Source organism: Croceitalea sp. W27 (assembly GCF_055693185.1).
The window spans coordinates 3,263,947-3,320,020 of the sequence record NZ_CM146327.1 but is presented as its reverse complement, the minus strand read 5'-3'; the positions used below and the strand labels follow the sequence as shown (position 1 = coordinate 3,320,020).

The window sequence follows — 56,074 nt, the reverse complement described above, 5'->3', positions numbered from 1 at the left end:
CCTTATCCTATTAATTTATCAAAGTACAACTGAATCAACTTACTAAAAAGGCTATCAACTCCCCATGTTGCTAACGCAAAAATGATTGAGAATACCGCTACAACCACCATGTAGTTAGAAGCCTGCTCCCTGTTTAACCAGGTAACATTATTTTTTAATTCCTCCCAAGACTCTTTAACGTATGTCAACATAAAAACTAATTTTATTCTGCACGGGCGGAGAGACTTCCTTCGACTTCGCTCAGGATAAACTTCTCGCCTCACTGGCTTCATTATTTCAACTTGCACGGGCGGAGAGACTCGAACTCCCGACACCTGGTTTTGGAGACCAGTGCTCTACCAACTGAGCTACGCCCGTATTTTGGTATTTATTTACTCCAAAAAAATCGTGGAGTAGATTACACCCGTTTATATTACACTGAAAGGTATCCGCCAAATGACGGACACCCTTTTGTGTAAACTATGATTATAATATGATTAATCTAAAATCTCAGTAACCTGACCAGCACCTACGGTTCTACCACCTTCACGGATAGCAAAACGAAGACCTACACTTAACGCGATTGGCTGAATCAAATCTACCTCGATTGTCAAGTTGTCACCTGGCATTACCATTTCAACCCCACTTGGCAAACCTATGTTACCAGTTACGTCTGTAGTTCTTACGTAGAACTGAGGACGATAGTTGTTATGGAATGGTGTGTGACGACCACCTTCTTCTTTTTTCAAGATATAAACCTCAGCTTTGAATTTGGCATGTGGCTTAACAGAACCTGGCTTGCAGATTACCATACCCCTTTTGATATCGGTTTTTTCGATACCTCTTAAAAGAATACCTACGTTATCACCAGCTTCACCTCTATCTAAGATTTTACGGAACATCTCAACACCAGTAATTGTAGAAGCTAATTTCTCAGCACCCATACCAATGATATCTACAGCGTCACCAGTATTGGCAACACCAGTTTCGATACGACCAGTTGCAACAGTACCACGACCAGTAATCGTAAATACATCTTCAACAGGCATTAAGAAATCTTTATCAACATCTCTTTTTGGAAGCTCGATCCACTCATCAACAGCTGCCATCAACTCCATAACGGTGTCAACCCATTTTTGCTCACCATTTAAAGCACCAAGTGCAGAACCGGAAATTACAGGTCCGTTATCACCATCATATTCGTAGAAAGAAAGTAATTCTCTTACTTCCATTTCAACTAGCTCTAAAAGCTCTTCATCATCAACCATGTCAACTTTATTCAAGAAAACAACAATTCTTGGAATACCAACCTGACGTCCTAAAAGGATGTGCTCACGAGTCTGTGGCATTGGACCATCAGTAGCAGCAACAACCAAAATAGCACCGTCCATCTGAGCAGCACCAGTAACCATGTTCTTTACGTAATCCGCGTGACCAGGACAGTCAACGTGAGCGTAGTGACGATTTTCTGTTTGATACTCTACGTGAGATGTGTTAATTGTAATACCTCTTTCTTTTTCCTCAGGGGCATTATCAATAGAGTCAAAGCTTCTAAGCTCAGACAAACCTGCGTTAGCCAATACAGTAGTAATAGCTGCAGTCAATGTAGTTTTACCGTGATCCACGTGTCCAATGGTACCAATATTTAAGTGCGGTTTGGAACGATCAAAAGTTTCCTTTGCCATTTTAAATGATTTTAATCTTAGTTTATATTAGTGTACAAATCTTTTTTTTGAGCCAATGACGAGATTTGAACTCCTGCCTGCCGGCAGGCAGGCGTGACCGAGGTCACTAAATGGAAAACAAAATCAATATGTCATTAAATCTTAATCTTTTTTTCTTGAGCCAATGACGAGATTTGAACTCGTGACCTCTTCCTTACCAAGGAAACGCTCTACCCCTGAGCTACACCGGCGTAAAGTGTTGAATCAACTACTTTATATAGTTCCTAATAAAAGGAAGAAATTCTTGTATTAACAAGAACGACTTTAGAGCGGGAGACCGGGTTCGAACCGGCGACATTCAGCTTGGAAGGCTGACGCTCTACCAACTGAGCTACTCCCGCATTTTCTTAAATCAACATTTCAAAATTAAAATTTCAAAAAATCTCTTTTGAAATTTGAACGTTTCGCTTTTACTGTGTGGGGAGAGCAGGATTCGAACCTGCGAAGACATAGTCAGCAGATTTACAGTCTGCCCTCGTTGGCCGCTTGAGTATCTCCCCTTCCTTTGTTTTAGTGCTTTAAGAGCCGATGGAGGGACTCGAACCCACGACCTGCTGATTACAAATCAGCTGCTCTAGCCAGCTGAGCTACATCGGCTTTTTAGAGCCTTTTTAACACAAAAAAAGCCCGCTATTTCTAACGGACTGCAAATGTATATATATTTTTATTTAATCAAAACAAATTATCAAAAATTTTAATTAAACATGCATTCTCATTTTTTCCTTCTTTTTAACTAGTTTTCTTTCTATTGAACTGCATGCAGAATCAATAGCCTCTTCAAAAGATTTACACTGCTTCTTCACCACAAACTTATCACGAGGAACATTAATCTTGATTTCAACAATTTTATTTTCTTTTGAACTGGTATTTTCTACCTTCAAATACACATCAGAACTGATTACTTTATCATAAAATAATTCTAGTTTATCCATTCTTTCTTGAACAAAATCAATAAGTTTTCCATCGGCAACAAAATTTACGGATTGCACATTTACCTTCATAAGATGCGTTTTTAGGTCTGCGTGATACAGACAGGTTAAACAGTTACAAAGATTTTACTCTTTGTTTCTAGGATGGGCATTTGCATATACTTTCTTTAGTTCAGCGATACTATTATGAGTATATACTTGGGTCGATGCCAAGCTTGAATGCCCTAACAACTCTTTCACAGCATTTAAATCAGCCCCCTTGTTCAACAAATGTGTTGCGAAAGTGTGTCTAAGAATGTGTGGACTCTTTTTGACCTTAGGACTAACCATACTAAGATACTTATTTATAACCCTATAAACAAGAGTTTCGTATATTTTATAACCTGATTTTGTCAATAAAAGTGAATCACTATCAATAACAATTTCTAGCTTTGAACGCTCCTCAATGTATGTATTCAACAAAGGAAGAATAGTCGGCAATAGCGGTAAAATACGCTCTTTATTTCGCTTACCTAGGACCTTTAGCGTAGTTTTTGAGCTATTGATGTCGCTCTTCTTTAAATTTATCAACTCGGCACGACGTATTCCTGTAGAATATAAAAGCTCTATCAACAACTTATCACGCACACCTTCAAAATCATCTCCAAAAGGAATCTGTTTTAAAATTTTCTCCATCTCCAATTCTGAGAAAGGAACCTCTATTTTCTTCTTGGTCTTTAGTGCCTTGTGTTTGGCCAATGGATTCTTGGAGATAGCTCCTATTTTCTGAAGAAACTTATAGTAGGCTTTTAATGAAGCGATTTTTCTGTTTACGGTTCTGTTCGAGATACCTTTATTGACGAGTTTAACTATCCAACTTCTAATAATAGTGTATGGAATAGCATCAATTTGTGCCTTATCATATTCCGCAGTAGTAAAAGATATAAACTCTAAAATATCTTTATGATAGGCATTTACGGTATGTCGAGAATAGTTTTTCTCTAAGGATAAATAAGAAACAAAAGCCTCTACTGACATATTTCAAAGTTACGCTTTTACCTTTTCAAAATTACCCAATAAAAAAACCCGTTCAATGTTGAACGGGTTTGTATTATGTAGAATCTTAGTGGACTTTAAATTTCCTCTTTATCTCTTAGGCCTTGAATATATTCTGCCTTTTGAATTTCTGCTCTACGCTTTACCGAAGGTTTTGTAAACTGTTGACGCTTACGCAATTGACGCATCGTACCGGTTTTGTCAAACTTTCGCTTGAAACGCTTTAAAGCCCTATCGATATTTTCTCCTTCTTTTACTGGTATAATTAACATTGGCTACAACCTCCCTTCTTTAAGTGATACCCGTTCTTAAACGGGGATGCAAATATACAAATGAAATTTATCTAAAAAAGATTTATTCCATAATATTTTAAGTAATCTATTATTTACCAGGTGAACGATACTCTTTTTTATCAATTACGATCTTGGCAATAATTTCACGCAATATTTCTGAAGTCCCGCCCCCTATTGGGCCTAACCTACTATCCCTAAGCATTCTTGCCATGGGATAATCTTCAATATAGCCGTAACCACCCAAAAACTGAAGACAGTCATATGCGACTTCATCGGCCATTTTAGTTGACTTGAGTTTTGATATGGTTGCTTCTTTCACGGCATACTCCCCTTTATCAAGCATAGCAACTACTGCATAATTATAATGCTTACACAGTTCCATATCTGCATGTAAATCCACAAAACGATGACGCAAGGCCTGAAATTTATTTATGGTCTGCCCAAAAGCTTCTCGTTCAGACATATACTGCAAGGCATAATCTAAGGTATACTCTGCCCTAGCATGTGCATTTACACCCATGACCAGGCGCTCCAACGCAAAGGCTTCCATAATAAAGGTAAAACCCTTACCTTCTTCACCCATTAAATTAGATACAGGGACCTCCACATTATCAAATGCCAACTCTGCGGTATCAGATGCTCTCCATCCTAATTTATTTAATTTGTTTGCCGAAACCCCAGGGCTATTTCTATCAACAATAAATATGCTTATTCCTTTATTGCCCGCTGCCGGGTCGGTCTTTGCCGCCAATATGATATAATCTCCATAGACTCCATTGGTGATAAATGTCTTTGAGCCATTGATAATGTAAACATCTCCTTTACGCTCAGCGGTGGTGCGCATTCCAGCGACATCGCTACCGCCAAAAGGCTCGGTAACCCCTAAACAACCTATTTTTTCGCCATTAACGCTAGGGATTAAATATGCTTGCTTTTGGTCTTCATTCGCATTTTTATTTAAATGTGTCATGGCCAAGTAAACATGTGCCCACATTGCGGCCGCAAAGCCACCAGAATTTATCTTTTGCAATTCTTCAAGGAAGATAACCGTGTAGAAAAGATCTAGCCCTAATCCTTCATGGCTTTCTGGGGTAGCTAAACCAAAATAACCCATCTCACCGAACTTTTTCCAAATAAACCGTTCAATGGTACCTTTCTCTTCCCATTTATCTATGTGAGGAACTACTTCTTTCTGTAAAAAATCTTTTAGGCTTTCCCTAAAAAGTTGATGTTCTTCTGTGAAGTACATACTATTCATGCGTAATTTTTTAGAGTGACAAATATAATGCTATTCTCTCGAGTTTCTCTGAAGGAAAACCGTCAAGATTCGTTAATTCGTCAAAGGAATTAATACCTCCGCTAACATCTCTCAAATCAACAATTTTTTCTGCAAGAGGGTAGGAAATATATACCAACGAAGCAATTTCTTTAACCGTAGCAGAATTTATATTAATCTTTTCAATTCTTGGTGGATGTAACACCTGAAACTTTTTTAAAGCCCTATTGGCCACCTCAACATCCAAACCATAAACATCATACAATTGGTCGTCAACCAAAAAACCGCCTAATCTATCTCTAAATTTTATAATACGTGCGGATAGCTTGGTTCCAATTCCATTGATCGTCCTCAAGTCGGTAGCCGTAACCTGATTTAAATCACCAACGACCACTGCAGTTTCTGTCTTTACATTGGTAGACGTATTTTGTGAAGCTTGCTTTTTGTCAGCTTTCACCCAATCAGGGAACTTGAAATAAGGAGCAATTTTATTCAACAATGAATCATTGACCCTAGTGACTTGTTGAAATTCTTCTTTCGAATTTATGTATTTGTTTGAACTTCTAAAGGCGATAAGTCTATCTATTTCTTCAACGGACATCCCCAGTGTATATCCTTTGTAATCTGTAATAAAGTTGGGGTTAAAGGGGTATATTTTAAAAGTATCTTTCAGTCGAGAAACCTGCTTTAAACTGTCTATTCTAGACTGTTCGGCTTCGTCTACAGTTATTCTAGAAGCTTCAAGCTTAAAAGGTTTTAGCTTCACATAGAAAAATACTCCTTGCAGAAACACTATGATTAGTAGCAAAAAGAAAATCCCACTTCGTTCTTGTTTATTAAACCGGAAGTGGGATTTAAAATTTTTCAATCTACTACTTTATGAATATGCTTTTTTTATGGCATCTACGTACTTGTTGAGTTCTTCTTTCACCTTAGGAAATAAGATAAGTAGCCCTATCATATTCGGAAATACTAAAGCAAGAATCATAGCATCTGAAAACTTGATTACAGCATCTAATGTTGCCGCAGCCCCGATGACTACAAATAGTAGAAATAAAACTTTATAAACGATATCTGCGGTTCTACCTCTACCGAAAAGATATTTCCAAGACTGCAATCCATAATATGACCATGAAATCATGGTAGAGAAAGCAAAAAGAACTATTGCTATTGTTAGAACATACCTGAATCCTGGAATTACCGAATCGTAAGCCATGGATGTCAAATCGACGCCTCCGATATAAGCACCTGAATCGTTTAATAATACCGTACTACCAACAGCATTTCCATAATCGAATGCTCCAGCATCCATATTAAAGAAAATAATAACCAGAGCGGTCATGGTACAAATTACAACAGTATCAATAAATGGCTCCAACAAGGCAACAATACCCTCACTTGCAGGGTATTTGGTCTTTACGGCCGAATGTGCAATTGCAGCCGAACCAGCACCTGCTTCATTTGAAAAGGCAGCTCTTTGAAAGCCAACAATTATAACACCTAAAATACCGCCTAAACCAGCTTCAGGGCTAAAGGCACCGCTAAAAATCATTCCGAAGGCATCACCAATATACTTGATGTTAGCAAAGATTATTATCAAAGAAGCGATTACATAAATAATAGCCATAAAGGGAACAATCTTTTCTGTAACACTGGCTATCTTTTTAATACCCCCAATAATTACAATACCTACTAATACTGCAAGTATTAAACCAATGACAACACCTACTGCCCCACCCTGTAAATCGAACATTGTGGTCAATTGCACAGCAGCTTGATTTGATTGGAAAGCGTTACCGCCACCAAAAGAAGCCCCAACACATAAAATGGCAAAAACCCCAGCTAACACTTTACCTAAACCTGTTAGGCCTTTAGCTTTTAATCCTCTTGATAAATAATACATAGGGCCACCATAAACTGTACCATCTGCACCTACATCTCTATACTTTACGCCAAGGGTACATTCAACAAATTTGGTTGACATCCCTATAAGTCCACAAACAATCATCCAAAATGTTGCTCCAGGACCTCCAATAGCTATTGCTACGGCTACACCGGCAATATTTCCTAAACCAACGGTACCAGAAACGGCTGTGGCCAAAGCTTGAAAGTGGCTTACTTCACCCTCTTCGCTTTCATCGCGAATCGTATCGGGAATATCACCATCATCGGTCATGTGCATCTCAACTTTCTCAAGACCATATTTTTCTACCTCTTCATATTTACCTCTAACCACATTGATGGCCAAAGGAAATTTTAAAATATTCGGAAATTTGAAATAAATTGTAAAAAAAGTGGCCCCAAGAACAAGTAAGATTAGAACTATGGGGATATTATACTCCCCAACAGGAACCGTAGTTAATACAAAACCTTCCCACCATGAGGCAAAAGGCATAAAAGCGTCATTAACTTTTTCATCAAGGCCTTTTTCTTCTGCTTCTTGAGCAATTGCAAATAATGGTAAGAGAAAAGACAAAATCGTAAGAAGTCTATACTTCATAATATGTTATTTGGTTACATTAAGTTGTTGTAAAGTTGACAATATCCTAAAAAAAAACATCTGAATCAAATTTTGCAAGGGTTAAACTAATCTAATTGAAACATAAGATTGAGTTTATTTATTTGTTCTGGCCTACCCAAAACAATAACCTTGCCCTTGGGCTCTAGTTCTAAATCGGCTTCCGGATTGATAATGTAATTTCCGCTTGGCGTAATATAGCCAATAATGGTGCACCCTGTTTTTCTCCGAAGGTCTAAATCGCGAATTGAATTACAAACCATTTTACTGGCAAGATTATCAATTTTAACCTCCTCTAAGTTCGTAGTATGCTCACCTTCCATAGAAAGTTTATCCATAAAGGTTATTAAATCTGGCATTACGACCAATGAAGCCATATGGTCACCCCCGATTTTATCTGGCATGATAACCTTATTTGCGCCTGCAAATTCAAGCTTTTTAACAGAAGTTAACTGAGATGCCCTACTTATAATGAACAACTCATTGTTCATTTGTCTAGCTGATAAAACCACAAAAAGATTAACTGCATCATCGGGTAACGCGGTCACCAAATACTGCGCCCTTTCAATACCTGCCGCTAATAAAATCTCGTCTTCATTTACATCACCTTGAACGAACAGAACCTCATCTTCATGAGCCTCTATAATCTTTTCATCTTTTTCTATAACTACAAAGGGCTTATTATAAGCACTTAGTTTTTCAGCAGCTTGCTTTCCGTTTCGACCAAAACCACAAACGATTACATGATTTGAAAGACCATTAATTTTATTCTTCACACGCTTTTTCTTTAAAAGTTGTAATGAGTTTTTACTCAAAATATATTCTGATATCACAGAAATGGCAAAACCAAATATGAATACACTTGATATTATTAAAAATACGGTAAAAATCTTAGCATCTTCCCCAAGCGGACGCACCTCTGAAAACCCCACGGTAGTCACCGTAATTACGGTCATGTAAAAAGCATTTACCCACGTAAAGTTGTAGTAGTAGTGATACCCTAAAACACCAATCGCAAGAACGAGGCACATTAAGGTTAGTGCCCATGCTATCTTCGATTTAAATAGCTTTAGCATAGTTATAAATCAAATACTGATGTTCGCTTTGTGTAGACAAGGTCTTTAATCTTTAACCAGAAAGCGATAAAAAGATATAAAGCAAACCCGAAACCGAGGGTGGCGAAAGTCAAATAAATAAACGTGGTACGGACAACTCTTGCCCTGATACCCCAGCGTTCTGCAATTCTTCGGCAGACTTCGAAACCCCTTTTTTGAAAGTAGTATAGTATGTCATATATCCAGCGCATACTCAAAATTAGCCATTTTCATTTAAAAGGGTTATGCCTAAACTACATTGTAAACATTTATTTTCTTTACAATACTGATTGTACAACTGCAATTTCGATTGACTCTCGAAAGCGTTTTTAGTTTTAGACCCAATGCTGTCGTATTTTTCAATGATTGAATTCTTTTCGGGCTTCAGGTTTCTCATCAAAAGAAACAAGGTATCATCTATTGTTTTACCCAAGCTCTTGGCATAAGAGAATTTAATCGGTATAATCGTATTGATGATAATAAGGTCGATAAAATTCTTAGTCAATTTCTTTTTTCTTGGTTTTGACTCTTTACCGAATGTAAAATGGGTATCCCAATATGAATTTGCGTAAAGATCAAATAGCACATATATCTCGTCTATCTTCTTTACTTCAGTAAGTTTACTAAATAGGTGGTGATTTGTACTATATAGATTTGCCAACTGAGACAACCTTAGTGTAGGAAAGTTATTAGGTCTTAAACCAAAAAAATTAGGTTTTAATACCTGTTCATTATTTAGCTGGAATTTGGTACGTAGAAAATTAAATTCTTTTTGATGGTTTTGATAGTACTCATCGGTAACCTCTTGGTCTTCTAATAAATTGGCCATTCCGAAAAATAAACTTTCCAAAGCAATCGAACTGTTCTGAAGTTTTCTAACTACTGAAAAGTCTAATGCTTCTGAAATACTCAAAAATGCGTTACCATTTAAAGCCGTTCCAAAATTCTTTAGTAACATCGAAAAAAGCACTTGCTCCCAATCATTGTTCGATTGTTTCAATAAAGTGAAAACTAGTGCTGACTTTGACTCGAGTCTTTCAATATATAGTCTTTCTAACCAATTTTCTATTTGAAATTGGTTTACCGATTTAAAGTCTTTCTCACAATTGATAAACTTTCGCTTCGGATTATCCATTAGGGCCATATAAGCCTCAAGAAGGGAAGGGCTTATATAATTTTTTAGTTCTAAAGTCGCAATTTCAGAATTATCTTTTCTAAAAACGGCAACATCATGTTCCCAAACTACATGTAGAATTACATTGTCATAATTGGGGTCGGTCTCATGATTATGAGCATACCAATCAGAAGCTTTCAAATGTATTTCTACATTACCGGCCCATAATTGTCCATTGATTTCAATTTGCGCATTAAAAAAGTCAGGACCCGCGTTTTGATTGTGCAGGCCTGAACCGTGTATGATAAGAGGCTCTTTTTTGGAAGTTTCCAGTTGCCCTAATGGCAACTTTTTAGTTTTCCAAATAAAATGCAATAGGTCTTCGCGCATGGGTCTAAGAAGAAATAGTGGTGGTTTCTATTCTACTCTATCCCCATCCCAATTCATAAAACCTCCTTCTAAGTTATACGCGTTTTCTATTCCTATGCTATTCATAATAGCACAGGCTTGCCCACTTCTATTGCCTGAACGGCAGTACACATAAAAGTTTTTGGATTTATCCAATTTTTCAAGTTCATCTAAAAATTCTTGTCCTAAGTAGATATCTATGTTAGTAGCGTTGGGAATATAGCCTTCTTCAACTTCTTCAGGGGTACGAACATCCAAGATAAAAGCGTTATCATCATTTTTAAGTTGCTCAGACCATTCTTCTTGTGTTAAATCCATCTTTTTAGTTAAATTAAGTTTTGTAAAAATAAAAGTCCGGAGCATAACTTCAGACTTAAAACTATTTATTTTTCTAATTAAACTTTTATTGAACATCCTATCGCCCTAGTCTTTGTGACTTTTACTTCTTCACCGGCCAAAAGGGCATCAACTGCATTTTCTGCATATTTTTCTTCTACTTTCGCGGCATCTTGATAATTATCATCTATGGCGCCGATATATCTAACGACATTGCCCTTATCCGTTTTTTCTAAAAGGTATACGTGTGGTGTTTTGGTCGCTCCATATTGAGGGTATATCTTTTGGCCTTCGTCCAAGACATAAGGAAAATTAAAACCTTTTTCTTTGGCCCTTGACTTCATTTCCTCAAAACTATCCCCTGGTTTAACCTCGGGGTTATTGGGGTTTATGGCAATTACCGGAAAACCTCTAGACTTGTATTTTTCATTCAAAGCTATAATTCTATCTTCATACGCTACGGCATAAGGGCATGTATTACAGGTGAATATTACAAAGAACCCTTTTGCTTCTTTATAATCGGCAAGAGAAATCATATTACCGTCAATATTTTTCAATGAAAAATCAGTTGCGACATCCCCTATTTCATAACCTAATACTGCTTTACCGCTATTTACAAATGACATCGTAATTACGACTAAAATTAGTAGTCCAATTATCTTAAATTTCTTCATATCTATTCGCTTAAAAATTTATCTAGTTCAGTATTGAGCTCCTCATAGGTAAAACCATGAGGATAAAAAGTTCGTTTTTCCTTATTGTAAATCAAAGTCGCCGGAATTCCGCCCTCCCAATCCGCATCAATCTTAGGTATCCATTCATTCATTTTTGGATCGTCTAAAATTACAACTTGGCCTTTCAATTCTTTTTCTTTTACAAACGGAACCAATTTTTTCTTCCACATTGAAGGCATATCGAGACTGACCAAAACCATTTCTACATTGTTATTCTTTTGTTCAGCGTATGTTCTTTCAAAATCTGGAAGTTCTGCAACACAGGGTTTGCACCAAGTGGCCCAAAAGTTTATAATGTAGGTTTTGTCATCTTTTCTTTCCAGTAGAGGTCTTAAACCTTCGTAGTCATAAATGGGGAATTCAATTACAACCTCTTTTTCAGATAAATCAGCTTCAGTTTTAACTTCTATAACCGTAGTGGCCTCGGCCTTATTTTTTGAACCACAGGAACTTAAAAATACTAGTGATAAAATCCCCAAAAGCAGTAATTGTTTCATTTAGTGTTATTTAAAGCTTAAAATTAAATAAACTCAAAAGGCTTATTAAAGCTTTAACACAAAATTAGCTTGTGTAAATTTTGAAGTATGCTGATAATTATCATACATTTGTATATACAATTATTGTAATGACATGAATGTTGAAAAGATAATTAAGACCAAAAAGGAAATGCCCATTGAGACTAAGACCATAATTCATTTATCCTTAGTTAACTCAAAACTCAATGATGCTATGACCCAAGCTCTTAAACCCTTTGATGTTTCATTGCAGCAGTTCAATGTTTTACGGATTTTAAGAGGGCAAAAAGGCTCCCCGGCAAACCTTTCGACGCTCAATGAACGTATGGTCACCAAAATGAGCAATACTACCAGGTTGGTTGATAAGCTTTTACCCAAGGGTTTTGTAAAAAGACAAATATGTTCTTCAAACAGACGTAAGATAGAAATAAATATTACCTCAGAAGGAGAACAGTCGTTAAAAGAAATGGACAAAGCCATAGAACTTGCCGAAGCTGAGGTTTTAGTAGGCTTTACCCATCAAGATTTAGAAGAATTAAATACTTTATTAGATAAATTTTAAAAATGAACAACACTTTAGAAAATAGAACTTGGCGTTATGCCACCAAGAAATTTGACGCTACTAAAAAAGTATCGTCAGAAGATTTTGAAACTTTGCTTGAAGCAACGCGCTTAAGTGCCTCTTCATACGGATTGCAGCCTTACCAAATTCTTATTATTGAAAATAAGGACATAAGGGAAAAGTTAAAACCTGTTTCTTGGGGACAATCACAGATTACAGATGCTTCTCACCTCATTGTATTGGCGAGCCTAACTAATTTTGGTTCTGAACTTGTCGATAGTTACGTATCGAACGTTTCAACAACAAGAAATATTCCAGAAGAAAGCTTAAAAGAGTACAGTGACTTTATGAAGTCTAATCTTTTAGATTTACCTAGGGAGGCTAAAGAAAATTGGACCGCCAAACAAGCATACATAGCTTTAGGAAACTTAATGCAGGCAGCAGCAGAGTTAAAAATAGACACTTGCCCAATGGAAGGTTTTGAAGCTGATAAATATGATGAAATCTTAGGGCTTACAGAAAAAGGATTGACGGCAACCGTGGTATTACCCATTGGGTATAGGTCTGAAGAAGATCAAACGCAACATTATGCCAAAGTTCGTAAATCAAAAAAGGAATTATTTACCCATATTTAATACATAACAACAAAAATCAACAAAATTTAATTTTAGAAAAATGAAAAAGAACATTTTAAGTTTAGCATTGGCCTTGGTATTCGGAGCAACCACTATGGCAAACCCCATAGATGGTGAAAAAAAAGAAGTAAACACAGAAACTAGTAAGGTAACCTGGAAAGCCTATAAAGTGACCGGATCACATACGGGTACTATTACCCTAAAGTCTGGAACATTAGAGTTTGACGGTGATAAACTTACCGGAGGTGAATTTACAGTAGATATGACTACCATAAATACGACTGATTTAGAAGGCGATTACAAAGGAAAATTAGACGGTCATTTACATTCTGATGATTTCTTTTCAACTGCTGCAAATCCGACTTCAACTTTAGTATTTACAGATGTAATTGCATCTGGCAAAAACTCATATGAAGTAACAGGAGATTTGACCATAAAGGGAATTACCGAACCGGTGACGTTTGATATTTCTATATATGGAAGCAAAGCAACGGCCAGTCTAAAAGTAGATAGAACCAAATATGATGTAAAATATGGTTCAACCTTATTTGGAGCAGCAGCAGATAAAGCTATTTATGACGAATTTGATTTGGTAGTAGATTTAGAATTTTAGTCTTTACCAATAATTGAAAAAGAAAATTACTACATCCTGTCTTTGGACAGGATGTTTTTTTATAACATAACTTTATTTGATAGTTTAAAATTGATTTCTATATTTGACCCAATGAAAACTTTGAACAACAACTGGTGGTGGAATACTTTGCGACGTACATCGTGAACTAGTCCCTATTGAAAAATATATAAAGGCTTGTCATCACGACAGGCCTTTTTTAATTTATGACCTTAAAATGAAATTTAAATTACAGACCCACTATAAAAAAATTCTAGCAGATACCATTACCCCGGTAAGCGTGTATTTAAAGATTAGGGATAAATTTCCTAATAGCCTCTTACTTGAGAGTAGTGATTATCATGCCAACGACAATAGCTTTTCATATATCTGCTGCAATCCTATTGCCTCAATTAAAATTGAAGATGAAATAATTACCAAACATTATCCGGATGGCAGCAGTGATGTCATTAAAATAACAGATGAGATAGACGTTACCCAAGAAATTGATGCCTTTAGCAAAAAATTTGAAGTAGAAAATCAAGATTTTAAGTTCATTACGAACGGGCTCTTTGGTTTTATGGCTTATGATGCCGTTCGCTATTTTGAGGATGTTGAAATTTCAAAAAAAGATAATTCAGTTGCTATTCCTGACATCTATTATGCTGTATACCAAAATGTAATTGCCATTAATCATTTTAAAAACGAGGCTTATCTTTTCGCACACTGTTTTGAAACTGAAAATAATATTCCACAGTTAGAGCAAGTACTCAAAGTAAGAAGTTTTGCTTCCTATAACTTTTCTAAAGACGGAGATGTAAAAACTAATCTAGAAGATGATGCTTTTAAAGAACAGGTCGCACTGGCAAAAAAGCACTGTCAAAGAGGTGATGTTTTTCAATTGGTACTTTCCCGAAGGTTCTCGCAAAGCTTTAAAGGCGATGAATTCAATGTGTACCGGGCACTTCGTTCTATAAATCCATCACCTTATCTTTTCTTTTTTGATTACGGAGATTTTAAGATTTTTGGCAGTTCTCCAGAAGCGCAATTGATCGTAAAAGACGGTAAGGCAGAAATCCATCCTATTGCAGGAACGTATAAACGCACCGGCAATGATGAAAAAGATGCAGAACTAGCAAAGCAATTAGCGCAAGATGATAAAGAAAATAGCGAACATGTAATGTTGGTTGATCTAGCCAGAAACGACCTTAGCAGAAATGGCAATCTTGTGAATGTAGAAACCTATCGCGAGGTGCAATATTTTTCACATGTCATTCATTTGGTTTCTAAAGTTACAGGTATGAAAAAGCCCGATATTTCAACCTTGAAAATTGTTGCCGATACTTTTCCCGCAGGTACCTTAAGTGGTGCTCCTAAACATATGGCCATGCAGCTCATTGAAAAGTATGAAAAAACCAGCAGAGGTTATTACGGAGGCGCTATCGGCTTCATGGATTTTAAAGGAAACTTCAACCATGCCATTATGATTAGAACCTTTTTAAGCAAAGACCATGAATTACATTTTCAAGCCGGTGCCGGCTTGGTTGCTGCCTCTGATGCAGAAGACGAATTACAAGAAACCTATAACAAACTCGGAGCTTTAAATAAAGCGCTTGAAATTGCTGAAACTATCTAGATGGAGAGAAAAATATTAATGATAGATAATTATGATAGTTTCACCTATAACCTGGTGCACTATCTTGAAGATTTAGATTGCGAAGTAATTGTTAAACGTAACGACCAATTAACGTTAAGTGAAATTGATGACTTTGAAGAAGTAGTACTTTCTCCCGGCCCTGGTATTCCAGATGAAGCAGGCCTTTTAAAAGAAATCATCAAAACCTATGCGAACAAAAAACGAATACTAGGTGTTTGTCTAGGGCAGCAGGCCATTGGTGAAGTTTTTGGAGGTAGTTTAATCAATCTAGACCAGGTATATCATGGTGTTGCTACAACAATAGAAATTGTCGAAGAAGATTATATTTTTAAAGGTTTACCTAAAAACATAGAAGTCGGTCGCTATCATTCGTGGGTAGTAAATTCAAATTTACCGGATAGTTTAAAAGCCACTTCCTTTGATGAAAACGGACAAGTAATGTCGTTAAGGCACAAAGAATTTGACGTCAGAGCAGTTCAATTTCATCCTGAGTCAGTTTTAACTCCTCAAGGCAAGCGAATACTAAAAAATTGGTTACAAAAATGAAAGAGACCCTAAATAGATTAATTAATCACGAGATTCTTGAAAAGGAAGATGCCAAACAGATTTTGGTAAATATTGCCAAAGGGGATTATAATACAAGCCAGATAGCCGCATTTTTAACGGTATATATGATGCGTAGCATAACTATAGAAGAATTGGAAGGTTTTCGAGATGCACTTTTAGAATTATGTTTAGCCGTTGATTTAGCTGAATATAATCCTATAGATTTATGTGGCACGGGTGGTGATGGCAAGGACACTTTTAATATTTCTACGCTATCCTCTTTTGTTACCGCCGGAGCGGGAATCAAAGTTACGAAGCATGGTAATTACGGAGTTTCCTCTAAATGTGGCAGTAGCAACGTTATGGAATTTTTGGGTATTAAATTTAGTAATGATGCCGATTTCCTAAAAAAATCGATTGATGAGGCCGGTATCTGTGTATTACATGCACCTCTATTTCACCCTGCAATGAAAAATGTAGCTCCAATACGTAGAGAATTGGCGGTGAAGACCTTTTTTAATATGTTGGGGCCTATGGTAAATCCAGCGTTTCCTAAAAACCAAATGGTTGGGGTTTTTAACTTAGAATTGGCCAGAATGTATGGATATCTATACCAGAATACTGATAAAAATTTCACCATACTCCATGCTCTTGACGGATACGATGAAATAAGTTTAACAGGTGATACCAAGACTATTTCAAATGGTTCGGAAGCCATATTAAAACCCTCAGATTTCGGTATAACAGCTATTAAAGCAAATGAAATTGTTGGTGGAAACGATATTCCAGATTCTGCCCAAATATTTATGAATGTGCTAAATGGAAAAGGTACCGAAGCCCAAAATAATGTGGTTTGTGCCAATGCAGGGGTTGCTATCGCTACGGTTGAAGACATTAGTCCAGCAGAAGGTTTTGAAAAGGCTAAAGAGTCATTACTAAATGGTAACGGATTAAAAGCATTAAAGAAATTACAGGAACTAAGTAAAAATTGATTTCTCAATCGCGAAACTCATGTCGAAATGACAAAAAATAGAACATGAACATACTTGATAAAATAGTAGCCGATAAATACAAGGAAGTCGACTTAAAAAAATCGCTTCTTCCCGTTGCGCAATTGGAACAGTCTGTTCTTTTCAAAAGGACGAGAAATTCTTTGGCTTCAGCATTGCAAAATAGTTCGACCGGAATAATTGCAGAACACAAAAGACGCTCACCATCCAAAGGCACCATAAATCAAAATACCAATGTGGGGCAAGTTGCCATTGGTTATCAAAAAGCTGATGTGTGCGGTATGAGTGTTTTGACCGATATCAAATACTTTGGTGGTTCACTAGAAGATTTACAATTGGCAAGAGCTTCTGTGACTATGCCTTTATTACGAAAAGAATTTATCATTGATGAATACCAGATTATTGAGGCTAAGTCGAACGGGGCCGATGTAATCTTGCTAATAGCCGCAGTTTTATCAAAAGAAAAAATAAAAACCTTTTCTGAACTTGCTAAAAGTTTAGATTTAGATGTTCTTTTAGAAGTACATAACGAAGAGGAGTTACATAAATCGATTATGCCAAGCTTGGATATGTTAGGCGTAAACAATCGTAATCTTAAGACTTTTGAGGTTGATTTAGATACCAGCAAAAGTCTTGCTAAAATTATTCCTGATGATTTTGTGAAAGTTTCAGAAAGCGGCATCAGTTCCCTAGAGGCCATTAGAGACTTAAAACAATTTGGTTACGAAGGATTTTTGATAGGTGAAAATTTCATGAAAACTAACAATCCCGGTAAAAGCGCTAAGGAGTTTATTCAAAAATTGAAGTAACCGATGGATTATTATTATACCAATAAAGACAAAAATCATACAACTAAAGACAAAGTGTCCTTACAGTTGAAAGTCTGTGGCATGAATGACAATACATCAGAGGTGGCAGGATTGAAGCCGGATTATCTGGGCTTTATTTTTTGGGAGCCATCAAAACGCTATTTTAAAGGTGATATGCCTGCTATTCCCCATAGTATTAAAAAAGTAGGCGTTTTTGTCAATGCAACAATAGTCGAAATCAAGCATTTGGTCGAGCAGTTCGGCTTACTTTATGTTCAGCTACATGGGGAGGAAAGCCCTGCCTTTTGCGATGAACTAAAAAAACGTGTGCCGCAACTAAAAATTATTAAGGTTTTTTCAATAAAAGACAGCTTCAACTTTGAGCAATTACGACACTTTGAAGATGTTTGTGATTTTTACCTTTTTGATACCAAGGGTAAATTACCCGGGGGCAATGGTTACACCTTTAATTGGTCTGTTTTAAAAAACTATCCCTCAACCAAACCATATTTTTTAAGTGGGGGAATAGGTATAGAAGAATTAACATCGATACATGAGTTTTTAAAAAGACCGGAATCTCAATACTGTCACGCAATAGACGTGAATAGTAAATTTGAATTGGAGCCCGGCCTAAAGGATATAAAAAAAATAAAAGAGTTTAAGGAAACATTGATTATTAAATAATGATTTAAAAAGGTTTCATTTTAAAGACAAATAACTAATCAACCATTACTTAATACTGTCAACTTAAAACTGACAACTATGAATTATCACGCTAACGAAAAAGGATATTATGGGGAATTTGGAGGAGCATTTATACCTGAAATGTTATACCCAAATGTAGAAGAGCTACGTCAAAAGTATTTGGATATCATGTATGAAGAATCTTTTCAAAAAGAATTCCATCAACTTTTAAAAGATTATGTAGGGCGACCTTCCCCACTTTACTTTGCCAAACGCCTTTCCGAAAAGCACAATTGCAAAATCTATTTAAAACGAGAAGATTTAAACCATACAGGTGCACACAAAGTAAACAATACCATAGGCCAAATTTTAATGGCTCAAAAACTGGGTAAGAAGAGAATTATAGCTGAAACTGGCGCCGGACAACACGGTGTGGCCACGGCCACTGTTTGTGCCCTTATGGGAATGGAGTGTATTGTTTATATGGGTGAAATAGATATCGAACGCCAAGCACCAAACGTTGCCCGTATGAAGATGCTCGGTGCCGAAGTCCGCCCTGCGCTTTCTGGGAGCAGAACTTTAAAGGATGCTACTAATGAAGCGATTCGCGATTGGATTAATAATCCGGTGGACACACATTACATTATTGGTTCTGCAATTGGGCCACACCCCTACCCTGATATGGTTACCCGTTTTCAATCGGTAATTTCAGAAGAAATCAGATGGCAACTGAAAGAAAAAGAAGGACGTGAAAATCCTGACTATGTGGTAGCATGTATTGGTGGTGGCAGTAATGCCGCGGGCACCTACTATCATTTTCTTAATGAGCCCCAAGTAGGTATCATAGCTGTTGAGGCAGCCGGAAAAGGCGTTGAAACCGGTGAAAGTGCCGCTACTTCTGCATTAGGAAAAGTAGGTATAATTCATGGTTGTAAAACCATGTTGATGCAAACAACTGACGGACAAATAACGGAACCCTATTCAATTTCTGCTGGATTGGATTATCCTGGGGTTGGACCAATGCATTCGCATTTACATAAATCTGGTAGAGCAGAATTTTACTCTGCCACAGATGATGAAGCGATGACCGCTGGATTGGAACTTTCGCAGTTGGAAGGAATCATTCCCGCAATAGAAACAGGCCATGCCTTCGCTATTTTTGACCATAAAAAATTTCAACCTGATGATGTGGTCGTGATCAGTTTATCTGGTCGTGGGGATAAAGATTTACAAACCTATATTGATTACTTTAAGTTGGCGTAAAATGAATAGGATTCATCAAAAACTACAGGAGGATAAAAAACTTCTTTCGATATATTTTACTGCTGGTTATCCAAGTTTAAATGACACGGTACAAATCATTCAAGATTTAGAGCGAAATGGGGTAGATATGATTGAGATTGGACTACCATTTAGCGACCCGTTAGCTGATGGACCAATCATTCAAGATAGCTCTACCGCCGCACTAAAAAATGGGATGACCACCGAAAAGCTTTTTGAGCAACTTGCCAGAATTAGAGAAACTGTGTCCATTCCACTGATTGTAATGGGTTATTTTAATCCCATGCTTCAGTATGGTGTGGAAGCCTTTTGCAAAAAGTGCTCTGAAATTGGTATTGACGGGATTATTATGCCCGATTTACCTTTAGATGTGTATCAAGCAGATTATGAAGCCACTTTTAAAAAATACGGACTACTTAATGTATTCTTGATTACACCACAGACCAGTGAGGAACGTATTCGTCAAATTGATGAAGCCTCTGACGGCTTTATTTATATGGTAAGTTCTGCAAGTGTTACCGGTTCTAAATCAGGTTTTGGGAACGAGCAAACCAACTACTTTGAGCGCGTTGCAACTATGAATTTAAAGAATCGGCAAATCGTAGGTTTTGGCATTAAAGATGCGGAAACTTTTCAACAAGCGACCAAAACTGCCAAAGGGGCAATTATAGGCTCTGCGTTTATTAAATATTTGACTTCTAATGGAATAGAAAGCATCTCTGATTTTATAAAAACGATTAGATAAAAGAATTTATTAAAAACATCAATATAAAGAAGGGTTTTTCCTTTTTGAAATGTTAGTATTGCCAATAGCTATAAACACTAACATGAAAAAATACTTCTTTTTAATCTTAATCGGTCTACTTACCCTAAATTCCTATTCACAAGAAAATACTAGTCAAGAAGCGCCAAAAAATGTAATTCAACTCTCGCTTGGGTCTTTTGTACTTGAAAACTCGGCACATCTTAGCTATGACAGGCTTATTGCTACTAAAGAGAAAGGCTTTTTTAAATCGTATTATTTTACTGCAAAAGCGGGCGGGAATTTTACCTTGGACTTTAGTGGAAGTAATAGTGGCACTGGACTTTTGACTGCTATAGGGGTTACAGGGCTAACAGGAAAAGGAAAGAGTCACTTTGAAGTAGGTTTGGGGCTAGGGTATTTTTTAGACCGTAGAAGAAATGATGACAATTTAGAAGAAGGCATAACACCAGGAGATGATAGTACGTTTTACCCAAGCATATCAATAGGTTACAGAAAGCAATCTCCAAAGGGCTTTGTATTTAGAACCGGCTTAGGTGCTGCAGAATGGTTTTATATAGGGTTTGGCTATAGTTTTTAAGGCCTATTGCTAGCTTTTTTGATATCTTTTAGCAAGTTGTTAATAGTTGTAATCGAGCAAAGCATAGCTTTATTTCTAATAATTATAATGTTTTTACTTAATAAAAATCATAGTTTAGTATGAGGTCTGAAAACCACTAAACTCAAAAAAACTGTGAAATCTATCACTCATATTAAAATAAATGTTAGCGGGTTAAATAGTATTCTGTTCGTATTTCTTGTATTATTCAGCTTATTTAGTGCGACTGGACAATTATTTCCAAAAGGCATTTATATGAACACTAATGAAATAAAGCAAAAAAAACCTTCAAATAATGCTTTTCTTAAATTAGAAAAAAGAACATTAGGAGAAATTAAAATGTCAGGTGGGAACGACTACCGTTTGACATCTTTAGATAAATCAATCTCTAGAAAGGAAATAAAAAAGAATATTCTAGCCTATTCTTCAGGAGATACTTTATACATTAATTGCTTTAAATATAAAGCTCAGCAATGGTATTCACCTGTTCTTAATAATGGAAGATTTCTATTATTCCTTGGAGGAATATCCCAAGATGAAAACCTATTTAACTATCAAATTCAAGAAACTGAAACATCAATGTTTTGGAGCAAGTTAGGCGGGGCCATAGGTTCTGGAATTCAAGCTGCCAAATTAGCACAATTAAGATTCCCTTATCTATTAGATACAACCAATAACAAAATTATTTATTTGAATGATTTTGGGTTAGAAGAACTTTTGAGTGAACATAACTTAGAGCTTTTAAAATTGTATCGGGGAAAAAAAAGTCAAAATAGAGATCCAATAAATGAACTAATCTTAAAATATGTCTATAAACTAAATAACTTATGAGGGTAATCCTATTGCTTATTTTAACCATATCGATTTCATATACTTATTCCCAAGACTCTTTATTACTAAAAGCACAAGTAGCAAATTCCATCAATGAACTACAAGATTTTGTGGCTATACCCAACGATGCCTTAAATGCGAATGACATTCAGAGGAATCTTTTTTGGCTTAAGGAAAAATTCACCCAACGTGGTTTTAACACCGCCGAATTGGAAACTGAAAACCACCCCTTATTTTTTGCGACACTTCCTATGGAAGAAGGCAAGCCTACGGTACTCATTTATATGCATTTTGATGGGCAATCTGTTGACCCAGGCAAATGGAATCAGGCTAGTCCTTATAAAACTGTTTTAAAGCAACCTATAGAAAATGATTTTGAAACTATTCCCCTTGAAACTTTAAAAGACAGTATAGATTACAATTGGCGTTTGTTCGGTCGTTCTACCTCAGACGACAAAGGCCCTATTGTAATGCTATTAAATGCCTTTGATTTATTGAAGAAAGAAGTAAAAACACTGCCTTTTAACGTAAAAGTAATTTTAGATGGTGAAGAAGAAAAAAGTAGCAAACCATTACCAACGGCGGTAAAAGAGTATCGAGAGCTATTAGAAGCGGATTTCTTATTAATTGCAGATGGTCCAGTTCATTCTTCTGCAAAACCAACAGTCGTTTATGGTTGCCGCGGTATTACCACACTTTCTCTAACTACTTATGGTCCTGTAAAACCGCAACATAGCGGTCATTACGGTAATTATGCTCCTAACCCAGGTTTTCAATTGGCACAATTATTAGCTTCAATGAAAGATACTGAAGGCCGTGTAACCATAAAAGGTTATTATGATGGTATCACTATTAGCGAAGCAGAGCAGAATATTCTAAAAAGTGTTCCGGATAGCAATCAAGCCATTGCGGAAAAGTTGCAATTTAAATCAGCTGAAAAAGTAGGAAGCTTTTACCAAGAAGCCTTACAATACCCCAGTTTGAATATTCGTGGGTTAGGCTCAGGATGGATAGGAAAAGAAGCCCGGACCATTGTTCCTGCCTCGGCAACCGCCGAGTTGGATTTACGCTTGGTTCCAGAATCTGATGGCAACAGATTGAAAAAATTGGTAAAATCACATATTACCAATCAAGGATACCATATTTTAGACCATGCACCTACAAAAGAAGAGCGGCTCACCCATACTAAAATCGTAACTGTTCTAGAAGGCTCTGTTACCGATGCCTTTAGAACAGATTTAGATAATGAATATGGAGATTTTCTTGTTAATACAATGAAACAAGCGTTCAACGAAGATGTTGTTCAAATACGGATTATGGGAGGAACAGTGCCCATTGCCCCTTTCATTAATGAGTTACAAATACCTGCTTTTATTGTACCTATGGTAAACCCCGATAACAACCAACATAGCCCCAATGAGAATTTAAAAATTGGGCAGATGGCATATGGGATAAAGGCTTTTTATGCTCTGTTAAGTACAACTCCAAACTAAAAACCATCACAATCAGAAAACATTCAACACACTGAAACCCATATTGCAGTTAAACTAAGTACCCCAATGCGGCTTCAAGAATATGGTGTTGATATCTTTACTTCTATTTCTACCAAATCTGCTTTAAAAAAGATTCTAAAAAAAGGATTTATCAAGGTGAACGATGTCGTTGCTACTAGTGCAACCTTTATTAAGGGAGGAGAATGTATTTCCCTATCCATTCCAAATGAAGAAACACCAAAGAAAAGGCTAGATTTTAAATTAAAAGTATTGTTTGAAGATGATTATTTGGCTTTAATACATAAACCTGCAGGTATATTGGTCAGTGGTAATAGTTTTAAAACCGTTACCAATGCCCTATCTCAAAATCTAAAAGAAAGTACAGCGATAGACGCTGTAAAGCCACAACCCATACATCGACTTGATTATGCTACAACTGGTGTTTTATTGATTGGAAAAACAAGGAGTAGTATTCGTATACTCAATGCGCTATTTGAGAACAAAAAGGTTGAAAAAACCTATTATGCCATTACTATTGGTGATATGAACCCACAAGGAGAAATCACCTCAACCATTGATGGCAAACCATCAGAATCAAGGTTCACCTTGCTAGATTCTGTTTCCTCTAAACGCTTTGGCATACTAAATTTGGTGGTATTAAAACCTAAAACAGGAAGAAGACATCAACTACGTAAACACTTGGCAAGTATTGGAAATCCAATACTAGGGGATGCAAAATATGGTCCGAAAAATATGATTTTAAAGGGTAAAGGTTTGTACCTGCACGCTTATGCATTACAATTTAGGCATCCCTTTACTAAAGAAGACATCTATATAAACGATGAGCTTCCTCATAAATTTTATAAGATATTCCCCGACAAAACGGCTCTATAAAAACAAGTTTTACCTTCAAATTGATTACGCAGAATTTCTACTTGCGTTGATATTACCGTATAGTGAGCGAGTCACTATCTTTTCGTATAATGATTTGAACTCAGAGTTTTTTGTAATGTGATACAAAGCATTTTGTTGAATTACCAATAAAGGCAGCACTATTTTCTCCCTTATTTTCACAGACTCTCTTGAGACCGCTTCATTTTCCATCAAGATTTTTTGCCCTGAAATCTGTAAAAGCATTTTTTCAGATAATTGGCATTCCTCATGAAGTATATTCCAAAACGCTCCAAATTCAGAGTCGTCTTTCATGTAATTGGTTAGGTCAAAATTCGTTTTTGCCAAAGACATCATACTATTTGACATTAAGGCCCTAAAGAAAGGAACTTCTTTATACAAGTTTTTTACTTCTTTGAGTCTTCCTTGGTCTGCTAATGCTTTGATAGCAGTTCCTAAACCAAAATATCCCGGAACATTTTGCTTTAGCTGACTCCAAGAACCTACAAAAGATATTGCTCTTAAATCAGATAGTTCAAGCTGTTTTTTATTTCCACGCTTGCCAGGTCGACTACCGATATTGGCGTTCGAATAGTATTTTAAAGTACTACGATGCTCCAAGTAAGGAATAAACTTATCGTGCTGTTTTAAGGCATCATATTTTGCGAAACTCAATTCAGATAATTCTTCGATGAGCTTTCTTTGCGCGGCTGAAATTGTATGTTCTTTACCGAACAGATTATTACTAAGCCCAGCAGTCAACAATTGTTCTGAATTGTGCATAAACTGCTCTTTTGTACCGTAAGTACTCGTAATGGTTTGCCCTTGAATGGTCAATTGAATTTCATGATTGGCCACATCTTTGGTCTGTGCGGCATAAAAACGATGTGTTTTACCACCACCGCGCGCCGGTGGTCCTCCCCTACCATCAAAAAACATCACTTTAATACCATTCTTTTTACAAACCTTGCTCAAGGTTTCTTTTGTTTTAAGAATAGACCAATTTGCCTTTAAATAACCGCCATCTTTTGTACCATCTGAAAAACCAAGCATAATGGTATGTGCTTCTTGTCTTCGCTCAAGATGCTTTCTGTAGGCTTTAATCTCAAAAAGTGTTTGCATTACTTCTTCTGCGGCATCCATACCTTTCATTGTCTCAAAAAGAGGAACTATGTCAAAGGTAATATCTTCTTCTGCCCAGCCTGTCCATCTAAATAACCCAAACACAAAAAGAACAGAAAAAATATCTTCAGAATTGCTAATAATGTAGCGGTTACATCCTTCTTGACCGTTTCTTGCCTGAATTTCCTTAAGCTGTTGAATATTGGTAATGGTATCTTTTACAAGACCTTCTTTAAAATCTTTAGCGTTAAGTTGTAAGTCTTTTTTGAGCAACCAATTAATCAATTCCTTCTTCGAAAGTTCGTCTAGACTTTCTTTAATTGCCCCCGCTTTCTTAAGAATCGTCTCTACTACGAGCAAATGTTTGCTGTGGTCTTGGCGAATATCCAAGGTCGCAAAATGCGTTTTAAAAATATGGACTTTGTCTATTAGTTTATTTAAATCTTCTAAATAAAGACCATGGTAGTCTTCATTTAGTTTTGTGCTAATTTCAATCAACGAGCTTATTATGGCTTCATAACTTACCAGTGCCCTCGCATCGAACATTGATTTGTAAAGGCTATCGCTCAACTTATTCAAATCTTCTTGCAAGCCCTTAAAAGTTAACTTTTTACGAAGCGATTTCAAATCATTGTAATAACACTTCATCAAATTGATACGTAACTCATCTGCAACTTGTTTTGTTATCTCGGCGGTAACAAAAGGGTTTCCATCTCTATCTCCACCCGGCCAGAAACCGAGCTTCATAATATCATAGTTGGCAAAATCAGCAACGCGAATATTGCTTTTTACATATTGGAACAATTCACCTATGGCATCGTAATAGGTATTTCTTAAAATATATATGATGTTTTTTGCCTCATCTAATGGCGTGGGTTTTTTAGCATTCACCAAAGATGTAAGACCTAATTGCTGCAATGTAACGTCAATATCGTTAATCTGATTGCTATCAATAAGTGTTCGAAGCTCTGTAATGATATCTAGAACCGCTGGGGTGTAAAATTGAGTTGGATGCGCCGTCAAAACGATACGAGCACTAAAGGTAGAGAGCTTCTTTGCAATTTTGTCCCAATTTTTATTTTTATCAACTAAACTGAAATAGTCTTTTATTGAGAGTGAGTTGGTATACTCTTGAAGCTTTGGAAATGCGGAATCTTCAACACTGTCATAAAGAACAACCTGGCGTTCTACATATTGTATAATACGAAACATAAAATCGAGTCGTTCTCTTTCATCCGTTATACCAACAAAACTATTGAAAAAAGTATCTAGAATTTCTTGAGGTTTCTTACCGTCTTTTAGTCCTTTTTCGCAATGGTCAAAAAGCAATGGTATCAGCATACCAACGTTTTCGATATTCCGATAGGGTAGGCTTAAAAAAAGACTATTGTAAATATTGAACTTATTAGTTACCGATTTTTTAAACTCTTCTAATCTTTTTGCCTGCTGCATTTGTTTCATCGCTCCGCTATTTAATTAATGGTGTAAGCTCAAAGGTCGTTATAAATGTTAAAATCTGTTATTAATTTAAAGCCAAATCACATTTTTAGAGTAGAGATTGACTAATCTTAACAAGCGAAAACGTTATCGTAGAAAATGTTCTTGGTACTGCAGCACCCTAAAATCGAAGGTGTTAAAATCAGGATTCTTGTTTTTTAAATCTTTATAAGCCTGTAAGCTTCCTACGGCTCGATTTGCCGCTCCAGAAGGGGCTGTCAATGAAACGGTTTTTATAATTTTTTTAGTGATGGGATGTGTAAATTGATGTATTCTTGGAACTTCATTAGAAACCACTTTAAACTTCACCTGGTTTTCTTTTAAAAGCTTTCTGAAGAAATATTCTGGACCATTCTTGCTATTACCACCGGTAAATAGTAGTTTATTTACAGTAGGGTACTTTTCTAAGTAAGCAAAAATGTCTCGAAGTTGCACATTTTGCATTCCTAAATCGGAAGCATCAATCTTTTCGCGCTCAGCACTATTTACAATATCGCAGATGCCTATTTTATTTTTTACTAAAAATTCTTTTCTTTCCTTAACAGCTTCTTTTGTAGTTTCAAAAGTTAGATTGAGTTGAAAAATTTCGTTTAATATGGGCCACAGTTGGCCATCACGGCTACCGTAACAGAAATCAACATCTCGTTCTTTTAGTTCTCTGGTGGTAAATCTTGGCGGTGGAAGCGTACCGACAATCAGTTTTTTAACTCCTTTAAACAAAAAAGGTGGATAAGGATGCTCGTGCTTAAATAGGTTAGACATAATTATGAAAGGAAACTAACCTTGTAAAAGTCGTACTTTTTCTTATATTAAATCAAACTAATAATAGAAGAACTATGGGCAAGGGAGATGTAAAAACAAAACGAGGCAAAATTGCAAACAAAACCTACGGTGCAAGACGCAAACGTAAAATAAAGAAACGCACTACTATTGAAGAAAAATTGGGAACACCAAGGGCGAAATAAACTAATCTACCCTAAAATTAAATAAAACCTCACCTTCTTCGGAAAAACTGAGTTCGTAGGTATAAAGTCCTAAAGGTAGTGGGTTGCCAATAATACTATCTGGCGGTGTAAAATTAAACTGCGTAGAATCGGTTTCAATTATCAAAGTATCTGCCGCATATGCAATTTCGAAAGGTAAGTAATTCGAAAAACCTTCCGAAGGAATGTTTTCAAAAATCAAAGTGTCGACCCTAACCTGAACACTAGTAAAATTTACTCCACTTTTATTATTGATACGAATATTTGGCCCTAACAATTCATCATCTCTATCCGTGCAAGCAAAAGCTAAGAGAACTGTTAAGGTTATCGAAAGAAGTATCTTTTTCATGATAATTGCTCTTTAACTAAAGAACGTTTAGAAAAAGAATTTATTCTATCTTATAAAAACCGGTTCGTTCTCTTTTAGCGTATGGGCCTGACTAAATTCGTAGTCATCATAATTAAAAGACTTAATATCTTCTATGGTTTTTGCCTCGGTATCTAAAATATAACGTACCATAGAACCTCTGGCTTTTTTGGCAAAAAAGCTAATTACTTTCAACTTATCGTTCTTCCAATCTTTAAAAATAGGTGTGATTACGGGTACTTTTAGTTTTTTCTCATCTACAGCCCCAAAATACTCGTTACTGGCAAGGTTTACAAAAAGCTCATTATCTTCTAACTCGGTATTCAAATGTTCCGTCAATTGTTCTTTCCAGAACTCATATAAGTTTTTTTTACGACCGATTTTGAGTTGTGTTCCCATTTCAAGTCTATAAGGCTGCATCAAATCAAGCGGTCTAAGTATGCCATATAGACCAGATAATATTCTTAAAGTATCTTGAAGATCGGCCAGTTTTTCTTTAGGTAAAGTATAGGCATCTAAACCTTGGTATACATCACCATTAAAAGCAAAAACCGCGGGGCGTGCATTTTTTGGAGTAAAAGGAGTTGAAAATTTTTGATTACGCTCCCAATTCAATTGCGCTAAATTATCAGAAATAGACATCAGTGCTGAAAGCGCTTTAGGCTTCTTTTTGGCTAAAACCTTATTGAGTTTAGTCGACTGCTCAATAAACTGCGGGGTACTAAACTCTTCTGTGGGCAGCTTCGTTTCAAAATCTAGCGATTTTGCCGGTGAAATAACAATTTTCATTTCCTTCTCGTTTTAAGTCAAAAATAAAACCAAAATCTGTAATAAAGTATACACTTTAACAGGACTTCGTTATGTAAGGATTGAGAGAACTTATATTATTCGGCATGTTGGGCATACTTACGCCACTTCTCTATACATTGTTGCATATCTTGTGGTATTTCAGAATTGAACTGCATGAGTTCACCCGAAACCGGATGTTTAAAGCCAAGTGTCTTTGCGTGTAAGGCTTGCCTTGGTAGAATTTTAAAAGCATTCTCCACAAACTGTTTGTATTTCGTGAATGTTGTTCCTTTAAGAATTTTATCACCTCCGTAACGCTCATCGTTGAATAAGGTATGACCAATATACTTCATATGAACTCTAATCTGATGCGTTCTGCCCGTTTCTAATTTACATGAAACCAAAGTGACATAACCTAACCGCTCTAGTACTTTATAGTGCGTTACCGCTTCTTTACCTTCATCTCCCTCAGGAAAAACAGCCATTTGTAGCCTGTTTTTAGGGTGGCGGGCCAAATTACCTTCTATTGTACCTTCATCATCCGCTACATTACCCCAAACCAAGGCTATATATTCTCGTTCACTGGTTTTTTCGAAAAACTGTTTAGATAGATAGGTCATTGCAGCTTCTGTTTTTGCTACAACTAGAAGTCCTGAAGTATCTTTATCGATTCGATGCACCAAACCGGGGCGTTCCGAGCTGTTATTGGGCAAATTTTTAACATGATGGACCAAGGCATTAATCAGAGTTCCCGAATAGTTGCCATGCCCAGGATGAACTACCATACCTGCTGGCTTGTTTACCACTAAAAGTACCTCGTCTTCATAAACAATATCTAAAGGAATATTTTCTGGAGTAAGTAAGAATTCATAAGGTGGATGTGTAAACAAAACGCGAACCTCATCACCCGCCTTTACCTTGTAATTTTGCTTAACAATCTGATTATTGACCCAAATATTACCATCTTTTGCCGCTTTTTGAATTTTATTTCTGGTCGCATTTTCAATAAAATTCATGAGAAACTTATCAACGCGCAAAGGTTCTTGACCCTTTGTTGCGCTGAATTTATGATGCTCATAAAGCTCTTCTTGCGGTTCTTCTAGGTTTTGGTCGGCGCTCATATTAATTAGAATCCGCTTGAATGCGCGCCTGTTGGGTTATGGTGCCATTACCGCACACCAATTCTAACTTTGAGGTTTTCGGAAGTTTGTCACCTGGGTTTACATATTTTCCCTTGTATTTCATTCGGTAGACCATATCTTTTCCAAGCTCGTCAATATAAGTCACCCTTTGAACGTCCAACCCAACCGCTCTTAAACGTGAGGTAGCATTTCTCTTGGTAACCTGTATAATATCAGGAATAGTGACTTTCTTATAACCTGATGGGTTTACGGTAAAGTATATTTTTCGATTATCCTTTACCTTACTGCCAGCAACAGGGTCTTGTTCTAGAATAGAAAACCTCGGGAATTCTGGATTGTAATTTGTAGAGTCCAAAACCTCGTATCTGAGCCCGGCATCTTCAGCCGCTTTTCGCATTTCTTGAACGGACATTTTAGCAAAATCGGGCACTTCAACAAATTCTCCGTGATTGGTCTCACTCTTCAACCACTGCAGGGTTAAAAAAACCAGCAAAAGCAGCACAATCACTGCAAGCCCTAGTTGAATTAAAAAAGTTTTGCTCTTTAAAAACTGAAAAAAATGTTTCATGAAAAACTGTTAACCGAACAAATATAAAAGAAACCCCTCTTTTTTCTTTACTTTGGGCTTGTGATATTTGAATCTAAATCATAGAACTGTAAAAATCGAATGTTTATTATTCTGGTTGAAGGCATTGTATAGACCTCCAATTAGAAGAGTTATAAAGTGTATTAATGAAAAAAAACGTAGCCATTATAATGGGCGGCTTTTCAAGTGAGTATGGTATCTCTATAAAAAGTGGAAGTGTTGTGCATAAACATCTAAATAGTAAAAAGTATAACTCTTACCCTATCTATATTACAAAACATTCATGGTATTATCTTGATGAGAACAAAATAGAACACCATGTAAATAAAAATGATTTTAGTATTCAATTAAATGACGAAAAAATAAAATTCGATGTAGTTTTTAATGCGGTGCATGGTACGCCTGGGGAAGATGGCATTTTGCAAGCTTACTTTGAACTTTTGAATATTCCCCACACCTCATGTGATTCGTACCAGTCTGCCTTGACCTTTAACAAACGAGATCTTTTAAGTGTTCTAAAGCCCTATGGTATTAAATGTGCGACATCATATTTTTTAAATTTGGGTGATGTTGTGGATGCAACCGCTATTTTAGAGAAAGTTGGCCTACCCTGTTTTGTAAAGGCCAATAAGGCCGGAAGCAGTTTTGGTATTTCGAAAGTATATGAAGAAAGTAAACTCGGAGTAGCCATAAAAAAAGCCTTCAATGAAGATGATGAAATTATTATTGAATCCTTTCTTGACGGAACTGAGGTTTCCGTTGGTGTAATTACCTTTAAGGGAGAGGTAACAGTATTGCCGATTACTGAAATCGTGAGTGAAAATGATTTTTTCGACTATGAAGCAAAATACGAAGGAAAATCTCAAGAGATTACTCCGGCTAGAATTTCACAAAAAAAACAGAATAACGTTACTGAAGTAGCGAGGTATATCTACAAAACTTTAAAACTAAAAGGATTTTCTAGAAGCGAATTCATTTTTATCGGTGATGAACCTTATTTAATCGAGGTTAACACCACACCAGGACTAACGGAAGAAAGCATCTTACCGCAACAAGCCAATATTCATGGTATCGATTTACCAGAGCTTTTTGAAAGTGCCCTAGAAGAAGCCCTGAAGAAATAATTACGTAATTTTAGTAAACAATAGTATTTAAGATGAAGCGAGCAATTTTTCCTGGATCTTTTGACCCACTTACCCTTGGCCATTATGATATTATTAAGAGAGGAATTACAGTTTTTGATGAACTCTACATTGCCATTGGAATCAATGCCGATAAAAAATACATGTTCTCATTAGAAGAGCGCAAAAGGTTTATTGAAGAGGCCTTTAAAGATGAGCCTAAAATAAAGGTAGTTACCTATAAAGGTTTAACAGTAGACTTCTGTAAGGAAATCAATGCTGGTTTTATTTTAAGAGGACTCCGTAATCCGGCGGATTTCGAATTTGAAAAAGCAATCGCCCATACGAACAGACACCTCTCAGAAATAGAAACTGTTTTCTTATTAACATCTTCGGGCAAATCGTATATAAGTTCTTCTATTGTTCGTGATGTAATTAGAAATGGTGGAGATTACACCCTTTTAGTACCAGAAACAGTAGTGGCAAAGCGCTAGTAATCTTTAGTTTTTTACATTTTTAAAGTTTTTTCTTACATATACCACAAAATGTAGCGAGTTCACAACATTATCTAGGGTGGGTTTGAACGAACCTATAATTTAGTAAGAAATTACTTATACACAACCTATCAATACCTACATCCCAAATACAGCGAACTCATTAGATACTAGTTATACCAATCTAATAAAGCAATTGCCCAACGCCACTGCTTTATTGGATAAGAACCTTAACTTTATATGTACTTCACAGGGTTGGAAAACTGTGTTTTCTTTTTTGAACCAAAACACAAAAAATAACGACCAGCTAGAATGTTTTAAAGCTAATAATGGTGAATGGTTTGACCTGCTCAATAACTGTCTGACCTACGGAAAAGAAATAACCTACCGGTGTGCCGTAAGTGACACAACTATTCTCAAACATATGCTTTGGACGTTTAAACCCTATCGTAGCGTTGAGAAAAATATAATAGGAGTAATTGTAACCGCCAAGGACATTAGCGAAACTTTTAAAAGAGAGCTTCAAATAGAAAAACTAAGAACACTCTTAGAAACAAAATCAGAAATCTCAAAAGTAGGCACATGGGAATATGATCTAGAAAGCAATACACTTTCTTGGTCGAAAATGACAAAAATAATCCATGAAGTTCCCGAAGACTATAAACCTGATGTAGAAACTGCAATAGAATTTTACAAATTAGGGCATAGTCGTAACAAAATCTCAATGTTGGTCCATAATTCTATGGAAACCGGCAATAAATTTCAAGAGCGATTGCAAATAGTAACTCAGAAAGGGAACGAACGATGGGTACTTTCATCTGGCAAACCGCTCTATAAAAACGGAAAAATCGTAAAGCTTTTAGGTACTTTTCAAGATATTGATGAACAAGTAAAATCTGAAATTCAAGTAAGGGAAAATGAAAAATTACTTCATACCCTAGTTGATAACCTGCCTTTAAATGTTTATATAAAGGATATAGAATCACGAAAAATATTGGTCAACAAAGCAGAATGTGATTTTCTTGGTGTTAGTGACCCCAATGAAATACTAGGTAAGAATAACTTCGACCTATACGATGAGAAAATGGCCAAAATTCTGCGTGAGGAAGATTTACAGATTATGAAAAATCAAACTCCAATTCTAGCAAAAGAGGAGTTGTTAAGAAAAAAAGATGGCACCGAAGTGCCTCTTTTGGTATCAAAAATTCCGTTAACAGATGTTAGAGGCCAGACTTATGCCCTTTTAGGTATTAGTATGGATATTTCTACCTTAAAACAAAAAGAGCATGAGCTAAGGCATTTAATTGATGTAACCTCGGTACAAAATAAAAAGTTGGTAAATTTCGCGCATATCGTATCACATAATTTAAGATCGCACACGGCTAATTTTTCAATGCTCTTAGAATTCTTGACAAATGAAAAAGACGAAAGTGAAAAAGACAGAATTGTAAAAATGCTATCAAAAGCATCTAACAATCTTTTAGGCACACTAGACAATTTAAATGAAGTAGTTAAAATCAATACCAACACTAATGTAACCAGAGAAAGCATAAACCTAAAGTCGTCTTTTGATTCAGTTCATGAAAATCTTATTGCACTATTCCAAAAAAACAAAGTACAATATGAAAACACCATTCCTAAAAACCTTAATGTTCACGGTATACCTGCATATATTGAGAGCATCATTCTAAATTTGCTGACCAATGCGGTAAAGTACAAGCATCCAAATAGAAATCCGAAGATTACCATTACGGCCAAAAGAACTGACGATAAAGTGATTCTTAGTATTGCAGATAATGGAATTGGAATAAATTTAAAGAAGAATGGCGATAAACTCTTTGGCATGTATAAAACATTTCACAACAATGAGGATGCTAGAGGTATTGGGCTTTACATCACCAAAAATCAAATAGAAGCTATGGGCGGAAGTATAATGGCTTGTAGCGAAGTAAATAAAGGGACAACATTTAAAGTATATTTTAATGAAGGATATTAAAAACATCTATGTAGTTGATGATGATTCGATTACCTTATTTGGTATAAGAAAGATGTTATCAAAAATCTCGATAACCAGTAATGTCTTCGAATTTAATAATGGACAGGTAGCTATTGATGATATTGTTACACGTCTCAGAAATGGAGAACCCCTGCCAGAAGTCATCTTTTTAGACATTAATATGCCCATATTGGATGGATGGGGCTTTTTAGAAGAATTTATCGCCTTAGATATTGCTCAACCTATTTTAATAAATATTATAACCTCTTCCATTGACCCCAATGATAGAGAGAAATGGTTAAGCTTTAGGGACAAAACACATCACCACATTGATTTTGTGAACAAACCCATTTACAAGATTGAATTAAAAGATTTGCACAAAATGGATTTGGCCTCTTAAAAAGAAGTTTTACTTACTTTTGATTTGAAATTCAACCTGTTCAAATCTTAAAACAGTAATGAAAAATTACTTTTTTTTATTCTCACTGCTCCTATTTATTTCCTGTGAAACAACCCAAGAAGAACAAAATGCTTCTTTTCAAACAGTTTTTGAGCAATCAGGAGGAAAAGAAACAGCTACCTACAGTCAAACCATTGAGTTCTATCGCAATTTGGCCAAAGAATTCCCTGAGGTTAATATTCAAACTATCGGAAATACCGATAGCGGTTACCCATTGCATGTAGTCACTTTTAATGCTGAAGGAAATTTCAATTTCGAAAAAATTCGAAAAGAACAGCTCGTTTTACTTATAAATAATGGCATTCACCCTGGTGAAAGTGACGGTGTAGACGCTACAATGCTTCTATTCCGTGATTTGGCAAATGAAACCATAACACGACCAAAAGACGTAGTAATTGCTACCATTCCTATTTACAATATTGGTGGGGCGTTAAATCGGAACTCTACCTCAAGAGCCAATCAAAACGGCCCTATTTCTTACGGCTTTAGAGGAAACGCCCAAAATTATGATCTGAACAGAGATTTTATAAAAGCAGATACTAAGAATGCACGATCCTTTGCAGAAATCTTTCACCTTGTTAAGCCCGATATTTTTATCGATAACCATGTTAGCAACGGGGCAGATTATCAATATACGCTTACCCATCTTTTTACACAGCATAATAAATTAGGAGGAAAACTTGGGGAATATCTCAACAAAGAGTTTCAGCCCAAATTAGAAAATCATCTAAAGACAAAAGATTGGGATATTACGCCCTATGTCAACGTTTTTAATAGACCTCCAGAAACCGGATTCTCGCAATTTTTAGATGCCCCCAGATATTCAACCGGTTATACAACCTTATGGAATACATTAGGTTTAATGGTAGAAACACATATGCTAAAACCTTATAATCAAAGGGTTAAAGGTACTTATGAATTAATGGTATCGGCAATCGCCATTGCAAATGATGAAAAACAAAACATCAAAAATCTTCGTGTCGAACAGTTTAAGCATTTTGCCAAAACCAAAACGTATCACCTGAACTGGCAGATAGATACCACTCAAAATAGTTCTCTAGATTTTAAAGGTTATCAAGCGGACACTTTGATCAGTCCGGTTACGGGTCTACCTAGATTAAAATACAATCGCGATAAACCATTTACTAAAAAAGTAATTTATCAAAACTACTTTATGGCTCAGGATACTGTTGAAATTCCTGCTGCATATATCTTTAAAAAAGGATGGGAAAAAGTTATTGATAGGTTAAGCGATAATAACATAAGATTTTTTGAGCTTGAAAAAGATACTAGTTTATCGGTCGAGTCTTATAAAATTGAGTCTTATGACACCAGAAAAAATCCTTATGAAGGGCACTACCTACACTACAATACCAAGGTGAATAGCACTAAAAAAATAGTAGCTTTTACCAAAGGTGATTTTTTGGTACCAACGAATCAAGAAGGGGTTCGCTATCTTTTAGAAACCTTGGAGCCCAATGGACCAGATTCATTTTTCAATTGGAATTTTTTTGATACCGTGTTGCAACAAAAAGAAGGGTTTTCTCCTTATGTTTTTGAAGATGAAGCTTTAAAATTACTTGAACAGGATTCAATACTCCGAGCTGATTTTCACGCAAAAAAGGAAGAAGATGAAACATTTTCCAAAAATTGGTATGCACAACTAGATTGGATTTTTAAACAATCAAAATATTATGAAGAAGCGCATATGCAATATCCCATCTATAGAATTCGAAAGAATAGCGAAACAGAAAAAATCTTATTGCATTAACTCGTCATCAAAAAGAAGTTTGATATTCAGGTAAGAATTTTTAAGTGCCTTTACCGTTTTTTTTGACCCTTTCCATTTTACTTTGGTAATTCCCTCATTTTTTTGGGCGATCAATTTACCTGAATATGTCGTTGTCATATCAAACCAAACTACTTTCTTAAGTCGGTGCTCGCCATTTCTCTTAAAAATATGATAGGTAGTTTTTAAATAGTTCTTGATCACAAGATTTTTTACTCCCGTTTCTTCTTCTACCTCCCTTATTGCCGCTTTTTCAATCGACTCGCCTTTTTCCAGCTTACCCTTAGGTAAATCCCATTTATCATTTCTATAGATAAAAAGCACTTTACCTTTTTCGTTTCGAACCATTCCTCCTGCCGCAGTTACGAGAGGTATCTTCATACTGAATTTTTCTATTATTTCCTCTGTAGGGTCATAAATATAGGCAACATCCAATACTTTTTTAGAAAGAGCGGTGATAGCATAACTGATATCATCATCCTCCATTAAGAAAACATTTCCTGTGTTATTCTCGGGCCTCTTATTTGTTAAAATCAGTGGAGATTCATTAACAAAAACTTTATACATTTGCGCAATGATTTTAGACAAGAACAGCGCTAAGAAAACGGCCGAACTATTACTGCAAATTAATGCAATAAAGTTGAAACCTGAAAGCCCTTTCACGTGGGCTTCCGGATGGCAGTCTCCCATCTATTGTGACAACCGAATTATACTATCTTATCCTCAAATAAGAAACTTTGTTCGAGAAGAGATGGCAAAACAAGTAGAGACCCTTTATGGAAAACCTGATGTGATCGCTGGGGTTGCCACAGGGGCCATCGGTATTGGTATCTTAGTTGCCGAAGCCTTGGGCTTACCTTTTATTTATGTAAGACCAGAACCAAAATCTCATGGTAGGCAAAACCAAGTAGAAGGTCATTTAGAATCTGGGCAGAATATTGTTGTAATAGAAGATTTGATAAGTACCGGTAAAAGCAGTCTTAATGCTGTAAACGCCTTAAAAGATGCTGGAGCGAATGTAAAGGGAATGGTGGCTATTTTTACCTATGGTTTTAAAGTTGCAACCGATAATTTTAAAAATGCCGAGGTAGCACTGCATACCCTTAGTGATTATGAACATTTAATTCAACAAGCCTCGGACACGAATTATATAAAAGAAGAAAATTTACAAACCCTTATGCAATGGAAAACAAATCCGTCGCAATGGAAACCCTAGTTTAATGCATATAGAAGCAAATAAAAAAGTCGTTCAGAAAAGTGCTAAGGAAGTTTTTGATTTTTTAGTAGATATTAAAAATTTTGAAATTCTAATGCCCGAAAACATCGACAAATTCGAAGTTTTAGATGAAAATACCTTTCGTTTTGCATTGAGCGGCATGCCAGAAATCGTATTAAGATTAAAAGAAAAATTTCCGAACGAAAAGGTTGTTCTTGGAGCTGCGAGTGATAAATTGCCTTTTACGTTAACTGCTGATATTAAGGCCTTATCAGAAAACGAAAGTGAAGTTAGCCTAAGTTTTGAAGGGGAGTTTAATGCTATGATGGCAATGATGATTAAAAGTCCGATTACAAAGTTTATGGAGACTTTGTCCACGAATATGGATAAAATCAGCTAATACAGCATCTTCAACTCTTTTAAATCAAATGGCTTTAACAAGCCGCCTTCCAGCTCAACCAGTAATTTGCCAGAGGGGTCAACGCCTCTAATTATTCCTGTAAAATTTCTATTATTAAGGTCTTTAAATGTAGAAGGTTTATCTTTTCTAAATAATACTTTTAAGTAAAGTGTTTTTAACTCCTCTCTAGAAATTAAAAAGTAAGATTTTAGCTTATCTAAAATTTTGGTTAGCAGCTCATCCAAATCAAAATTTTGACCTAACAGCAATTTAAGGGAACTCGCTTTTTCTACATTTTGAAAGTAAGTCTGGTTTACATTAAGACCAATTCCTAAAATAGCCATGTAAATCAGCTTTCCTTTTAAAACATTTTCAATTAAAATTCCACATATTTTTTGATTTCCTGACAGAATGTCGTTTGGCCATTTTACACTTAAATTCGGCACTGTCAATTCATGTAAAACGTCATATATACTTAAAGATACTATACAGTTTAGGTCAAATTGATTTTCTACATGAAAAGCTCTCAACTTTTTTAAGATACTGACGGTTAAGTTTTTACCCTTATCGGATAGCCATTCAGACCCCATTTGCCCCCTACCTTTGCGCTGTAATTCGGTAGATACTACCGTGAAATCATCAAGCTGCTGCGATAGTGCCAATTCTTTTAAATAAACATTGGTAGAGTCCGTGGCATTAAGTTTGATTATTGACATAGGTACGCAAGAAAACTTAATGTTGAATGTAATGTTAAAAACGCAGTGCGACAAACCAAAAAAACAATAACTTTGTAGAAACCTAAAATTATTGAATGCAGAAAAACAAGGCTAGCGCAGATGAACTAATATCTTTAATCATACATGGTGTAGAAGAAGTCAAAGGGGTAGATATTAACCTACTTGATCTAAGAGAGATAGAGAATACAGTTTGCGACTACTTTATTATTTGCAATGGTACATCTAACACACACGTCAACGCAATCGTATCTTCAATACAAAAGACGGTAAGTAAGGCTATTAAAGACAAACCATGGCATGTTGAAGGCTCTGAAAATGCTGAATGGGTCTTAATGGACTATGTAAATGTGGTTGTACACGTATTTCAAAAACATATTAGGGACTTCTACGACATTGAAGGCCTCTGGGGAGACGCTAAAGTAACCCTTGTAGAGAGTAGCTATAATCAATAGAAAAAAATGGCAAAAGACAACAATTCAAATACCCCGAAAAAACCTCGTTTTAGTTCATGGTGGATTTATGGTGTGGTACTGGCCCTGATAATTGGTTTTCAATTAATAGGCAACAGTGCTTTTTCAAGTACAGAAAAAACTACCACTTCTGAATTGCAAGAATACCTTAGAAACGGGGATATTGCAAAAATCATTGTGATAAAAAATATGGGGCAGGCCAAGGTTTTCTTGACCGAAGCTGCGCTTCAAAAGAAAGTTCACGCTAAGGTAAATGAGAAGCCCTTAATTCCTTATACCGGTATTGTTCCGCAGTATATTTTGGAATATGGTGATTTGCAGATTTTTCAAAATGAGATTGATGAAATCAAAGCTGAGAATAGCTTAGAAACAATCGTAGAATTTGATACTGAACAAAATTATCTTGGCGATGTTTTATCCTTTATACTTCCTTTCATTTTAATTATAGGTATTTGGATTTATCTTATGAGAAGAATGTCAGGTGGTGCAGGCGGTGGTGCCGGTGGTCAAATATTCAATATTGGAAAATCAAAAGCAAAGCTTTTTGATGAAAAAACAGATACCAGAACTTCTTTTAAGGATGTGGCAGGATTGGAAGGTGCAAAAGAAGAGATTGAAGAAATCGTTGAGTTCTTAAAAAATCCGGATAAATACACTTCGCTTGGTGGAAAAATACCAAAAGGAGCCCTTTTAGTAGGCCCTCCAGGAACAGGTAAAACCTTATTGGCAAAAGCAGTTGCCGGTGAGGCTAAAGTTCCTTTCTTCTCACTTTCAGGTTCTGACTTTGTTGAAATGTTCGTTGGTGTAGGAGCTTCACGCGTACGGGATTTATTTAAACAGGCAAAAGATAAATCTCCGGCAATTATATTTATTGACGAGATTGATGCCATAGGTCGTGCAAGGGGGAAAAGTAATTTTACCGGTTCTAATGATGAACGTGAAAATACCCTTAACCAGTTATTAACCGAAATGGATGGGTTCGGAACCAACACAAATGTAATTGTACTGGCAGCGACCAACCGTGCAGATGTTTTGGATAAGGCCTTGATGCGTGCCGGGCGTTTTGACCGCCAGATTTATGTTGATTTACCAGACATTAGAGAGCGTAAAGAGATTTTCGAGGTACATCTTCGCCCAATAAAAACAGCAGAAACGCTAGATTTAGACTTTCTTGCAAAACAAACCCCTGGTTTTTCAGGTGCTGATATTGCCAATGTTTGTAATGAAGCTGCTTTAATTGCCGCTAGAAAAGAGAAAAAAGCGGTAAACAAACAAGACTTTTTAGATGCAGTTGATAGAATTGTTGGAGGGCTCGAGAAAAAGAATAAAATAATTACCCAAGAAGAGAAAAAGACCATTGCTTTTCACGAAGCTGGTCATGCCACTGTAAGTTGGATGTTAGAACATGCAGCGCCATTAGTAAAGGTTACTATAGTACCCAGAGGACAATCTCTCGGTGCAGCTTGGTACTTGCCAGAAGAACGCTTAATTGTTAGACCAGACCAGATGTTAGATGAAATGTGTGCTACCATGGGTGGCCGTGCGGCAGAAAAGGTAATGTTCAATAAAATCTCTACTGGTGCTTTAAGCGATTTGGAAAAAGTTACCAAACAAGCACGGGCAATGGTTACGATCTATGGCCTTAATGAAGAGCTGGGTAATATCACCTATTATGATTCATCAGGGCAAAATGAATATGGGTTCACCAAACCGTATAGTGAAGAAACTGCTCAAAAAATTGATGAAGAAATCTCTAAAATTATAGAAGAGCAATACGCACGTGCCATTGATTTATTGGATAAAAACAAAGATAAATTAACCACACTTGCTGAACGACTTTTAGAAAAAGAGGTTATTTTTAAAGATGATTTAGAAAAAATCTTTGGAAAAAGACCTTTTGAAAAGCAAGCCCTTGTAGAGGAAAAGGTCAAAGCGACCACAGATGAAGAAAGTGAATAAATGTAGTGTTGATACTAATTCGTTGCTAGCGGACTAATGGGTTTATTTGGTAAACTTTTTGGAGGAGGAAAAAAGGTTTCTAAAGAAACTACGGAAACCAGGGGAGAACATATGCCCGACCTTAAAATACCGGTCGATGAAAAGTTCACCATCTATTTTAAAAAGAACGGGGGCAAGTTTATTTACTGTGAAAACTTTTCTGAGATTCAAGGTGCATTGTCAAATATTATTGCCGAAAATGATTGGAGAAATAAATTCTTCTATTGTATCGACGAAAGACTAGAAAAGCGATTCTCAAAAGAAAAAATGCTTTTTACCAATAAGCGAAAAGATAGTGATGTATTTTTTACGACTTGTGAGCATTTGGTTGCCCATAACGGCTCTATATTAGTTTGCTCTAATCAAATAGAGGAAAAGAAATTAAATGAGCTTCCATCGAACCTTATTGTATTTGCCACCACAAGTCAATTAGTAGATTCAATAAGTGAGGCTTTAAAGATTATCAAAAAGAAATACGCAAAGAAAATTCCTGATAACATCACCACTCTAAAACACTTTCAATTGACCGCAGAAAATAAAAATGACTTTCTTTCTTACGGTAGTGCCTCGAAAAATGTATATCTTTTACTTTTAGAAGATTACTAATCAATGAAAGAAATTTTAAGAAGGTCACTTACTGGTGTTCTCTACGTTATCTTATTACTTTCGGCAGTTTTTTTAAATTCAGACGCTTTTGACTTTCTATTTATGGTCTTCGGTCTAGCCTGTCTTTATGAATTTAAAAGGCTTACCCATTTAAGAGGCTATTACATCTTTATAGCTTATCTCGGTTTGTGGTGGGCCTATATCTATTTGGTATCTGACAAAGCACTAATAACTTTACTAATGCTCTTCACAATAACCATTAATTTGGCTTTATTGACATTCTTATTTTCAAAAAAAGAGCGCTCCTTTACTACCATTCAAAAATTTATTATTGGTTTATTTTATATTGGCGGAGGGTGCATATTCCTTACCATGATTCCGTATAAGGACGACAAGTTTGCTCAATTTTTAATCATGGGTATCTTTATTTTAATCTGGGTAAGTGATACTTTTGCATATCTAGTGGGTAAAACTTTAGGGCGAACTAAACTATACCCATCCATTTCACCTAAAAAAACGGTGGAGGGCTCTCTTGGCGGTCTTGTTTTTGCATTAATTGCGGCCTATTTTTTGGCCAAATACGAAACCACTTTAAGTCTAAATCAATGGTTAATTTTAGCAACAGTAATTGTTGTAACAGGTGGACTAGGAGATTTATTGGAGTCTAAATTTAAACGCATAGCAGGAGTTAAAGATAGTGGTGCCATTTTACCGGGCCATGGAGGAATTTTAGATAGATTGGATAGTTTAGTTTTTGCAGCGCCGTTCGCATATTTGACCTTAAACTTATTTTCTTATGTTTCATAGAGAAGGACAAACGATAATTTTAGTTACATTTTTTATCACTGTAGGAATCATTCTTTCGGCACAATTCTTTGTTCCTATTGATTGGTTAAGAATTGCTCTTCAATTGGTTGCTTTCGTAGTTCTTGTTCTAATACTACAATTCTTTCGCAACCCAAAACGCCTGGTTACGCCAAATTTTGATGAAATTTTAGCTCCTGTAGACGGCAAAGTCGTTGTGATTGAAGAAGTAGAAGAAACCGAGTATTTTAAAGAAAAAAGAAAGCAGGTTTCTATTTTTATGTCTCCGCTGAATGTACATGTTACCAGATATGCTTCTAGTGGTACAATCACCTTTTCTAAATACCATCCGGGTAAATACCTCGTAGCATGGCACCCAAAATCAAGTACTGAAAATGAACGCACAACTGTAGTGATACACACTCCTAAATTTGGTGAAATTCTTTATCGCCAAATTGCCGGGGCTTTAGCCAGAAGAATAGTAAATTATGCCGAAGAAGGAGAACAAGTTACACAAGGTGAGGATGCCGGGTTTATAAAGTTTGGCTCAAGAGTAGATCTATTTCTTCCATTAGATGCGGATATAACAGTAGACTTAAATCAAAAAGTAGTAGGAGCAAAAACGTGTATTGCTACACTTAAAAGTCAAGATGGGTAGTGAAAAGACACATATAAAGTTTGAAGAGGCCGTTGCTTTCGTAAACAACTACTCAAAGCCCATACCCGCAGATTTGCTACTTAAACTCTACGCCTATTACAAAATAGCGAAAAAAAACTTTGACAACCCTGGAAGCAAAACACCTTTAATCAACGCTTTCAAAGCAAATGCCCTAATTCAGGCAAAAAATATTAGTCGCAAGCAAGCAATGAAAGAGTATGTAGAGCTGGTGGAAACTTCGCTAAAAAAAGACTTCTAAACAACTAAGGCTTGTTCGGTCTTTTCTTTTTCAATAAAAGAAAATAAAAACTACATCCTATGCTTAGGATAAAGTAAACCATCATAAAATTACTACCAAAGCTCACAAAAGAATTTAACCCAAACCAATCACCGTTTCGAAAAAGAACAGCAAAACCACTTAAGCCTCTTAAAAGTTCTACCCAAAAGGCATATGCCTTTCTATCCATTAGGCTTGTATATGCGAAGATGCCTATAAACACAAAAGCACTAAATAACAACAGCTCCCTAAAGTCGATTTCAGCATAATTATAGAGCATAAACAATAACAAAAAAGTATTTGCCAATAGCTGAAAAATAGCATATCCTTTTAACAAATTCGAACTTTTTGGTTTATACCTTTTAAAATTATAAACGTCTTCAATTATCGATACCGGATATTTTTCAGAAACATCTGTAGGTCGCCAACCAGTCGGCATAAACCAAATTCTAACCTTATCCCAGATACTTCTTGTTCTCCAAGCGTCTTTCGCCAATCGCCAAAAATGTTGAAAGTTAATTAGAATTGGATTCCATGTTGCGGCGGGTTTTAACACACCATATTGTGGAGGTACATTCTCAAGTTCTTCTTGAAAAGTACCAAACAGTCTGTCCCAAACACATAAAATTTGTCCCAAATTTTTATCTATATATTCTGGATTGATGGCGTGATGAACCCTATGTTGAGAAGGGGTTACAATAACATATTCTAACCAGCCCATTTTACCGATATGCTGCGTATGATACCAAAATTGGGCAAACAAATGTATGGGTGCCAAAATGGCTATCACCTCATTAGGAACGCCAAGTATCGCAGCAGGAATAAGGAGTAGGGCAAAATAACCAATGAGATTTGAAATTGATTGTCTTAGGGCACAAGCGAGATTAAATTCTTCGCTACTATGATGAATTACATGTTGATTCCAAAAAATATTGATGTGATGGCTTAACCGATGATTCCAATATCCTGCAAAATCTATTGCTATAAAAGCTATCAACCATACCAACCAAGTGGTCTTTATGTCAAAAAGCGCAAGATTTTCTGCTAAAAAAGGATAACTTACAAGAACTAGAACAAGGCCTAAAGAGTCTTTTATAATGTTGGTCAAACCAGAACTCAGACTGCTTACAGTATCCATCACATTATGCTTCTGATTCTTAACAAGTGCACCATAAAGCACCTCAACAAGCACTAAACCAGTAAAAAAAGGTATGGCATAAAGCAAGGCGTTGGCATAGGTCTCCATGACATAAAGATAAAAATAAGTCTTAGAATAGTTTAAACCAGAACAATTCTAGCCTATAAATCGCTTTATATCGTTGGCATCGGTCAAATCAGGAATAGCTTCTGACCTGGGGTAACAGTAGATTCCACCATCAATTTCACCGGCCATTTTTCTTACTGCTTGGGGCAGTTCTTTTTCATCGCGTACAGGATCCAGCAAACAATTCTCAAGATAGGGATAAACAACATCGCCCGAAAAACTGAAAATATTCATGCTAACCCTTAGAATTCCTTCAGCATCTCTATAACCATCAACCTCTTCCGGATTGGGTTTTTCAACAATTCCTTTTAGAAATCCATTTTCATCGATATCCATGAGGGCAAACTTAGCGATGCGCTCGTCGGAAAAATTTAATCCGGCACTACTATAACTAATAAGTGCATTTGGTGCCGTCCTTTCCTTTTTTAAATCTATAAGCGCATCGGTGGAGTATAGATTATCGCCATTGCAAACTGTAAATCGTTCTTTTAACAATTCAGGATATTGGTCTATACACTGCTGCAAGGCATCGGCGGTACCTAGAGGTTTAGCCCTGTCTTCTGGTACATATTGCACGGCAAAATGAAGGCTTATATTTTTATGGGCTTCCTCTTTAAAAAATTCCTTGGCGAACTCTTTGAATGCGGCATTTTCAGGGGATGTAATCACATATACCCTCTTAATTTTAGCAGAAATTGCATTCTTCAACAAATAAAACAACAATGGTTTTTGGGCTTCACCTAAGGGTATTAAGGTCTTATGTAGATTTTTAGCAATAGCTAAAGTTTTATCATCTAAACCAGATGAAGCCAAGCTCCGCTTCATTCTTGATGAGGCACCACCGGCCATTATCACTAAACTCTCATTCTTCATAAATAACTATGTTAGTTGTACTTCATATGCATTTACGGCGTTTGAAGCAAGAAAAGCATTTATCACCTTATTTTTTAATTCATCCGTTGTAATGGCCACCATACAGCCGCCGCCGCCAGAACCAATTATTTTTGCACCTAGTGCACCTGCTTTCCTTGCAGCATTCATCATTTTTATCATTTCTTGAGGTGTATTCTGAATCTGATTCTGAAGAATTTCTTGATGCTGGTTCATTAAATCTCCCAAAACTTTAATATCTGGGATATCTTTTAACAGTTCTGCCTGTGCTTTTCTGGTAATATCATAGTTATGTATCGTCGCATACCAATGATTTTGAAACTTGTCTGGCACCAAGGCCCTATATTTTTCATAATCTGAAACTGTCGCAGCGATAGTTTTAAATTCGGGGACCCTTTTTTGTACCGCCTCAACTGCGTTTTGAGCATAAACTCGAGCATTTTGGAGTACCTCTAAGGTCTGTTTCGAAATACCGGACTCCGCAACAACCAATGTGCCTAACTGTGTGCTTAGCTTACCACTTTTTCCTGTTTCCGTATCGATAAATAGCATTCCGCCTTGTGCTATGGTATATTGATCCATTATGCCCCCGGGCTGTTTAAAGTAAACCGCTTCTGCTTCATAGGCCAAATGGCCTAATTCTATATCACTAACAGCAACCGTATTTTTTTGAATCTTAACCAAAAACCGAAGCCAACAAACCACCAAAGCAGAAGAACTGGATAGTCCGGCATTTACAGGAATATTACCTGCAATCTCAATATCATAACCTTGTTCAAAAGCAAATCCCTTTTCCTTAAGAACGGCCATACAAGACCGAAAATAATCTCCATTCTGTACGTTCTCCAAAGTATCATTAACTGCTATGGTCAAACTCTCGTTTAAATCTAGCAGTTTAATATCAAAATTATTGGTGTTATTTGGTACCGCTTTTAACTGTATAAACCTGTTTATAGTGCCTGCAATTACAGGCAGGCCTAAATAATCTTGATGGTCACCATAGAAACAAATTCTTGCAGGAACTTTTATATCAATCATTTAAATTCTAATTTATTATTGAAAGGGGTTTTGTGTTTTTCCAGTTTCCTCTTGTAAAGTCTGGGAAGGGTTGGGGAGCTCCTTCACTCGCCACCGAGCGTTCGCTTAGCGGGGCAACGGCACTCCAAAAACAACCTTCGTAAACGTTTTGGTCTAAGGGCTGTCCTTTTTGTAGGCATTCTACAATACGGTAAACCATGATTCCGTCCATTCCACCATGTCCACTTCCCTTAGCAGCCTGGTTAAGTCTTTTGTATAAAGGATGGTCATACTTTTCATATAGTGCTTGCAACTGCTCACCTTGCACCCATGAATGATGATCTTTAGTGATGCCTTCAACGCCACCTTCCAGCGCTACTCTAGTTGGAAAACCGGCAAGTGTACCTTTCGTTCCTTGAACTAGATTCAACCTTGAATAGGGCCTTGGACTGGTTTCATCCCATTGCACCATTACGGTTTTACCCAATTTTGTTTTAATTATAGATGTATTTAAATCTCCACCATTATACTCCAATTGATTCCATTTATGTGCTTTTGGGTAATTTGCTTCGGCATACCTTTCTCTACCTACTGCAGGGGTTGAAAAAGAAACCAAACTCTTAAAAGAATCTGCCCCCCTGCCCAAACTCATATACTGTGCAACCGGACCTAGGCCGTGCGTAGGATACAAATTGCCATTTCTTTTCGCATAATGATGTGTGCGCCAAGAACCAGTACCTCTTTCTTCTTCCTTCATTTGCCATCTTAGCTCATGAATATAGGCTGCTTCTCCATGCAAAATATCTCCTACAACTCCTTGCCTGCACATATTTAAAAACATCAGCTCATCTCTACTGTAGTTTACATTTTCAAGCATCATACAATGCTTCTTGGTGCGTTCTGATGTATCAACAATATCCCACATTTCTTGAAGCCTAACGGCAATCGGCACTTCTACAAAAGCATGCGCACCCATATTCATTGCTTCTATTGCCATAGGGGCATGGTTATGCCAATTGGTAGCGATGAAAACAATATCTGGTCGCACATCTTTCAACATATGTCGCCATTGATCTTCGTCACCCGAATATTCTGCAATATTCCGATGTCTATTCTCATCTGAAACTTCGCGTACCCAACCCACTTTTTGCTTCACCAAATCTTCATAAATATCACAAATAGCAACCACCTCGGTATTGGGCAGAGCCGCCAAGAATTTTAAATGATCACCCCCTCTTGCTCCTACCCCAATAAAAGCAGCTCGAACAACCTCGAGTTTAGTCGCAGCAAAATCTCCCATATAGGTTGCACCTGAGGGACGCTCCCGCTGTGCGGATAACGTATTCGGCAGTATTGATATCGCAGCTGCCGATAAAGAGGTTTTCTTTAAAAAATGACGTCTATCTAAGTTTTTCATATTCACAAAATGAGCATTTCAGTGTGAAAAATAGTGAAATTGAAAATACCAAAAATACTCGAAAAGTAGCATAGTGTAGCACAAAGAACATGAAAAAGAGACTTTTCAACCCTCTATTTCGCACTTTTACACTGTAGAACCCTTGAATAAAGACGCAAAAAAAAGAATTAAATGTTTAATTATCGCACCGTTTAGCCAAATAAGGAAGTAAAAAAACCATTTGAAAAAGAAATAAGCTCTATGGGCTAATCTGCAGACTTATAAATGAACTCCACAATACGATCAGCGTTGATAAACCCTTGTCCAAAAGTTGAATCCCATTCTTTTGAAAGACCAAGTTTCTGGGTTTTTTCCAGAGAGTTACCCTCACTTCGGGCTTTTATTACGCGTTCACGCAATTCAGAGATTACCTCTTTGTATTTTTTCAAATCTTCTTTACCAACAGTGACTTTTCCGTGACCAGGAATTATTTTGGTATCGTCATCAATTATCCCCAAGGCCATAGTGACATTACTAATTAATCCATCGATATCTCCGCCAGAATTTAAATCGATATAGGGGTAACGACCAACAAAAAAGTTATCTCCCATGTGCAGTATATTATCTTCTGGAAAATAATAATACGAATCACCGTCTGTATGGGCATCGTTTACATGCATAGCATGCATACTTTTTCCGCCGCCAAGGTAAAGTGTCATCTTATCATTAAAAGTTAGTATTGGCAAGGCTGCTTCGGGTGAAGGTTCAGAAACTCGTCCACCGCCACGTTCTTGCTTGGTAGACATTCTTTTTCTAACATTTTCATGCGCAATTATTATTGCTCCTTGGTTTGCCATATTTTCATTACCCCCGGTATGATCACCATGCCAATGGGTATTTAAAACCCACTTTACTGGTTTGTTCGTTAAGGTCTTAACATGCCCCAATATTTTTTCAGATAAGGGCCCAAACTGGTCGTCTATCACGAAGGCATTTTTTTCGCCGATGGCCAAACCAATGTTACCCCCTGCACCATAAAGCACATAAATGTTATCGGAAAGTTTTTCGGAAGTAATTTCAACGCTACTCCAATCTCGTTGTGCATTAGACCATAAACAAGTAAAAACAAATACTAAGTAGGTGATTTTTTTCATCTTAAGGTGTAAAGGTTATGCCTATAAGTTACCTATTTTTCAAAAACCTTACACCAGCAGCATAATAAGTGTCAAAACAACGCCTCCTGCTACGAAATAAAGTCCTTTTTTAAATATTGTACTACCAGGCAAAAACATCCAGAACGCCGAAACCACAAAAAACAGAAGTGCAAGGCCAAAAAATATGTTTAGAAAAAATAATGGGTCTTTAGATGTCGCTTTATGCATATGGGTCATTTTATCAAGCACTAATGGAAGCTTTTTAGTGCTATAATTTACTTCACCCGTTTGGGTATTGTAAAAGCCTTGCTCAAATTTTGCCACTGCCCCATCTGTAGCAGTGAAGTTCAACCCTTTGATTTTTATAAGCTTACCTAGCTCTTCAGCACTTAAATTGGCTTCAAGCTGCTTTTCGTTTACAGTTTCGATTTTTAAGAAATCTGTTTTTCTAAAAATCAAAACAATACCGCTTATGGCGTAAACCGCCATTATTCCGGTTAAAAAAAAGCCTAGATAACGGTGATAAATTCTCAATTTATTGGATACTTCTCTTTCTTTTGACATTATTTAGAATGATTTTAAACAAAGAAAAGTCTTTTGTAACATATTTACAAGTGAATGATAAAATACATTACACAAATACGCCATTTAATACTGTAGCTTTGTTTACTTATTTCTACTAGTGAAAAAAGCGTTTCTTTTTATGCTCATCAGTACGGCCTCATTTTCGCTAATGAACGCTTTTATCAAATATTTAGAACATATTCCTGGGTTTCAATTAGTGTTTTTTAGATCGATCACTTCATGTGTATTCGCAACCACATACCTTTTAAGAAATAAGATTCCCATTTTAGGAAACCAAAGAAAATTACTCTCTCTCAGAGCCTTATTCGGCCTTATTTCGATGAGCTTGTTTTTTCTGTCCTTTAAACATTTGACTATTGGAACCGCGGTATCTTTGCGCTACATCGCACCTATTTTTGCTGCGATATTTGCAGTTTTTTTGTTAAAAGAAAAGCTGAAACCCATTCAGCTGCTCTTCTTTCTGATGGCTTTTTCTGGTGTTATCATCCTTAAAGGTTTTGATGGAAACGTGAGCAACACCGGTATGGCTTTGGTAATAACAGCTTCAGTTTTTACAGGTCTGGTTTATATAATGATTCGAAAGATTGGTAAAGGCGACCACCCTGTCGTTGTGGTAAATTATTTTATGTTTCTATCAACAGTGATCGGTGGGCTTATCTCCATTTTTATATGGATACAACCCCAAGGTTGGGATTGGGTGTTATTAGGGAGCCTAGGAATCTTTGGCTATTTCGGCCAAGTGTATATGACGAAAGCTTTTCAAATAGCAGCAACTAATAAGGTTGCTCCAATAAAATATACCGAGGTAATTTTTACCATTGCCATTGGTGTCTTTTGGTTTGATGATAATTATACCTTCTGGAGCTTTTTAGGGCTCTTTTTAATTATTGGAGGATTGGTGGCGAATACTTTGATAAAGAAGGGTTAATCATTGTTTTTTGAAAGCAGAAAAAAGCTACTCTAATATTTATGCTTCTTCTTAGGCGAAATAATCATCCCCCTCCTTTAATTTGCTCGATTTCTGCCTCTAGTGTTTGGTAATATTTATCAAAGGACATACGTGTAACTCCAATTGGTGGTTCTATATTAACCGTTCCTTCTTCAATCCTCATAAACTTAAACAAAACTTTGGCATACTTTAATTCAAGAATTAGACCAGGTAGACCATTATATCCTAAAGGGCCAAAATAAAAAGGGAGTTCATCTGTGAACCAGGCCTCGATTTCCTCATTAAAAGAACCTCTCTTTCTTATAATAGTTGCTTTTAGCACATTAAATTCACCTATCATCTTGGTTTCATTTGTTATTTCCCATTGCTCGTCTTCGGTCAACATTAATAAGGTACTAATTCCATAAGTCGTTTTTAAAACCAATTTTTCAATGCTATCTTCCTTAGTGTGCCAAACTTCGTCACCAGAGCAAAATCCTAATGCCAATTCATACAATGACGTATCTATACTTGGCTTTTCCAACTCTTCGATTTTTTTAAAAACCGCCTCTTTATCGTTGACGAGTAATTCAAATTGAAAATTAGAAAGTATCTTCTGAACTTGCTTCATGATATCTTTAACCTCCGCACTCTCGTAACTATCCAAGTCATTCTTAGATTCGACTTCATAAATTATACGAAATGACCTTTGCGCACTTGTATCTGGAATAGTAAATAGCAACAAAAAAAATAAAACGAAATATTCTGGTTTTAACCACTCCATAACTTAAATTTTAATATCAAAAGTGTAAAGTTTCCTTATACCAAAATTCCTATTTAAGATATTCTAGAATAATTCCCTTATTTGTATCGATTTTAACTTTTACTTCTAAGTTTCATTAAAACTTTATACAGATAGCCTCTTAGCTCTATATATTGTTAGGACAAACTCGCTAAACTCTTTTCCAAAGTTTCAATCTTAGCTTCGGCATCAGCTACTTTTTTACGCTCCATTTCTACAACTTGTGGCGGTGCATTATTTACAAAGCGCTCGTTGGATAGTTTTTTTTGTGCCGATTGTAAAAAGCCTTTGGTGTATTTTAATTCTTCATTTAGTTTTTTCAATTCTTCTTCTACATCTATGGCGTCAGCAATAGGTATAAAATACTCATTACTCTTTACCCTAAAACTTAATGCCCCATCCACCGCTTCCGTAACAGTGCTAATACTAGATAGATTGCTTAATTTGGTAATAATGGCATTCAGTTTAGATGAGACCCCACCAGCGTTAAGCTCCAACAACTCCAATTCATCTTTATTGGGAATATTTTTCTCTTTACGAATATTACGCACCCCAGAAATTACCTCAGCAGCAAAATCAAAATCTGCAATTAGATTACTGTCGGTCGTACCGACTTTGGGCCAATTTGCAATACACAAAGCTTCTTCAGGAGAACGTTCGTTCATGTGCTGCCAAACTTCTTCACTCAAAAATGGCATAAATGGGTGCAGTATTCTTAGGTTTTCTTCGAACAAATGAATAACCGACGTCAACGTCTTCTTATCTATTGGTTGTTGGTAGGCAGGCTTTACTATTTCTAAGAACCATGAACAGAAATCGTCCCATATCAATTTATACATTGCCATCAAAGCATCAGATATCCTATACTTGCTATAATGGTCCTCAATTTCAGCTAAAGTTTGATTAAACTTGGCAGTGTACCATTCAATTCCAATCTTAGCGGCTTCTGGCTGTTCTATATCTGCTACTTCCCACCCTTTTACCAATCTAAAGGCATTCCAAATTTTATTGGCAAAATTCTTTCCTTGCTGACATAAAGCTTCATCGAACATTAAATCATTACCCGCAGCTGAACTTAAAAGCAAACCAACACGAACACCATCAGCACCATACTCTTCAATTAATTTTAGGGCATCTGGAGAATTACCCAAAGATTTTGACATCTTACGACGCTGTTTATCCCTTACCAATCCTGTTAAGTACACATTCTCATAAGGTCTTTCATTACGAAACTCGTACCCAGCTACAATCATACGAGCTACCCAGAAAAACAAAATATCTGGCCCAGTAACCAAATCATTTGTAGGGTAGTAATAATTTACCTCTTCATTATCAGGCTCTAAAATCCCTCCAAATACACTAATAGGCCACAACCAAGAAGAGAACCAAGTATCGAGTACATCGTTGTCTTGGCGTAAGTCATTTGCTGTAAGTGACCTCTCGACTCCGCTCGAGGTGACAGCTTGTTGAGCAAGTTTTAAAGCCTCTTCGAGTGATTCGGCAACTACAAAGTCTTCTTTACCATCTCCGTAATAATAGGCGGGTATCTGTTGCCCCCACCATAATTGGCGAGAGATATTCCAATCTCGGATATTCTCCATCCAGTGGCGATACGTGCTTTCAAACTTTTTAGGGAACAGTTTTACCTCCCCATTACCCAAAACAGCCTCTATAGCGGGTTTTGCCAAATCTTCCATCTTCAAAAACCACTGATCAGAGAGTCTTGGCTCTATAACCGCTTTTGTACGCTCTGAAGTACCAACTTTATTAAGATGCTGCTCCGTTTTTACCAAAAACCCCTTTTCTTCAAGCTCTTTGGCAATTTCTTTACGCACCACAAAACGATCTTTGCCTTCATAATGCATTCCAAAAGAATTCAGGCTCGCATCCGCATTAAAAATGTCTATTACTTCTAGATTATGCTTCTCCCCTAAATTTTTATCATTCTCATCGTGTGCAGGAGTAACCTTTAAACACCCGGTACCAAACTCAATATCGACGTATTCGTCTTCAATTATCGGAATCACCCGGTTGCAAATAGGCACAATGGCCTTTTTACCCCGTAAATGGGCATATCGCTCATCATTTGGGTTAATACAGATAGCGGTATCACCTAAAATAGTCTCTGGGCGAGTGGTTGCAATCGTAACCTTTTCATCAGAACCTTCAATTTCATAAGACAAATAGTACAATAGCCCCTGTCTTTCCTCATAATTTACTTCTTCATCTGAAAGTGTCGTTTGTGCTTCAGGATCCCAATTTACCATTCTAAAACCCCTGTAAATCAAACCTTTATTATACAAATCAACAAAAACCTTGATTACAGATGCTGACATATCGTCATCCATAGTGAACTTGGTGCGACTCCAATCGCATGAACAGCCTAATTTCTTTAGCTGTTCAAGAATTACCCCACCGTACTCATCCGTCCAGTCCCAAGCATGTTTAAGGAACTCTTCACGGCTTAAATCCGACTTTTCTATTCCGTTTTCCTTTAATTTGGCAACCACCTTTGCTTCTGTAGCTATAGAAGCATGGTCCATACCGGGTACCCAGCATGCATTCTTACCTTGTAGACGTGCTTTTCTTATTAAAACATCTTGAATAGTATTGTTAAGCATATGCCCCATATGCAGCACCCCAGTAACGTTTGGTGGTGGTATAACAATGGTGTAAGGCTCTCTACTATCGGGCTTAGAGCTAAAAAAGTCGTGTTTCATCCAGTAGTCATACCAGTGGCCCTCTACTCTTTTAGAATCATATTTAGATGGAATCTCCATATTTTCGGTACAGTTTTTGTCTTATCCTGGGTGAATTGGAATTTTATGAAGAAAAGCAATGTTAAATTTTAGTGCTGTTCGACCAAATACCAATTCTATAAATACGAAACAAAAGTAAGTAACGTTATTAGATGACAAAAGAATTTTGGATGTAGGTTTAAATCTCCTAAATTTGAAGTTCCTCAAAAAAATTAAAAAGATGAAAAAAGCAGTACTTTTATTATTTGTAGGTCTTATGGCCTTAAGCGTAAAAGCACAGGACAAGACCGCAAAAATTGAATTTAAAGCCGAGACCATTGATTATGGAAAGGTACAACGTGGCGGAGATGGTGTTAGAACTTTTGAATTTACAAATACGGGCGATGCGCCTTTAGTAATTAGTAATGTAAAATCAAGTTGTGGATGCACCATTCCTAAAAAGCCAGAAGCTCCAATTGCTCCAGGTGAGACCGGAAAAATTGAAGTAAAATATGATACAAAAAGACCTGTAGGTCCTTTTAGAAAGGCTATTACCGTAACATCAAATGCGGATACACCAACTAAAGTCATCAAAATTAAAGGTGAATTAGTGGAAGGTGCGAAATAAGTAGTTGAAAAATATAAATTGAAAGCCTTGACAATTGTCAGGGCTTTTTTGTTTTAAAAATATCCTTGACCACAAAAGAAAAAAGCAAATCCCTATTATAACGCTCTATGAGTAGGCGCACTTTTTTTCCCTCTTTCTGATTGATCATCGATAAAATTTCCTGTAACTTGTACTGGTGTACTCTTTTTCCGTTTACCGCTAATATGATATCACCTTCTTTAAGGCCGGCCTCTTCGGCAGGGCTACCAGCTCTAATACCAGAAACTATTATTTCAGGGACCAAACTTAACCTCGTTCTATCACCCATCAAAATTTGTACGTTACCAAAAGTATCTTTTTCATTACCAGATTTCACAATACCTTGAGCATTGGTAATACGCTCAGAAATGTAACGCAGTCCATTATGCTGAAGGGCTATGCCCGCTAAATTGTATTGAAAAGGTGTTTTGAAGTTGGCATTTTTCTTTAGGTAAATACGTTTATTACTATAGTCAAAAACCATATTAAAACGCTTTAGAACCTCACCTCCCAGACTACCGTTTCGGTTGCCGAGGTTTTTAATAGCACTAAAAGATTCTCTAAAAGGAAAAGCGGCTTTAGCGTCCTTGAGTAGAAAATCGCCGACACGAATCCCTTTTAGCTTGGTTCGCTTTCCAAATATGTCTCCACTCAAGCCTTTTCCCAAAAAGTCATCATAATTCTTCTCAGGAATTTTAACTCCTTTTTCAGGGTCATGAAACAACCATAAGGCATCACTACTACCCGTGTCGACCAACAGTTTTACAGGAACATCAGAATCGTCTTCCAAAAGAATGGCTCCCGTTAAATAGGCCT

General features: G+C 36.4%; 61 protein-coding genes and 5 tRNA genes (1 of these 66 cut by a window edge). 30 read left to right on the top strand and 36 right to left on the bottom strand.

All coding sequences use genetic code 11. The annotated features are described in order from the left end of the window. Positions 1-2: 2 nt before the first annotated feature. From secE to ACZ1GR_RS14950, 19 genes are all read right to left on the bottom strand, one after another. On the bottom strand, positions 3-191 hold the full coding sequence (gene secE / locus ACZ1GR_RS15040; protein ID WP_377764862.1) for a preprotein translocase subunit SecE: 189 nt from the start codon (positions 189-191) through the stop codon (positions 3-5). Positions 192-284: 93 nt separating this feature from the next. Continuing rightward, positions 285-357 (bottom strand) — tRNA-Trp (locus tag ACZ1GR_RS15035). A gap of 119 nt (positions 358-476) precedes the next feature. Continuing rightward, positions 477-1,664, bottom strand: a complete 1,188-nt coding sequence (gene tuf, locus ACZ1GR_RS15030; RefSeq protein ID WP_472609710.1) for an elongation factor Tu — start codon at positions 1,662-1,664, stop codon at positions 477-479. Positions 1,665-1,822: 158 nt separating this feature from the next. After that, positions 1,823-1,894, bottom strand: a tRNA-Thr gene (locus ACZ1GR_RS15025). 77 nt (positions 1,895-1,971) lie between these two features. After that, positions 1,972-2,044 (bottom strand) — tRNA-Gly (locus ACZ1GR_RS15020). A 77-nt stretch (positions 2,045-2,121) separates the two neighbouring features. After that, positions 2,122-2,203: transfer RNA gene (locus tag ACZ1GR_RS15015), tRNA-Tyr, on the bottom strand. A 23-nt stretch (positions 2,204-2,226) separates the two neighbouring features. Then, positions 2,227-2,300: transfer RNA gene (locus ACZ1GR_RS15010), tRNA-Thr, on the bottom strand. Between the two features lie 101 nt (positions 2,301-2,401). Continuing rightward, complete coding sequence (gene hpf / locus ACZ1GR_RS15005; RefSeq protein WP_377764860.1) at positions 2,402-2,704, bottom strand: ribosome hibernation-promoting factor, HPF/YfiA family; 303 nt, start codon at positions 2,702-2,704, stop codon at positions 2,402-2,404. 54 nt (positions 2,705-2,758) lie between these two features. Then, positions 2,759-3,649, bottom strand: a complete 891-nt coding sequence (locus ACZ1GR_RS15000; protein WP_472609709.1) for a tyrosine-type recombinase/integrase — start codon at positions 3,647-3,649, stop codon at positions 2,759-2,761. 95 nt (positions 3,650-3,744) lie between these two features. Then, positions 3,745-3,939 carry a 30S ribosomal protein S21 gene (rpsU, locus tag ACZ1GR_RS14995; protein WP_054559369.1) on the bottom strand — a complete coding sequence of 65 codons (195 nt, stop codon included), beginning with the start codon at positions 3,937-3,939 and terminating at the stop codon, positions 3,745-3,747. A gap of 109 nt (positions 3,940-4,048) precedes the next feature. Beyond that, positions 4,049-5,218 (bottom strand): acyl-CoA dehydrogenase family protein, encoded by a 1,170-nt coding sequence (locus tag ACZ1GR_RS14990; protein WP_472609708.1) that lies wholly within the window; start codon positions 5,216-5,218, stop codon positions 4,049-4,051. Between the two features lie 10 nt (positions 5,219-5,228). Next, positions 5,229-6,104, bottom strand: coding sequence for a ComEA family DNA-binding protein (locus ACZ1GR_RS14985; protein WP_472609707.1), 876 nt, complete (start codon positions 6,102-6,104; stop codon positions 5,229-5,231). Between the two features lie 9 nt (positions 6,105-6,113). Beyond that, positions 6,114-7,736: an alanine/glycine:cation symporter family protein gene (locus tag ACZ1GR_RS14980; RefSeq protein WP_472609706.1), complete on the bottom strand. Its 1,623-nt coding sequence runs from the start codon at positions 7,734-7,736 to the stop codon at positions 6,114-6,116. Positions 7,737-7,822: 86 nt separating this feature from the next. Beyond that, a complete protein-coding gene (locus tag ACZ1GR_RS14975; RefSeq protein ID WP_472609705.1) occupies positions 7,823-8,830 on the bottom strand; it encodes a potassium channel family protein in 1,008 nt (335 codons plus the stop codon). Between the two features lie 2 nt (positions 8,831-8,832). Then, positions 8,833-9,060 carry a PspC domain-containing protein gene (locus tag ACZ1GR_RS14970; RefSeq protein WP_311386474.1) on the bottom strand — a complete coding sequence of 76 codons (228 nt, stop codon included), beginning with the start codon at positions 9,058-9,060 and terminating at the stop codon, positions 8,833-8,835. Positions 9,061-9,068: 8 nt separating this feature from the next. After that, positions 9,069-10,352: a DUF2851 family protein gene (locus ACZ1GR_RS14965; protein ID WP_472609704.1), complete on the bottom strand. Its 1,284-nt coding sequence runs from the start codon at positions 10,350-10,352 to the stop codon at positions 9,069-9,071. A gap of 27 nt (positions 10,353-10,379) precedes the next feature. Continuing rightward, positions 10,380-10,688, bottom strand: coding sequence for a rhodanese-like domain-containing protein (locus ACZ1GR_RS14960; RefSeq protein WP_472609703.1), 309 nt, complete (start codon positions 10,686-10,688; stop codon positions 10,380-10,382). A gap of 77 nt (positions 10,689-10,765) precedes the next feature. Beyond that, a complete protein-coding gene (locus ACZ1GR_RS14955) occupies positions 10,766-11,380 on the bottom strand; it encodes a thioredoxin family protein (RefSeq protein WP_472609702.1) in 615 nt (204 codons plus the stop codon). Between the two features lie 2 nt (positions 11,381-11,382). Continuing rightward, positions 11,383-11,937, bottom strand: coding sequence for a TlpA disulfide reductase family protein (locus ACZ1GR_RS14950; protein ID WP_472609701.1), 555 nt, complete (start codon positions 11,935-11,937; stop codon positions 11,383-11,385). Positions 11,938-12,070: 133 nt separating this feature from the next. Here ACZ1GR_RS14950 and ACZ1GR_RS14945 point away from each other — a divergent pair, with 133 nt between their 5' ends. From ACZ1GR_RS14945 to ACZ1GR_RS14880, 14 genes are all read left to right on the top strand, one after another. Next, positions 12,071-12,517 carry a MarR family winged helix-turn-helix transcriptional regulator gene (locus ACZ1GR_RS14945; protein WP_472609700.1) on the top strand — a complete coding sequence of 149 codons (447 nt, stop codon included), beginning with the start codon at positions 12,071-12,073 and terminating at the stop codon, positions 12,515-12,517. A 2-nt stretch (positions 12,518-12,519) separates the two neighbouring features. Then, positions 12,520-13,152 (top strand): NAD(P)H-dependent oxidoreductase, encoded by a 633-nt coding sequence (locus tag ACZ1GR_RS14940; RefSeq protein ID WP_472609699.1) that lies wholly within the window; start codon positions 12,520-12,522, stop codon positions 13,150-13,152. A 40-nt stretch (positions 13,153-13,192) separates the two neighbouring features. After that, positions 13,193-13,765, top strand: a complete 573-nt coding sequence (locus tag ACZ1GR_RS14935; RefSeq protein ID WP_472609698.1) for a YceI family protein — start codon at positions 13,193-13,195, stop codon at positions 13,763-13,765. Positions 13,766-14,000: 235 nt separating this feature from the next. Next, a complete protein-coding gene (locus ACZ1GR_RS14930; protein ID WP_472609697.1) occupies positions 14,001-15,398 on the top strand; it encodes an anthranilate synthase component I family protein in 1,398 nt (465 codons plus the stop codon). Continuing rightward, positions 15,399-15,965, top strand: coding sequence for an anthranilate synthase component II (locus tag ACZ1GR_RS14925; RefSeq protein ID WP_472609696.1), 567 nt, complete (start codon positions 15,399-15,401; stop codon positions 15,963-15,965). It abuts the gene before it with no gap. Continuing rightward, complete coding sequence (trpD, locus tag ACZ1GR_RS14920) at positions 15,962-16,957, top strand: anthranilate phosphoribosyltransferase (protein ID WP_472609695.1); 996 nt, start codon at positions 15,962-15,964, stop codon at positions 16,955-16,957. Before ACZ1GR_RS14925 ends, trpD begins: the two co-directional genes overlap by 4 nt. Before the next feature lie 44 nt (positions 16,958-17,001). Further along, positions 17,002-17,784, top strand: coding sequence for an indole-3-glycerol phosphate synthase TrpC (gene trpC, locus ACZ1GR_RS14915; RefSeq protein ID WP_472609694.1), 783 nt, complete (start codon positions 17,002-17,004; stop codon positions 17,782-17,784). Between the two features lie 3 nt (positions 17,785-17,787). After that, the gene (locus ACZ1GR_RS14910) at positions 17,788-18,468 is read left to right on the top strand and encodes a phosphoribosylanthranilate isomerase (protein WP_472609693.1); all 681 of its coding nucleotides are present in this window, start codon (positions 17,788-17,790) and stop codon (positions 18,466-18,468) included. A 78-nt stretch (positions 18,469-18,546) separates the two neighbouring features. Next, positions 18,547-19,731: a tryptophan synthase subunit beta gene (gene trpB / locus ACZ1GR_RS14905; RefSeq protein WP_472609692.1), complete on the top strand. Its 1,185-nt coding sequence runs from the start codon at positions 18,547-18,549 to the stop codon at positions 19,729-19,731. A gap of 1 nt (position 19,732) precedes the next feature. After that, on the top strand, positions 19,733-20,494 hold the full coding sequence (trpA, locus tag ACZ1GR_RS14900; protein WP_472609691.1) for a tryptophan synthase subunit alpha: 762 nt from the start codon (positions 19,733-19,735) through the stop codon (positions 20,492-20,494). 82 nt (positions 20,495-20,576) lie between these two features. Continuing rightward, the gene (locus ACZ1GR_RS14895; protein WP_472609690.1) at positions 20,577-21,092 is read left to right on the top strand and encodes a hypothetical protein; all 516 of its coding nucleotides are present in this window, start codon (positions 20,577-20,579) and stop codon (positions 21,090-21,092) included. A 273-nt stretch (positions 21,093-21,365) separates the two neighbouring features. Next, on the top strand, positions 21,366-21,941 hold the full coding sequence (locus ACZ1GR_RS14890) for a DUF6563 family protein (RefSeq protein ID WP_472609689.1): 576 nt from the start codon (positions 21,366-21,368) through the stop codon (positions 21,939-21,941). Next, positions 21,938-23,434 (top strand): M20/M25/M40 family metallo-hydrolase, encoded by a 1,497-nt coding sequence (locus tag ACZ1GR_RS14885; protein ID WP_472609688.1) that lies wholly within the window; start codon positions 21,938-21,940, stop codon positions 23,432-23,434. Before ACZ1GR_RS14890 ends, ACZ1GR_RS14885 begins: the two co-directional genes overlap by 4 nt. Positions 23,435-23,500: 66 nt before the next feature. Continuing rightward, positions 23,501-24,328 carry an RluA family pseudouridine synthase gene (locus tag ACZ1GR_RS14880; RefSeq protein WP_472609687.1) on the top strand — a complete coding sequence of 276 codons (828 nt, stop codon included), beginning with the start codon at positions 23,501-23,503 and terminating at the stop codon, positions 24,326-24,328. A 24-nt stretch (positions 24,329-24,352) separates the two neighbouring features. Here the strand turns inward: ACZ1GR_RS14880 and ACZ1GR_RS14875 are convergent, their stop codons facing one another. Together ACZ1GR_RS14875 and ACZ1GR_RS14870 are read right to left on the bottom strand one after the other, a co-directional pair. Then, a complete protein-coding gene (locus ACZ1GR_RS14875; protein ID WP_472611825.1) occupies positions 24,353-26,899 on the bottom strand; it encodes a phosphoenolpyruvate carboxylase in 2,547 nt (848 codons plus the stop codon). A gap of 132 nt (positions 26,900-27,031) precedes the next feature. After that, complete coding sequence (locus ACZ1GR_RS14870) at positions 27,032-27,706, bottom strand: uracil-DNA glycosylase family protein (RefSeq protein ID WP_472609686.1); 675 nt, start codon at positions 27,704-27,706, stop codon at positions 27,032-27,034. 74 nt (positions 27,707-27,780) lie between these two features. Between ACZ1GR_RS14870 and ACZ1GR_RS14865 the strand changes: the two genes are divergently transcribed. Beyond that, complete coding sequence (locus ACZ1GR_RS14865; protein WP_472609685.1) at positions 27,781-27,909, top strand: 30S ribosomal protein THX; 129 nt, start codon at positions 27,781-27,783, stop codon at positions 27,907-27,909. A 1-nt stretch (position 27,910) separates the two neighbouring features. On the opposite strand, the gene ACZ1GR_RS14860 is transcribed toward ACZ1GR_RS14865, so the two are convergent. From ACZ1GR_RS14860 to ACZ1GR_RS14845, 4 genes are all read right to left on the bottom strand, one after another. Then, positions 27,911-28,276, bottom strand: coding sequence for a hypothetical protein (locus ACZ1GR_RS14860; protein ID WP_472609684.1), 366 nt, complete (start codon positions 28,274-28,276; stop codon positions 27,911-27,913). Positions 28,277-28,321: 45 nt separating this feature from the next. Beyond that, positions 28,322-29,083, bottom strand: a complete 762-nt coding sequence (gene yaaA, locus ACZ1GR_RS14855; RefSeq protein WP_472609683.1) for a peroxide stress protein YaaA — start codon at positions 29,081-29,083, stop codon at positions 28,322-28,324. Positions 29,084-29,178: 95 nt separating this feature from the next. Next, positions 29,179-30,204 carry an RluA family pseudouridine synthase gene (locus ACZ1GR_RS14850; RefSeq protein ID WP_472609682.1) on the bottom strand — a complete coding sequence of 342 codons (1,026 nt, stop codon included), beginning with the start codon at positions 30,202-30,204 and terminating at the stop codon, positions 29,179-29,181. 1 nt (position 30,205) lies between these two features. Next, on the bottom strand, positions 30,206-30,793 hold the full coding sequence (locus ACZ1GR_RS14845) for a PASTA domain-containing protein (RefSeq protein WP_472609681.1): 588 nt from the start codon (positions 30,791-30,793) through the stop codon (positions 30,206-30,208). Positions 30,794-30,957: 164 nt separating this feature from the next. Here ACZ1GR_RS14845 and ACZ1GR_RS14840 point away from each other — a divergent pair, with 164 nt between their 5' ends. From ACZ1GR_RS14840 to ACZ1GR_RS14820, 5 genes are all read left to right on the top strand, one after another. After that, positions 30,958-31,935 carry a D-alanine--D-alanine ligase gene (locus ACZ1GR_RS14840; protein WP_472609680.1) on the top strand — a complete coding sequence of 326 codons (978 nt, stop codon included), beginning with the start codon at positions 30,958-30,960 and terminating at the stop codon, positions 31,933-31,935. A 32-nt stretch (positions 31,936-31,967) separates the two neighbouring features. Continuing rightward, positions 31,968-32,426, top strand: a complete 459-nt coding sequence (gene coaD, locus ACZ1GR_RS14835; protein WP_472609679.1) for a pantetheine-phosphate adenylyltransferase — start codon at positions 31,968-31,970, stop codon at positions 32,424-32,426. A gap of 196 nt (positions 32,427-32,622) precedes the next feature. Then, positions 32,623-34,422 (top strand): PAS domain-containing sensor histidine kinase, encoded by a 1,800-nt coding sequence (locus ACZ1GR_RS14830; RefSeq protein WP_472609678.1) that lies wholly within the window; start codon positions 32,623-32,625, stop codon positions 34,420-34,422. Then, positions 34,409-34,822 (top strand): response regulator, encoded by a 414-nt coding sequence (locus ACZ1GR_RS14825; protein ID WP_472609677.1) that lies wholly within the window; start codon positions 34,409-34,411, stop codon positions 34,820-34,822. Before ACZ1GR_RS14830 ends, ACZ1GR_RS14825 begins: the two co-directional genes overlap by 14 nt. A 58-nt stretch (positions 34,823-34,880) precedes the next feature. Further along, the gene (locus tag ACZ1GR_RS14820; RefSeq protein WP_472609676.1) at positions 34,881-36,653 is read left to right on the top strand and encodes a M14 family metallopeptidase; all 1,773 of its coding nucleotides are present in this window, start codon (positions 34,881-34,883) and stop codon (positions 36,651-36,653) included. Here the strand turns inward: ACZ1GR_RS14820 and ACZ1GR_RS14815 are convergent. Next, the gene (locus ACZ1GR_RS14815; RefSeq protein WP_472609675.1) at positions 36,642-37,238 is read right to left on the bottom strand and encodes an NUDIX hydrolase; all 597 of its coding nucleotides are present in this window, start codon (positions 37,236-37,238) and stop codon (positions 36,642-36,644) included. The two genes, ACZ1GR_RS14820 and ACZ1GR_RS14815, sit on opposite strands and share 12 nt — an antisense overlap. A gap of 7 nt (positions 37,239-37,245) precedes the next feature. Here ACZ1GR_RS14815 and pyrE point away from each other — a divergent pair, with 7 nt between their 5' ends. Together pyrE and ACZ1GR_RS14805 are read left to right on the top strand one after the other, a co-directional pair. Beyond that, positions 37,246-37,887, top strand: a complete 642-nt coding sequence (pyrE, locus tag ACZ1GR_RS14810; RefSeq protein ID WP_472609674.1) for an orotate phosphoribosyltransferase — start codon at positions 37,246-37,248, stop codon at positions 37,885-37,887. Positions 37,888-37,891: 4 nt separating this feature from the next. Continuing rightward, positions 37,892-38,287 carry an SRPBCC family protein gene (locus tag ACZ1GR_RS14805; protein ID WP_472609673.1) on the top strand — a complete coding sequence of 132 codons (396 nt, stop codon included), beginning with the start codon at positions 37,892-37,894 and terminating at the stop codon, positions 38,285-38,287. On the opposite strand, the gene ACZ1GR_RS14800 is transcribed toward ACZ1GR_RS14805, so the two are convergent. Next, on the bottom strand, positions 38,284-39,003 hold the full coding sequence (locus ACZ1GR_RS14800; protein ID WP_472609672.1) for a biotin--[acetyl-CoA-carboxylase] ligase: 720 nt from the start codon (positions 39,001-39,003) through the stop codon (positions 38,284-38,286). The two genes, ACZ1GR_RS14805 and ACZ1GR_RS14800, sit on opposite strands and share 4 nt — an antisense overlap. A 95-nt stretch (positions 39,004-39,098) precedes the next feature. Here ACZ1GR_RS14800 and rsfS point away from each other — a divergent pair, with 95 nt between their 5' ends. Genes rsfS through ACZ1GR_RS14770 form a run of 6 tightly spaced genes read left to right on the top strand, consistent with a single transcriptional unit; the run spans position 39,099 to position 43,819 of the window. Then, positions 39,099-39,476 carry a ribosome silencing factor gene (gene rsfS, locus ACZ1GR_RS14795; protein WP_377764821.1) on the top strand — a complete coding sequence of 126 codons (378 nt, stop codon included), beginning with the start codon at positions 39,099-39,101 and terminating at the stop codon, positions 39,474-39,476. 6 nt (positions 39,477-39,482) lie between these two features. Next, the gene (gene ftsH / locus ACZ1GR_RS14790; protein WP_472609671.1) at positions 39,483-41,453 is read left to right on the top strand and encodes an ATP-dependent zinc metalloprotease FtsH; all 1,971 of its coding nucleotides are present in this window, start codon (positions 39,483-39,485) and stop codon (positions 41,451-41,453) included. Between the two features lie 36 nt (positions 41,454-41,489). Continuing rightward, on the top strand, positions 41,490-42,098 hold the full coding sequence (locus tag ACZ1GR_RS14785; protein ID WP_377764819.1) for an LUD domain-containing protein: 609 nt from the start codon (positions 41,490-41,492) through the stop codon (positions 42,096-42,098). 3 nt (positions 42,099-42,101) lie between these two features. Then, positions 42,102-42,905, top strand: a complete 804-nt coding sequence (locus ACZ1GR_RS14780; protein ID WP_472609670.1) for a phosphatidate cytidylyltransferase — start codon at positions 42,102-42,104, stop codon at positions 42,903-42,905. Next, on the top strand, positions 42,895-43,560 hold the full coding sequence (locus tag ACZ1GR_RS14775) for a phosphatidylserine decarboxylase family protein (RefSeq protein ID WP_472609669.1): 666 nt from the start codon (positions 42,895-42,897) through the stop codon (positions 43,558-43,560). Before ACZ1GR_RS14780 ends, ACZ1GR_RS14775 begins: the two co-directional genes overlap by 11 nt. Further along, the gene (locus tag ACZ1GR_RS14770; protein WP_472609668.1) at positions 43,553-43,819 is read left to right on the top strand and encodes an acyl-CoA-binding protein; all 267 of its coding nucleotides are present in this window, start codon (positions 43,553-43,555) and stop codon (positions 43,817-43,819) included. The genes ACZ1GR_RS14775 and ACZ1GR_RS14770 overlap by 8 nt, the downstream gene beginning before the upstream one ends. A gap of 4 nt (positions 43,820-43,823) precedes the next feature. On the opposite strand, the gene ACZ1GR_RS14765 is transcribed toward ACZ1GR_RS14770, so the two are convergent. The 6 genes from ACZ1GR_RS14765 to ACZ1GR_RS14740 form a co-directional block, all read right to left on the bottom strand. Then, the gene (locus tag ACZ1GR_RS14765) at positions 43,824-45,083 is read right to left on the bottom strand and encodes a sterol desaturase family protein (RefSeq protein WP_472609667.1); all 1,260 of its coding nucleotides are present in this window, start codon (positions 45,081-45,083) and stop codon (positions 43,824-43,826) included. Between the two features lie 48 nt (positions 45,084-45,131). Beyond that, positions 45,132-45,974 carry a sugar phosphate nucleotidyltransferase gene (locus ACZ1GR_RS14760; protein ID WP_472609666.1) on the bottom strand — a complete coding sequence of 281 codons (843 nt, stop codon included), beginning with the start codon at positions 45,972-45,974 and terminating at the stop codon, positions 45,132-45,134. A 6-nt stretch (positions 45,975-45,980) separates the two neighbouring features. Continuing rightward, complete coding sequence (locus ACZ1GR_RS14755) at positions 45,981-47,030, bottom strand: GHMP family kinase ATP-binding protein (RefSeq protein ID WP_472609665.1); 1,050 nt, start codon at positions 47,028-47,030, stop codon at positions 45,981-45,983. A 7-nt stretch (positions 47,031-47,037) separates the two neighbouring features. Then, positions 47,038-48,426, bottom strand: coding sequence for a Gfo/Idh/MocA family protein (locus ACZ1GR_RS14750; RefSeq protein WP_472609664.1), 1,389 nt, complete (start codon positions 48,424-48,426; stop codon positions 47,038-47,040). A 245-nt stretch (positions 48,427-48,671) separates the two neighbouring features. Continuing rightward, positions 48,672-49,559 carry an MBL fold metallo-hydrolase gene (locus tag ACZ1GR_RS14745; RefSeq protein ID WP_472609663.1) on the bottom strand — a complete coding sequence of 296 codons (888 nt, stop codon included), beginning with the start codon at positions 49,557-49,559 and terminating at the stop codon, positions 48,672-48,674. Between the two features lie 48 nt (positions 49,560-49,607). Further along, positions 49,608-50,123 (bottom strand): hypothetical protein, encoded by a 516-nt coding sequence (locus ACZ1GR_RS14740; protein WP_472609662.1) that lies wholly within the window; start codon positions 50,121-50,123, stop codon positions 49,608-49,610. Between the two features lie 118 nt (positions 50,124-50,241). Here ACZ1GR_RS14740 and ACZ1GR_RS14735 point away from each other — a divergent pair, with 118 nt between their 5' ends. Continuing rightward, positions 50,242-51,072 carry a DMT family transporter gene (locus tag ACZ1GR_RS14735; RefSeq protein WP_472609661.1) on the top strand — a complete coding sequence of 277 codons (831 nt, stop codon included), beginning with the start codon at positions 50,242-50,244 and terminating at the stop codon, positions 51,070-51,072. Positions 51,073-51,136: 64 nt separating this feature from the next. On the opposite strand, the gene ACZ1GR_RS14730 is transcribed toward ACZ1GR_RS14735, so the two are convergent. Next, positions 51,137-51,856 (bottom strand): GLPGLI family protein, encoded by a 720-nt coding sequence (locus ACZ1GR_RS14730; protein ID WP_472609660.1) that lies wholly within the window; start codon positions 51,854-51,856, stop codon positions 51,137-51,139. Positions 51,857-52,011: 155 nt separating this feature from the next. Beyond that, complete coding sequence (locus tag ACZ1GR_RS14725; RefSeq protein ID WP_472609659.1) at positions 52,012-54,654, bottom strand: valine--tRNA ligase; 2,643 nt, start codon at positions 54,652-54,654, stop codon at positions 52,012-52,014. A gap of 199 nt (positions 54,655-54,853) precedes the next feature. On the opposite strand from ACZ1GR_RS14725, the gene ACZ1GR_RS14720 reads away from it, so the two are divergent. Continuing rightward, positions 54,854-55,240: a DUF1573 domain-containing protein gene (locus tag ACZ1GR_RS14720; RefSeq protein WP_377764806.1), complete on the top strand. Its 387-nt coding sequence runs from the start codon at positions 54,854-54,856 to the stop codon at positions 55,238-55,240. A gap of 37 nt (positions 55,241-55,277) precedes the next feature. Here the strand turns inward: ACZ1GR_RS14720 and ACZ1GR_RS14715 are convergent, their stop codons facing one another. Next, positions 55,278-56,074 carry the 3' portion of a PDZ domain-containing protein gene (locus ACZ1GR_RS14715; protein ID WP_472609658.1) on the bottom strand. 553 nt of this gene lie beyond the right edge of the window, so only the last 797 of its 1,350 coding nucleotides appear in the window; its start codon lies off the right edge, out of view; the stop codon is at positions 55,278-55,280.

Excerpts from the sequence above, each read along its gene's own strand:
- secE (WP_377764862.1), bottom strand. The coding sequence starts at position 191 with ATGTTGACATACGTTAAAGAGTCTTGGGAGGAATTAAAAAATAATGTT.
- tuf (WP_472609710.1), bottom strand. The coding sequence starts at position 1,664 with ATGGCAAAGGAAACTTTTGATCGTTCCAAACCGCACTTAAATATTGGT.
- hpf (WP_377764860.1), bottom strand. The coding sequence starts at position 2,704 with ATGAAGGTAAATGTGCAATCCGTAAATTTTGTTGCCGATGGAAAACTT.
- ACZ1GR_RS15000 (WP_472609709.1), bottom strand. The coding sequence starts at position 3,649 with ATGTCAGTAGAGGCTTTTGTTTCTTATTTATCCTTAGAGAAAAACTAT.
- rpsU (WP_054559369.1), bottom strand. The coding sequence starts at position 3,939 with ATGTTAATTATACCAGTAAAAGAAGGAGAAAATATCGATAGGGCTTTA.
- ACZ1GR_RS14990 (WP_472609708.1), bottom strand. The coding sequence starts at position 5,218 with ATGAATAGTATGTACTTCACAGAAGAACATCAACTTTTTAGGGAAAGC.
- ACZ1GR_RS14980 (WP_472609706.1), bottom strand. The coding sequence starts at position 7,736 with ATGAAGTATAGACTTCTTACGATTTTGTCTTTTCTCTTACCATTATTT.
- ACZ1GR_RS14975 (WP_472609705.1), bottom strand. The coding sequence starts at position 8,830 with ATGCTAAAGCTATTTAAATCGAAGATAGCATGGGCACTAACCTTAATG.
- ACZ1GR_RS14970 (WP_311386474.1), bottom strand. The coding sequence starts at position 9,060 with ATGCGCTGGATATATGACATACTATACTACTTTCAAAAAAGGGGTTTC.
- ACZ1GR_RS14965 (WP_472609704.1), bottom strand. The coding sequence starts at position 10,352 with ATGCGCGAAGACCTATTGCATTTTATTTGGAAAACTAAAAAGTTGCCA.
- ACZ1GR_RS14960 (WP_472609703.1), bottom strand. The coding sequence starts at position 10,688 with ATGGATTTAACACAAGAAGAATGGTCTGAGCAACTTAAAAATGATGAT.
- ACZ1GR_RS14955 (WP_472609702.1), bottom strand. The coding sequence starts at position 11,380 with ATGAAGAAATTTAAGATAATTGGACTACTAATTTTAGTCGTAATTACG.
- ACZ1GR_RS14950 (WP_472609701.1), bottom strand. The coding sequence starts at position 11,937 with ATGAAACAATTACTGCTTTTGGGGATTTTATCACTAGTATTTTTAAGT.
- ACZ1GR_RS14945 (WP_472609700.1), top strand. The coding sequence starts at position 12,071 with ATGAATGTTGAAAAGATAATTAAGACCAAAAAGGAAATGCCCATTGAG.
- ACZ1GR_RS14940 (WP_472609699.1), top strand. The coding sequence starts at position 12,520 with ATGAACAACACTTTAGAAAATAGAACTTGGCGTTATGCCACCAAGAAA.
- ACZ1GR_RS14935 (WP_472609698.1), top strand. The coding sequence starts at position 13,193 with ATGAAAAAGAACATTTTAAGTTTAGCATTGGCCTTGGTATTCGGAGCA.
- ACZ1GR_RS14930 (WP_472609697.1), top strand. The coding sequence starts at position 14,001 with ATGAAATTTAAATTACAGACCCACTATAAAAAAATTCTAGCAGATACC.
- ACZ1GR_RS14925 (WP_472609696.1), top strand. The coding sequence starts at position 15,399 with ATGGAGAGAAAAATATTAATGATAGATAATTATGATAGTTTCACCTAT.
- trpD (WP_472609695.1), top strand. The coding sequence starts at position 15,962 with ATGAAAGAGACCCTAAATAGATTAATTAATCACGAGATTCTTGAAAAG.
- trpC (WP_472609694.1), top strand. The coding sequence starts at position 17,002 with ATGAACATACTTGATAAAATAGTAGCCGATAAATACAAGGAAGTCGAC.
- ACZ1GR_RS14910 (WP_472609693.1), top strand. The coding sequence starts at position 17,788 with ATGGATTATTATTATACCAATAAAGACAAAAATCATACAACTAAAGAC.
- trpB (WP_472609692.1), top strand. The coding sequence starts at position 18,547 with ATGAATTATCACGCTAACGAAAAAGGATATTATGGGGAATTTGGAGGA.
- trpA (WP_472609691.1), top strand. The coding sequence starts at position 19,733 with ATGAATAGGATTCATCAAAAACTACAGGAGGATAAAAAACTTCTTTCG.
- ACZ1GR_RS14895 (WP_472609690.1), top strand. The coding sequence starts at position 20,577 with ATGAAAAAATACTTCTTTTTAATCTTAATCGGTCTACTTACCCTAAAT.
- ACZ1GR_RS14890 (WP_472609689.1), top strand. The coding sequence starts at position 21,366 with ATGAACACTAATGAAATAAAGCAAAAAAAACCTTCAAATAATGCTTTT.
- ACZ1GR_RS14885 (WP_472609688.1), top strand. The coding sequence starts at position 21,938 with ATGAGGGTAATCCTATTGCTTATTTTAACCATATCGATTTCATATACT.
- ACZ1GR_RS14880 (WP_472609687.1), top strand. The coding sequence starts at position 23,501 with ATGCGGCTTCAAGAATATGGTGTTGATATCTTTACTTCTATTTCTACC.
- ACZ1GR_RS14875 (WP_472611825.1), bottom strand. The coding sequence starts at position 26,899 with ATGCAGCAGGCAAAAAGATTAGAAGAGTTTAAAAAATCGGTAACTAAT.
- ACZ1GR_RS14870 (WP_472609686.1), bottom strand. The coding sequence starts at position 27,706 with ATGTCTAACCTATTTAAGCACGAGCATCCTTATCCACCTTTTTTGTTT.
- ACZ1GR_RS14865 (WP_472609685.1), top strand. The coding sequence starts at position 27,781 with ATGGGCAAGGGAGATGTAAAAACAAAACGAGGCAAAATTGCAAACAAA.
- ACZ1GR_RS14860 (WP_472609684.1), bottom strand. The coding sequence starts at position 28,276 with ATGAAAAAGATACTTCTTTCGATAACCTTAACAGTTCTCTTAGCTTTT.
- yaaA (WP_472609683.1), bottom strand. The coding sequence starts at position 29,083 with ATGAAAATTGTTATTTCACCGGCAAAATCGCTAGATTTTGAAACGAAG.
- ACZ1GR_RS14850 (WP_472609682.1), bottom strand. The coding sequence starts at position 30,204 with ATGAGCGCCGACCAAAACCTAGAAGAACCGCAAGAAGAGCTTTATGAG.
- ACZ1GR_RS14845 (WP_472609681.1), bottom strand. The coding sequence starts at position 30,793 with ATGAAACATTTTTTTCAGTTTTTAAAGAGCAAAACTTTTTTAATTCAA.
- ACZ1GR_RS14840 (WP_472609680.1), top strand. The coding sequence starts at position 30,958 with ATGAAAAAAAACGTAGCCATTATAATGGGCGGCTTTTCAAGTGAGTAT.
- coaD (WP_472609679.1), top strand. The coding sequence starts at position 31,968 with ATGAAGCGAGCAATTTTTCCTGGATCTTTTGACCCACTTACCCTTGGC.
- ACZ1GR_RS14825 (WP_472609677.1), top strand. The coding sequence starts at position 34,409 with ATGAAGGATATTAAAAACATCTATGTAGTTGATGATGATTCGATTACC.
- ACZ1GR_RS14820 (WP_472609676.1), top strand. The coding sequence starts at position 34,881 with ATGAAAAATTACTTTTTTTTATTCTCACTGCTCCTATTTATTTCCTGT.
- ACZ1GR_RS14815 (WP_472609675.1), bottom strand. The coding sequence starts at position 37,238 with ATGTATAAAGTTTTTGTTAATGAATCTCCACTGATTTTAACAAATAAG.
- pyrE (WP_472609674.1), top strand. The coding sequence starts at position 37,246 with ATGATTTTAGACAAGAACAGCGCTAAGAAAACGGCCGAACTATTACTG.
- ACZ1GR_RS14805 (WP_472609673.1), top strand. The coding sequence starts at position 37,892 with ATGCATATAGAAGCAAATAAAAAAGTCGTTCAGAAAAGTGCTAAGGAA.
- ACZ1GR_RS14800 (WP_472609672.1), bottom strand. The coding sequence starts at position 39,003 with ATGTCAATAATCAAACTTAATGCCACGGACTCTACCAATGTTTATTTA.
- rsfS (WP_377764821.1), top strand. The coding sequence starts at position 39,099 with ATGCAGAAAAACAAGGCTAGCGCAGATGAACTAATATCTTTAATCATA.
- ftsH (WP_472609671.1), top strand. The coding sequence starts at position 39,483 with ATGGCAAAAGACAACAATTCAAATACCCCGAAAAAACCTCGTTTTAGT.
- ACZ1GR_RS14785 (WP_377764819.1), top strand. The coding sequence starts at position 41,490 with ATGGGTTTATTTGGTAAACTTTTTGGAGGAGGAAAAAAGGTTTCTAAA.
- ACZ1GR_RS14780 (WP_472609670.1), top strand. The coding sequence starts at position 42,102 with ATGAAAGAAATTTTAAGAAGGTCACTTACTGGTGTTCTCTACGTTATC.
- ACZ1GR_RS14775 (WP_472609669.1), top strand. The coding sequence starts at position 42,895 with ATGTTTCATAGAGAAGGACAAACGATAATTTTAGTTACATTTTTTATC.
- ACZ1GR_RS14770 (WP_472609668.1), top strand. The coding sequence starts at position 43,553 with ATGGGTAGTGAAAAGACACATATAAAGTTTGAAGAGGCCGTTGCTTTC.
- ACZ1GR_RS14765 (WP_472609667.1), bottom strand. The coding sequence starts at position 45,083 with ATGGAGACCTATGCCAACGCCTTGCTTTATGCCATACCTTTTTTTACT.
- ACZ1GR_RS14760 (WP_472609666.1), bottom strand. The coding sequence starts at position 45,974 with ATGAAGAATGAGAGTTTAGTGATAATGGCCGGTGGTGCCTCATCAAGA.
- ACZ1GR_RS14755 (WP_472609665.1), bottom strand. The coding sequence starts at position 47,030 with ATGATTGATATAAAAGTTCCTGCAAGAATTTGTTTCTATGGTGACCAT.
- ACZ1GR_RS14750 (WP_472609664.1), bottom strand. The coding sequence starts at position 48,426 with ATGAAAAACTTAGATAGACGTCATTTTTTAAAGAAAACCTCTTTATCG.
- ACZ1GR_RS14745 (WP_472609663.1), bottom strand. The coding sequence starts at position 49,559 with ATGAAAAAAATCACCTACTTAGTATTTGTTTTTACTTGTTTATGGTCT.
- ACZ1GR_RS14740 (WP_472609662.1), bottom strand. The coding sequence starts at position 50,123 with ATGTCAAAAGAAAGAGAAGTATCCAATAAATTGAGAATTTATCACCGT.
- ACZ1GR_RS14730 (WP_472609660.1), bottom strand. The coding sequence starts at position 51,856 with ATGGAGTGGTTAAAACCAGAATATTTCGTTTTATTTTTTTTGTTGCTA.
- ACZ1GR_RS14725 (WP_472609659.1), bottom strand. The coding sequence starts at position 54,654 with ATGGAGATTCCATCTAAATATGATTCTAAAAGAGTAGAGGGCCACTGG.
- ACZ1GR_RS14720 (WP_377764806.1), top strand. The coding sequence starts at position 54,854 with ATGAAAAAAGCAGTACTTTTATTATTTGTAGGTCTTATGGCCTTAAGC.